Source organism: Drancourtella massiliensis, assembly GCF_016900655.1.
GTDB lineage: Bacteria > Bacillota > Clostridia > Lachnospirales > Lachnospiraceae > Sellimonas > Sellimonas catena.
In genome coordinates, this window is record NZ_JACJKH010000001.1 from 1 (window position 1) to 57,671 (window position 57,671).

The following is a 57,671-nucleotide window of genomic DNA, read 5'->3' on the forward strand; positions in this document are numbered from 1 at the left end:
TGTACTTTGTATTCATGGTCATATTTACGTGCCACTTTGAATGCCTCCTTATTCTCTTGGTTTTATTATGAAATCCTTGAGAATAAGCTGTCAACTTTTTTTATACCACACCATCTGCCTTGTCGCAAAGGAGATTGAAAAGCTGCGTGTAAAGGATTGATACGACAAAATTAAAGGTATCGTCGGTGTCGGAAATGATAACGAACAACGCCGTTTTGCGGTCGCCCAGCGTATCAAGCTCCATTTCATCGGTTTCCATGAGTTCCCGCAGCTCCCGTATGTCAAAGGGGGCAAGCCGCGCCCCGCAGGAAATGAGGATTGAGGAACGTGTTTTGCCCGCCGAAAGCAAGAATTTCTTATATTGCCGGACAGCAAAATGTTCCGGGTCTTTTTCTTCCAGCCGTTCAAACATGAGGTCAACCGGGCTTTGAAACTCCGGGTCGTCCTCGCGGGCTTCGCTGGCGTTTATCATTTCAAGCAGCGTCGTAAAGTTCTTTTCTGCTTCCGGGGCTTCGTAGTAGATATAGCCGATCAGAGCGCAGTAAAAGAGCCGTTCCGATTTCACCCAAAAATCCTCGCCGGATTTTTCCCCGTCGCCTTTGGTGTTAGCGATAATGGTATTTACCAGCTTCAAAATGTCTTTCTCGCTGCGGATATACACAAAGGGGTTATATCGCATGGATTTTTTGAAGTTTATCGTATTCAGCACTTTTATCTTGTACCCGCCGCGCTGCAAGAGCTTTCCGCACTCGATTAAGACGGTGCCTTTCGGGTCGGTAACAACATAGCTTGAGTGCATTTGCATGAGGTTCGGCTTGACGAAAAACCTTGTCTTGCCGGAGCCGGAGCCGCCGATCACAAGGATATTTTTATTCCTTGCGTACTTCGGCTGCTTCGGGCGGCTGTTCATCGTCAGCCGTTCCGTTTGCGTGAGCAGCACATTGTTTTGAAAAACCGGGTCGATGTAGGGCTTTATATCTTCGGCTTTGCCCCAACGCGCAGAGCCGTATTCAATGCCTTTGCGGTATTTCTTCGCGTTCTTGCCCTTGATGTAGACGGCAAGCCGGACGATTACCGCGCCCGCAAGCCCGATCAACAGGTCGGCGGGGTGAACACTCGGAAAGGCATTTGAAAAAGCGGCGGAAAAACCGTCCCCGATAGACAGGAGCTTTGCGCTCATATCCGCGCCGGGGGCAAGACGCACCGCCTGTCCGACTTTATCAAAGAGATACACAAAGAGCAGATACGGGGCGTTGAGGATAAGCAGTTTCTTGATTTCCGGCTTCATAGCTCAATCCCCCTATCCTTGTGTTTTGTCTTTTGGCGGTTTGCGTTGAGCTGCTTTGCCGCTTCCTTAAAGGACACTAACGCTTTGAGGATAGAGGGCTTTTGCTCCCGTGAGAGCTTCTTTGCGGAAAATTCCCTAAATGCTTCGGTCATCACGTCAATATCCTTGCCCCGAAAGGAAACAAGATAGGTCGGCGGCTTGCCGTTCTCTATCCGCTTGACGTTATAATCCAGCCCGTTTTTCTTTGCGATAGCGTCAAAGGCTTTGATATTCGCGTCGGTAATCTCAATATTTGTTACCTTTTCGCCCGGTTTCATAAGCTGCCGCATAGTGATTTTCCCATGCGGGGCTTTGGAAAGCTGCTGCTTGCCTTTGGCTAAAACCGCTTTCATGGCTTTTTGCAGCACTTCGGCAGTCAGCTTTGAGGTCTTAATGGATAGGGCAACAACTTTCTCGTTTACTTCATCTTGCATTTACCGTCCTCCTTTCGATGATTTTTAGGGTGGTACGCCGCTTTGTGGCATAAAAATAGGGCGTCCGTTCTTCACGTCGCCCCGCTTAAATCCGTACCCGCAGACCGTTCAAGTCCTCGGCGCGGACACCCACAAGATACCAATTCTCCCCGTACTCAATGCGGGTCGGTTTCCATTTGCCGCCCGCGAACACCTCCATGCACTCGCCGCAATGCAAGCCGCCGTAGTAGTCGGCAAGGTCAAAGCGAATGTCGTAACGGTCGGCGGTTTCATCAAAAATCAAAGCTCCCTGTTTCATAAAGCGTCCTCCTTTGGTTTTACAGGCTTTCGCCCTCGTTGCATGAGTAATAGTCCGGGTCGCCAAACTTCGGCTTTCTCGGCGCAAGTGCGCCGCTCGCCATATCGTGAGCGACAAGGGAAGTGTAATAGTTGCCGATAGTGGACGGGGCATTGAACAGCACCGCCCGTAAATACTGCTTGATATTGCGGATTTTGGTTGTGTTCTCCCGCATACAGTCCAGGACAAAACGGATATGCTCGCTATCCAGCTTCATAAACTTTGCCTTGACAAGCTCCGCCGGGTAGTCGTCCCCGGCAATACGGATTGTCTTTCTCCGGGTACAGACCGTTTCCAGCATGAGATCGACGATTTCATCTAACCTGTCATAGTCGTAGGGCATATTCTGTTTGAGAATGTCGTACTCGATATTGTCCTTGATGATTTCCTCGTAAATCTCAAATGCGCTCTGTGCTGCCGCTTCCTTTCGCTTCCGTTCCTGCGGCTCTGCCGCGTCGTCCCCCAAAGGAGAGGGGTTAGGGGAAAGGATAGGAATGGAATGGGTATTTGATAAATCCGTATTTGATTTTTCTTTTTTTGGTAAGTCAGTTCTTTGTTCTTCTTTATTTATTTGCGTTGGATTATCCGACGTCGGGTTTTCCGTTGTCGGATTTTCCAATACCGGCTTATCCGTTGTTGGATTTTCCAATATCGGGTTTTCCAATGACGGGGGCTGCGGCTGCTCATAAATGGTGTACTCGATTGCCGCCATTTTGCCCTTTTCGTCGCGTCCCTGCCGCCTTGTGATATATCCGGCTTTTTCAAGCTCCCATACGGCGGTGCGGATCGCGTCGATACTTTCCCGATTGATATGGGACAGCCCCGCAAGGGTATAGTCCCAATCTTCCGGCAAGGACAACATCTGCGACAAAAGCCCCTTTGCCTTTAAGGAAAGCTCCTTGTTGCGTAGGTGGTGGTTGCTCATTACGGTGTAGCCCCTGCTTTTCTCCACGCGGAAAACTGCCATAGCTTCATCACTCCTTTGCTGTGGATTTGTTACGCAGTAGAACAGCGATTTTGAGGGTTTAGGGATAAAGCCCTTACCGTGTGAGAAACGCGCCCGCAAAGCCGCTTGTATCAAGGCTTTTTCTGCCCCTACTGCGTAACATGAGGGCATAAAAAAACGGCGTTCCTTTTCTCCCGTTGTAGGATTGAAGAAACGCCGCCTTTGCGGTACGTTATTCTGTTTCTTCGGCAATGAGGTCTTGCATGACTTCGCCAAAGTCTGCTGTAAAGGAAAAAATGAAGTATTCCAAAACGGCGGGGTCTGCGTCCATAGGCTCGGCTTCCTCGGAAAAAGGCAAGCCCATAAGCCCATACAGCATTTTGATAATCTTAAAGAGCTTTCCCCTGTCGGCGGGGGTGTTCATTGAAACAAGAATGTCCGTAAGGCGGTTAATGGTTTCCATGTCGCCGCCTGTTGTTACCCATACCATTTCTGCGAATGGCTGCGTGATTGCTCCGGCTACAAGGTTTACCTTATCCTTGCTGATTTCGCCGGACGGGAGTATAATACCCTTGTCTAAAAGTACGTTTTTCATGTCGTCCTCCTATAATTTGTGGTGCCAAAATGGTGCCCGGTCTTACAAAATCATCTTATACGGAGATACGGCAAGATAAATGAAAATACGCGGAAAGCCTTGATTTTAAGCCATTTTCGCAAGGTTTTATAAACACTTGCGAGGGCTTATAAGAAGATTTCCGCCAATCAAATCAATAAAAAATATGGTAAAAAATCATCATCTTGCAAAATTCATATCGGATGTATCGTGGTACGAATTGACAAGGCAACTCACATATAAAGCGGAGTGGAATGCGAGAAAATATGTCAAAATAGATACGTTCTATGCCAGCAGCCAGTTATGTTCAGCTTGTGGCTATCGGAATACAGGTACAAAAAATTTGTCGGTGAGGAAGTGGATATGTCCAAAATGCAGAGCAGAACATGACAGGGATATTAATGCCGCAAAAAACATATTAGCAGAGGGCTTAAGAAAAATAGCGTAATAGTATATAGGGCAGGAACTGCCCGAATCAACGCCGGTGGAGATAGTAGGGTACGAGGTCGATGAAGCAGGAAGCCCATTGGCTTTAGAAAATGGGTAGTTCACCTGAACGATGGTACTTGTATGAATAATATCCAGTTGGTGATTGACAAGAATAAAGTTGGAAATAAATAAAAATGCGTTCAATGTGGGAGCAGCGTTAAAGGCAGTCGGCTCTTTTGTCAGATCCAAGCGCAACGGTTATGAAATTCAGATTCAGACGATTGAGGTGCTTGGTAATTGCCCGTTTGACCGGATGCTGATGTATGTGACGGGAGTATCCAACATCCGGGATACACTGTTGTTCCCAAGAACAGTGGGAAATCTGTTCTAACAGTAAAACGGATGATAAAGAGGAAAGAATGATGTATCAGACTTATATTTTTGACTTATACGGAACATTGGTTGACATTCACACGGATGAGACTAAAATAGAAGTGTGGGAAAAAATGGCTCTGTTTTATGGGTATTATGGAGCATTTTATACGGCTGAAGAGCTTCGGCAAACATACCGGGAGCTGACACAGGAAGCGGAAAAAGAGGCATTGCGCCACGACAGCCATGAAAGCTTTCCGGAGCTTCAGATCGAGGACGTCTTTCTGGAATTATTCCGCCGGAAAGGGGCAGATGTCCTAAAAGAGACTGCGGTGTATGCCGGTCAGTTTTTCCGAGTCCTTACGACAGAGTATATCCGGCTTTATGATGGGACACGGGAACTTCTGGAGGCTTTAAAAGCCTCCGGAGGGTCCCTTTATCTATTGTCCAATGCTCAGCGGATATTCACAGCGTATGAGATGAAGGCACTTGATATTTTCCGGTATTTTGACGGGATTTATATTTCTTCCTCCTATGGAGTCAAAAAGCCGGACCGACGCTTTTTTGATCTCCTCCTCGAAAAGGAAAAGCTCAAAAGAGAAGAGGCTGTCATGATTGGAAATGATGGCATCTGCGATATTAGAGGAGCAAAAGAAGCCGGCATCGACACATTTTATATCCGGTCCAATATTTCCCCGAAAGAAGAGACGCCGGATGCGGATTTTGTACTGGAAGAAATGGATCAGCGCCGGGTTAAGGAAATGCTGCTTTCCGGTAAGAAAAAGGAAGCCCTGCGGCTTCGCCCTTACCGGGAGGAAGATGCCGAAACGCTGGCACAGCTTTTCTATGATACAGTACATACGGTTAATGCGGCTGATTATACAAAGGAACAGCTGGATGTTTGGGCTCCAAAAGAGCGTGATCTGCATGCATGGAACCAGTCTTTTTTAAAGCACAGGACACTCGTTGCTGAACGGGACGGCAGGATTGCCGGTTTTGGAGATATGGACGAAACCGGGTATCTGGACCGCCTGTATGTGCACAAGGAGTTTCAGAGGCAGGGGATTGCTGCGGCGATCTGTGATGCTCTGGAAGGAGAATCGGAAGCAGAAGAGTTTGAGACCCATGCTTCGATTACGGCCCGGCCGTTTTTTGAGGCCAGAGGCTATGAGATGATCCGTGCCCAGAAAGTGGAAAGGCAGGGGATTTTGCTGACCAATTATGTAATGCGAAAAAGAAGGCAGTAGAGGAGAAAAAGGATGAAACTGTTAATCAAACAAAGAGTATTTTCATGGACGGATACCTATGATATTTATGATGAATATGGGAATGTCCGTTATTTTGTGAAAGGAGATTTTTTCTCGATCGGACATCGGCTCAGAGTTTATGATGCCGCTCAAAATGAGATCGGTATGGTTCAGGAGAAACTGCTGCATTTTCTCCCGACCTTTGAAATCTATGCAGGAGGACAGTTTTATGGTACTGTTGCAAAGAAACTGACATTGCTCCGTCCTAAATATACGGTGGACTACAAAGGCTGGCAGGTTGAGGGAAACATGATGGGCTGGGAATACGATGCCTTTGCAGGCGGTGTCCTGGTGATGCATATTTCCAAAGAGATTTTCCACTGGGGAGATACTTATGTAATTGACATTGCAGATTCTGCAGATGAAATTATGGCACTGATGCTGGTGCTTGCGATTGATGCGGCAAACTGTGCATCCGGTTAAGCAAAGAGGGAAATTGAGAAATACGAAATCCTATGAAAAAGTCAAAAATCGTATCAGTTTTGATCGGGGCGGCGCTGTTTCTGGCAGTGGCGCTTCCGGTCGTTTTTCTGGAATCCGTGATTGGCGGATTTATTATGAAAGTATTCGGATTCCGTTATGATTCTATGCGAAGTGTTTTTCTGTTTTTTCTGGTGACAGCTGTAGCAGATGCGCCTTTGGAGATTCTGGCAAAAGCACTTCCGAAAGCGATGATGAGTCTAGGGTGGATCCGAAAATCCGGAAGATTCGTTTTGTGGTATGTGCTGGATATGTTGTTTGAGATGATGACTCTGGCGGGAGCAGACCTGCTTATGGACAGCGTCCGTGCAGAGGCAGCGGGAATTCTGGTTGTGTCCGCGCTTTCGTCCGCAATTACTGTCTGGCTGGACAGAAAAGATGAGGATTCGCCCGGAAATGAGATAAAGGAGAATAAGCATGGTAAAGATTGAGGAAGAAAAATGTATCGGATGTGGAAAATGTGTTCAGGACTGTGTGGGACATGCCCTGAAACTGGAAGAAGGCAAGGCGGCAGTAAAACGGGAATGTATCCTTTGCGGACACTGCGCCGCGATCTGTCCGATGGATGCGGTGAAGATTACGGAATATGAAAGTGATGAGATGATTCCGTATGAAAAAGAGCGTTTCCAGCTGGATCCGGAAGTATATGCAAATGCAGTGAAATTCAGAAGAAGTGTCCGGAATTATAAAGAACAGCCGGTGGAAATAGAGAAAATCCGGAAGATTCTGGATGTGGCGGCACATACGGCAACGGCAAAGAATGAACGTAAAATGAAATTCGTGATTGTACAGGACAGGCTGGATGAATTCAAAGAGATGGTCTTTGAAGGAATCGGTGAGGATCTGGAACTGCACAAAGGGGAAAAGAGTCCGGTGACAGCGCTGCTTTACAGCTTTTATAAAGGGAGAACACGGGATCCGAAGGAGGAATTTCTCTTCCGGAACGCACCGGCGGTACTTTACATTATGGGAGAACGCCTGGATGACGCAGGACTTGCAGCCCAGAGTATCGAAATGATGGCTCAGGCGCTTGGCCTTGGTGTGCTGTATAATGGCTATCTGAAGGCGGCAACGATGTGCTCTGAAAAGGTAAGAAACTTTCTGGACAAAGAGGGAAGGCCGGTGGCAGTCTGCATGCTGATCGGATATCCGGCGGTAACCTACAGAAGAACTGCGCCGAGAAAAGAAGCGGAATACGAAATCTTGTAAAATCGGATTGACAAGTAAATTTGAATGTGTTATATTCGTTCCAAGCAATGGAAAGGGAGTAGCTTAAACCTTCTTCGGAAGGTCGATTTGTAATCGTCAGCCGGTATCGAGAGGTACCCGTAGCAAATGAGATAGCAAGACTTTTATTGTGGCAGATGTCATGATAGGAGTCTTTTTTATTTGGTATGAAATTCAGAAGGAGAGGAAAATGAGATGGAAGCAGTAATGATGAGAGAGGATCTGAAGTGTGCAGAAGAAGCAGGAGTACAGGCGCTTGAAAGCCTGTATACAGTCAGAGAAAAGTTAAACAGTGCAAAAAAATGGGGAATTCTGGACATTTTTGGGGGAAGCATGATCAGCACCTATATGAAACATTCCCGAATCAATGAGGTAGAAGGAATGATCGAGCAGGCGAGAATCAGGCTGACAGATTTTCAGAAAGCATTGCGGAAAGTAGAAGTATCACCGAAACTTCAGACTGAAATCAGCGGATTTCTTACCTTTGCGGATTTCGCATTTGACAATCCGATTACAGATTATCTGGTGCAGACAAAGCTTCAGAGCCTGGGCGAAGAAGTGGAAGACACGATTCAGCTGACAGAAGAGCTTCTTGCACATATCAGAACACAGTAGGAGGGACGAACAGCGAGGAAAAGTTTATAGAATTTTTAGAAAATGATTGACACAGCCTTAAATCATAGTATATACTGACAGTAGAAAACAGCATATGATAGCGTGTTACTGAATTTCAGGCATGAACTATCCTTACACATTCCGCACAGTAGCCGGAGTGTATGATGGGAGAAGTTCATGCTTTTTTGTTTTCAGAAAATACTGCTGTCAGATCAAAGAGAGGAGAGAAACTATGAAAGACAAAATTTTTGGTGTTCTTCAGAGGATTGGACGAAGCTTCATGCTTCCGATCGCCATTCTTCCGGTTGCCGGCCTGCTGCTTGGAATCGGAAGCTCGCTGACGAATGCGACGACGATTGAGACATATCATCTGGCAGGAATCCTTGGAGAAGGAACAGTGCTGAACGCATTATTCACGATTATGACAAAAGCGGGAAATGCGATTTTTGACAACCTGCCGATTATCTTTGCCGTAGGTGTGGCAATCGGTATGGCAAAGAAAGAAAAGGAAGTAGCGGCACTTTCTGCGATGATAGCGTTTCTTGTTATGAATGTTACCATCAACGCGATGCTTCAGATTGACGGGACCATCCTGGCGGACGGCACGGTTGCTTCTGATGTACTCAGCGGTACGGTGGCAAGTGTCCTTGGTATTCAGACATTGCAGATGGGTGTGTTTGGAGGTATCATTGTAGGACTTGGTGTGGCGGCGCTTCACAACAGATTCCATAAGATCGTGCTTCCGAATGCGCTGTCATTCTTCGGCGGTTCCAGATTTGTGCCGATTATTTCCACTATCGTTTATGTGGGTGTCGGTATTCTTCTGTTCTTCGTATGGCCGTTCGTACAGAATGGAATTTACGCACTCGGAGGACTTGTAACAGGAACCGGTTATGTTGGTACTTTGATTTTTGGTATTATCAAACGTGCACTGATCCCGTTTGGACTGCACCATGTATTTTACCTTCCGTTCTGGCAGACCGCGGTGGGTGGAACGATGGAAGTGGCAGGACAGCTTGTACAGGGCGGACAGAATATATTCTTCGCACAGCTTGCTGATCCGAGTACCGTGCACTTCAGTGCAGACGCGACGAGATATTTCTCCGGAGAATTCATTTTCATGATCTTCGGACTTCCGGGAGCAGCCCTTGCAATGTACCATTGTGCAAAGAAAGAGAAGAAAAAACAGGCCGGCGGTCTTTTGCTTTCCGCAGCACTGACCTGTATGCTGACAGGTATCACAGAGCCTCTGGAATTTTCCTTCCTGTTTGTGGCTCCACTGCTTTTTGTAGTTCAGGTGATTCTGGCAGGTGCGGCATATATGATTGCGCACATCCTGAATATTGCTGTGGGACTGACGTTCTCCGGAGGATTTATCGACCTGTTCATCTTCGGTATTTTACAGGGCAACGACAAGACAAACTGGATGCGGATCATCCCGGTAGGTATTATTTACTTTATCCTTTACTATGTGATTTTCCGATTCCTGATCCAGAAATTCAATTTGAAGACACCGGGGCGTGAGGATGACGATGCTGAGACCAAACTGTATACGAAAGCGGATTACAAGGCAAAACAGGGTGCAAAGGATCAGAATGGTTCTGTGTCAGGAGGAGATGAGAGAAGTATTCTTATCACTCAGGGACTTGGAGGAAAGAAAAATATTTCCGATGTGGACTGCTGTGCAACAAGATTGCGCTGCACGGTTGTGAAACCGGAACTGGTAAATGATCAGATTCTGAAACAGACCGGTCCGTCCGGAATTGTGAAGAAGGGACAGGGAATCCAGATTATCTACGGACCGTCTGTCACCGTTGTAAAATCCAATCTGGAAGACTACCTTGTGAATGCTCCGGATGAAGAGTACATCGCACAGGAGACAGCTCCGGAACTGGAAGAAGAAAAGAAAGAAGAAACGAAAAATACAGTAGAAAAGACAACGAAAAAGGTGCTTTGCTCACCGTTTACAGGGGAGGCGCATCCGATCACAGATACTCCTGACGAAGCGTTTGCAGGAAAGATGATGGGAGACGGCTATATGGTCATGCCGGAAGAAGGAGTTGTCTATGCACCGGAAGACAGTACAGTCAGCTTCGTATTCCCGACCAATCATGCGATCGGCCTGACAACAGAGGACGGCGTAGAATATCTGCTTCATATCGGTGTAGATACGGTAAAACTGGAAGGAAAAGGCTTCGAGATGTTTGTAAATAACGGAGATTTCGTAAAAAAGGGAGACAAACTGATGGCTTTTGATATACAATATATAAAAGAGCATGCGAAATCCGAAGCCTGCATTGCAGTATTTACCGGACTGACAGAAGAGGAAGAAATTGTAATGAAGGCATCCGGGCATGTAAATGCACAGGAGGATATTGCGGAGATCGTGAGCTGCTGATTGTAAAGGAGCTTATGTCAGATGTATCGAATTATCAAAGTATTGAATAACAATGCCATTCTTGCCCTGGACCGTGAGAAGAAGCGGGAGATCATTCTGCTCGGAAACGGGATCGGCTTCGGGAAACATCCGGGCGAAGAGATGAAAATGATCAAAAACGCCAAGATTTACACGCTGGTGACGAAGAAGAAGCAGGTCTCCGCATTGAAAGTGGTCAACGGCATCAAGCCGGTATATATTGAGGCCACCGGACGAATTCTGGAGGAAGCGGAGAAGGTATTTGAGCATGTCAGTCATGACTCTCTGCTCCCTCTGGCAGACCATATCGCGCTTGCGGCAAAGCGGGCGGAAGAGAAGAGGCAGATACCAAATCCGTTTACGCCGGACATCAAGGTACTGTTTGAAAAAGAGTACGAGGTTGCCCTGAAAGGGCGGGAAATCATCCGTGAGATGACTGGTTCCGAGATCTCTGATGATGAGGTCGGATTTATCTCTCTGCATATTCATTCGGCCCGTACGGATGAGAAGGTTTCCGAGACACTGGATAATACCCGGATCATTAATGAAGGAATCAGGATGATTGAAGAGCAGTTTCAGATTGATGTGGAACCGGATTCTCTTGCGTATAACCGTATGATGAGCCATATTTACTACATGCTTGTACGGACACGCAAAGGCGAGCAGGTGAAAGCAGACTTAAATGAATTCGTACAGCTGAAATATCCGAAAGAGTTTGAGGCGGCAGTGAAGATCTGTGCCTGGATGGAAAAAGAACTGAAGACGGAAGTGAAACGGGAAGAAATCGGATTTCTGGCGATCCATATTTTACGGATTGTAGACCGGGAATAGATAGAGCAGAAAATGTTTCAAAAAAGAGATCCCTGCAGGAAGCAAGGGGCGGCCGTAAGGCCCGGATTCCTGCGGGGATCTTTTGCGTCTGTTTCGGTTTTACAGATTAGATGATTTTGGTTGTCCACTTTGTGCAGTCCCACACTTCGGATACCACATCCCGGTAGAACTCCGGTTCGTGGCAGATCAGAAGGAGACTTCCACGGTATTCCAGAAGTGCTTTTTTCAGTGCTTCCTTGGCGTCCACATCCAGATGGTTGGTCGGCTCGTCCAGAAGCAGGATATTCGTGTCACGGTTTACGAGTTTACATAACCGGACTTTCGCCTGCTCACCTCCGCTTAATACCCGGATCTGGCTTTCGATATGCTTGGTAGTCAGGCCGCATTTTGCAAGGGCAGACCGCACTTCGTACTGGTTGAAGGATGGAAATTCATCCCAGATTTCATCGATGCAGGTGGCGGTGTTTTCGCCTTTGACTTCCTGCTCGAAATATCCGATCTGGAGATTTTCTCCCAGCTCACAGCTTCCGCTCAGCGATGGAATCAGCCCGAGGATGCTCTTTAAAAGCGTTGTTTTCCCGATTCCGTTTGCTCCGGTGAGCGCAATCTTTTGGCCGCGTTCCATGGAGATGGAAAGAGGCTTGGAGAGAGGCTCGTTGTATCCGATCACCAGATCCTTTGTCTCAAAGAGAATCCGGCCCGGTGTCCGCCCGTAGCGGAAGTGGAATTCCGGTTTCGGACGTTCCGCTGCAAGTTCGATTTTCTCCATCTTGTCCAGCTTTTTCTGACGGGACATGGCCATGTTCCGTGTGGAGACCCGGGCTTTATTCCGTGCCACGAAATCTTTCAGCTCGCTGATTTCCTGCTGCTGTCGGCGGTAGGCCGCCTCCAGCTGTGCTTTCTTGACAGCGTAAACTTCCTCAAAATGCGTATAGTCGCCTACATAGCGGTCGAGTTTCTGATTTTCCATGTGGTAAATGATGTTGACAACGTCATTTAAGAATGGAATATCATGGGAGATCAGGATAAAAGCACTTTCATATTCCTGAAGATAGCGCTTCAGCCAGGCAATATGCTCTTCATCCAGATAGTTGGTCGGCTCGTCCAGAAGAAGGATGTCCGGCTTTTCCAGAAGCAGTTTTCCAAGAAGGATTTTAGTACGCTGTCCACCGCTTAAATCGGTGACATCCCGGTCCAGGCCGATGTCCAGAAGACCGAGGGCTCTTGCCACTTCCTCCACCTTACTGTCAATGGTATAGAAATCGTGCATGGTCAGGGTGTCCTGAATGGTTCCGAGCTCTTCCATCATGGCAGTCATTTCATCTTCCGAAGCATCTCCCAGAGAATCACAGATCTGATTCATCTTTTCTTCCAGTTCAAAGAGCCAGAAAAAGGCGGATTTCAGTACGTCCCGGATGGTCATCCCTTTTTCCAGGACCGTGTGCTGATCCAGATAGCCGACACGGACATTTTTGGACCATTCGATTTTCCCTTCATCCGGTGTCAGATGGCCGGTAATCATATTAAAAAACGTGGACTTTCCTTCCCCGTTTGCGCCTACCAGTCCGATGTGTTCACCGCGGAGCAGGCGGAAGGAAACATCCGAAAAGATCGCACGGTCTCCAAAACCGTGTGACAGATGTTCTACATTTAAAATACTCATCACTCAAACTCCTTATGATACAGTCTTTCCCTATTGTACAGGAAAACCGAAGGATTGTCACCCGGAAAAACAGAATTCTCTTTCAGGCGTTAGTTTTGTCTTACAGCGGGAAATTTGATACAATAAGGACAGAGTGGAGGAAGTAAGGAGATTGTAATCGTATAACATCTAAATCAACATGCAGATCAGAAAAGGAGGACAAAGATGAAGGTAGGAATTATCGGAGCGGGCGGAATTGCCGTCACTATGGCGAAGACATTAAATGAGATGGAGGACGCAACAGCATATGCAGTGGCATCCCGTGACCTTGCAAAGGCACAGGCATTTGCCGAAAAGAATCAGATAGAAAAGGCGTACGGTTCTTATGAGGAACTGTTTGCAGATCCGGAGGTGGAACTTGTCTATGTGGCGACTCCGCATTCCCATCATTATCAGTATATGAAGATGGCGCTGGAAGCCGGAAAACCGGTGCTCTGTGAGAAGGCATTTACGGCAAACGCCGCACAGGCGGAGGAGATTTTCCGGATTTCCGAGGAAAAAGGGATCTTTGCGGGTGAGGCAATGTGGACACGTTTCCTTCCATCCAGAGCCATGATTGACGAGGTGATCCGTTCCGGAGAGATCGGGAAGGTCCATATGATTACGGCAAATCTCGGCTATGATATCAAAAATGTAGAACGGCTTCGCAATCCGGAGCTTGCCGGAGGGGCGCTTCTGGATGTGGGTATTTATCCGCTGACTTTTATCCGGATGATTACCGATGCCAAAATCAAGTCCATGGATACGTCCTGTGTCAAGCTGGAGACCGGAGTTGACGCGCAGAATGCAGCCACATTTATTTTTGAAGACGGATGTATGGCATCGATGCACAGCAGCATGTTAGGCGGAACAGAGCAGGCAGGAATCGTCTACGGCGACAAAGGATATCTGATTGCATGGAATATCAATGATGTGGACAGGATTCAGGTTTTTGACAACAGCAGAAAACTGATCCGGGAGATGGAAACGCCGGAGCAGATTACCGGATTTGAGTACGAAGTACGGGCAGCTATGGAAGCTGTACGTGCGGGAAAAACGGAATGCCCGCAGATGCCTCACAGTGAGTCGATCTACATGATGCAGCTGATGGACAGCATGCGAAACGCATGGGGCATCCGTTTTCCGTTTGAAAAGTAAAAAAGAGCAGTCAGTTTCGGCAGGCTTCGATGAAGGCGGAGAAGATCCGGCTCATTTTCCGGGAGGTCAGATACATACATTCCGGATGCCACTGGATGCCAAGCAGGAAAGGATGCCTGATTCCTTCCACCGCTTCAATCAGTCCGTCCGGTGCGAGGGCACAGATTCGGAGAACTTCTCCCGGATCTTTGACTGCCTGATGGTGGAAGCTGTTGACTTTGGCCTGCTTTCCGATCAGGTCGGACAGCATTGTATCTTCCAGTGTGCGGACGAGATGGACAGGATCATGCCGGAAAGCGGCAGCGGGGCTGTGGTTAAAGAAATCCGGCTGCTCGGACAGATCCTGGTAAATGGTGCCGCCGCAGGCAAGAGTCAGAAGCTGCATTCCCTTGCAGATACCGAGGACCGGCTTTTCAGAGTGCTTCAGAAGAAAGGTAAGAAAGTCAAGCTGGAACCGGTCAAAGTCATAATCGGTTGTTCCAAGTTCCGGGGACGGGACCTGACCGAACAGTAGGGGATTGATATCGGCGCCGCCGCAGAACAGAAAACCGTCGTATTTTTTCAGACACGCCCGAAAATAGGAGAGTTCCATGTCTTCGTAAAAAGGAATCAGAAAAGGCAGTCCGCCGTGATCTGCGGCCGCCTGTATGTACGGAAGACTGGTAAACATGCGCCCATGTTCTCTGGCGCACACAACGATACCGATGGAAGGGGAATTCTGTTTCATATCTGATTTCCTTTCTGCTTATATTAGATTATAATGGTATCAGTTTATGAAAAGGAGTCGTTTCTTATGAATCTGATTGACATGCACTGTGATACGGTATATGAATTATTGTCCGAAAATATGCCGGATCAGGATCTGAAAAAGAACCATCTGAAAGTAGATATAGAAAAAATGAAGCGGGGAGGATCCATGGCCCAGTTTTTTGCCTGCTTTGTGCCGCTGGAGGAATTTCTTGGAAAATCGAAGCACGAACAGGCATATGAATATGTCAGAAGGATGGCCACGTATCTGAAAAAGCAGATCTGGATCTATCCGGATGAGATTGCTTTCGCAGGAAATGGAAACGACCTTGACCGGAACAGAAAGGATGGAAAGATCTCCGCGTTTCTGACACTGGAAGAGGGTGGAGTGATCCATGGAGAGCTGGAACGGGTGCAGGGACTTTATGATATGGGAATCCGCCTGATCACATTGACGTGGAATTATGAAAACTGTATCGGCTATCCGAACAGCCAGGAGGCGCAGGTGATGGAACAGGGATTGAAGCCGTTTGGCTTTTCCGTGGTTGAGGAAATGAACCGGATCGGGATGATTATCGACGTCTCCCATCTGTCAGAGGGCGGCTTCTGGGATGTGGTTTCTCACAGCAAAACCCCTCCGGTGGCGTCTCATTCCAATGCGCGGGCGCTTCGGAATCATCCGAGAAATCTTTCGGATGAACAGATCCGGGCGCTTGCCGAAAAAGGAGGGATTGCCGGCCTGAATTTTTATCAGGAGTTTCTTGGGAAAAGCGGTTCCTGCCTGATCGAAGAGATGGTAAGCCATGTCCGGCACATGTACCAGAAAGGCGGAGAAGAAGTTATCGCCATTGGAACGGATTTTGACGGCTTTGGCGGAGCAGAGAAGATGGAGATCGAAGACATCGGTGCGATGCCCCTTCTTTACGATGCGCTCGGAAAGGCCGGATTTACCCAGCGACAACGGGAAAAGATCTGGTACGGCAACGCAAAACGTGTGATCGATACGGTACTTTAGCTGAAAGTTTTTAAGAGGGAGAAATATATGGTAGAAGTAGTATTTGGTGCAAGTGAGGCGGCTTCATTGAAAATGTCCCGGCTGCGAAACCGGGCGGAGGAGATTATCTGTCTGGATCTGGGGCTGGACGTTGGAGAGATCCGTAATCTGGATAATGAAAGCAAAAGAAGCAATGCGCTGGAAACCTTGTTCCGTGACGGGACAAAAGCGGGAGAGCGTGTATGGAAAGAATATAAAGAACGAATCAACAGATACAGTGCGATGCCGGAGAGATTGAGAACGCTGGCGGCAGAGGGGAAGCCTGTCCGAATCTGGTACGGCAGGGCACCTTATGAAGTGTGCGGCTATTATTATACCTGCCATCTGTTAAACGATTTGACCGATCAGATTTCAGCAGTAAAACTTCCGGACGTTCTGTTTTGTCATGATACCAACACGCCATATGAGGTTTCTATGATGGGAGAGATTGCATATGAGGAATTTCCATCGCTCCTTGCGTATGAAAAACCGTTGAATGAGTGGGAAATCCAGATCGGGACGATGCACTGGGAGAGACTTGTGCAGGAGAACGCAGTACTCAGAGCCTCTGTCAATGGAAAGCCGATGAGCGTTCGGGAATCCTTTTATGACTTCATGATCGAAAACACGTTGACAGAAGAACCGCAACAAGAAGCAGAGGTTCTTGGAAACGTTCTGGGAGAATATGAGCCGGGAATCGGAGACGGCTGGCTGGCACACCGGATTGAAGCCGGGATCAGGAAAGGAACAGTCCGGATCGCAAAAGATGACAGAAATCCATTTGAAAGATGGATCTGCAAGAAATAAAGGAGGAGACAGCATGATCCGGAGAGGCGTGACCGAGGATCTTGCGGCGGTTGCCAGAATTCATGTAGATGCATGGAAACAGGTCTACAGGGGAATCATGCCGGAAGAAGTACTTGAGAAACGAAATTATGACGAGCAGCGACAGGCATGGGAAAGAAAGCTGGAAAAGGGAGAAGAAGATCTGTATGTGTATGAGATCAACGGAAACATCGCAGGATTTGCTTCCTGCCGTGTGATCGATGAAGAACATGCGGAGATCGATACCTTATACTTCGATGAAAAGTATCGGGGAAAAGGCTATGGAACACAGATGCTGGAATATCTGTTTCAGATATTAGGACAGAAAAGAAAAGTGTCCCTATGGTGCGTGAAAGAAAATCCAAACCGGAAATTTTATGAGGCAAATGGCGGAAGTCCGGGGCGGGAAAAAGAGGTGCTGATTGGCGGGAAACAAGTTGCCGGAATTCAGTATACATTTGAAAGATAAAAGAGAAACATAGCGTATTGCCAAAGCGGGCCCCGGCAGCCGGTGAGCTGTCGGGGCCACGCTTTTTATCTTTTTGGAGATTTTAGTGAATCAGGATTTCTAATTTGTCTTTTCCTCATTACACCTTTTTTCTGATGCCTCTGTTTTTACCGAATACCGGATAAACACAAGGCTGGTCAGCAGAATCATGCAAAGGCCGGAAATGAAAAACCAGACATTCACGCCTACTTGTTCTGCTATCGGACTGCTGAAAAGTAATCCAATCGGCATTGTAACGGAAGAAATCAAAGTAAGTACCGAAAATGCCCGTCCCATTTTTTTGGGAGCAACGGTTTCCTGTATATAAGCAGTCAGTGGAATTGTATGAACATTTCCGGAAGCGCCCAGGCAGATACAGCTTGCTGCAAAGAAGAACCAGCCAACATAAGTCGGAGGTATGACGCCGCAGATCAGAGATGTGATCCCCATTCCAAACAGACCGATAAAAGAAACCCTGATTTTACGTTCTACTTTTAAAACGCTGGAAAACAGGAGGGATGCTACCATCATGCCGACGGCAAAGGACAGCTCCACAGCACTGCCGTGCATGGCTGACAACTGAAAATAATCGCTTGTCATCAATGGATAAAAAGAAGAGAGCGGTGCGTAAAAGAACATGCAAAGTGCTTCTGCGGCAACAATGTAAAACAGTCGTTTATCTTCTTTAAATACCTGTAACCCCTCTTTGATTTCTGCAACAAAATGCTGTTCTTCCTTGTCTGTTTTTTCCAACTTTGGGATTTTCACAATGGCTAATGCGCTGCTTGCTAAAATTGCTCCTGCCACATCACTCACCAAAACGATGGACATAGGGAAGAGTGAGTATAAAACTGCGCCGATGACCGGCCCGATCAGGAAAGAACCGGAACTTAAAAGCTGCATCCACCCATTGGTTTTGATCAGTTGGTCTTTTGGTACAAGCTGCGGAATAATGGACTGTATGGCCGGCTGCTGAAAGGTGCTGCCAATCCCTCTGACACAAAGCATAATACATACTGTCCATACAGGCAGGTCAAAAAAGTACAGCATCACTGCGTAAATCAGTGCAGTGATTCCCATTGCCATGTCCGAAAAAATAGAGATAAACTTTCGGTTGTAACGGTCTGCCGCAATGCCTGCAATCGGGCTGAATAACGACATCGGGAGATAGGCGACAAGTCCTGATATTCCCAGCATGAAAGGCGAAGATGTCTTCTCAGCAAGCCACCAGATCAAGGCAAACTGAACACCGTGGCTGCCCAGCATGGAAACTGCCTGTCCTAATGCAACGATGATAAATTGTGATTTCCACTTTTGTATTTTTTTCATATTCAATTGTCCTCTCATTTTCAAAATAGTTTTTCAAACAGGGGACAATATCAAGTACGATAATCCCCTTAGTGTACTGATGCCGACATCAAGCCACCTCCCTTCCAAAGATCATTCTTCCCTGTATTTATAGCAGGGCTTCCATATATTTCTTTAATCCGTCACGATATTTTTTCGTAAGAGCCAGGTATTGTTGCTGTTCTTCCGGAGTCCACTCACTCCAGATTTTGTTTTCGATTTCGTGTAAAGGATAGATTTTTTCCAATGAAAATTTCTGCCCTTTTTCAGTCAGACAGAGAATGGTATTTCTGCCTTTCCCTTGTTCCAGATATACGATTTCCTCTTTTTCTAACTTGCGTATGGCAGAATTGATGGTCTGGCGGCTGATGCCTGTGAGTCTGCTGATCTCACTTTGCAGACATTTTCCGCCTTTCTCGCAGAGTACATATAAAATATTCTGAACACTGTCTGAAATTCCCGTTTTTACAGCGGCTTCATGATATAAAGCATTGATTTCGCCTGCCAAATAAGTATATTGTTCTGCTCCTAAGTAGTGCATATGCTCACCCCTTGTCCGATTTCGTACATTGTACATTATATCCGATTTCGGACATAAGTCAAGAGATTTTTTATGAAATAGTAGGGAAATGAAAAAACGGACAGTTGCGTCTGCAAATGTCCGTTTTTAGCTTATAAGGAAATTCGTTTATTCCACTGTAATCCAGTATCGTTCAAAGTTTACCTGTTCTTCCGGTTCCCAGACAGTGCTGTCATAAACGCCGCCGTTTGCAAGGATCGTCTTCCGGCTTGCGACATTGGTATCCACGCAGGAGACCATTACCTTTTCCAGTCCGAGTTCTTTGCAGTATGGAAGACAGTCGTGAAGCATCTGCTTTGCGTATCCCTTACGACGTTCGCTTGGACGGATGGAGTAGCCGATATGTCCGCCGTATGTTTCCAGAAATGGAGTAAAGGAGTGACGGATCTGGATGGTACCGAGGATTTTGCCGTCAGACTCTCTGACATAGATAAACTGAGTCGATGGTACCATATCCTCAGGGATATCATCGCCCTTTTCAAAGCGTACTGTGTGTGCTACCCATTCTGCCGGATCTTCCATGTCGGCCAGAGGGCCGCAGCCATTGAGAGGGCTCCCCGCATCGAGAAACTCCTGACGATAGGAGCGGATCTCATCCGAAAAGGAAATGTCCGGTCGTTTCAGTGTTAAGATTTCCATTTTTCTTTCCCTCCCTCACAGGTATGATTCTAATAATCTTACCAGAATAGGAGCGGGAATTCCAGTGCTTTTTCTCAAAAGACACATTTTATGGATAATAGGTGTCAGTTTTCTGAAAAAATTAACGCATCCCATCACGGCAATGCGCCTCAAAAAAGGCACGGTAACCGGCATCGACCGTGGAGGAATCCTCTTCCTGATCGGGAAGATCGTAGTAATACTTCCTCGTTTTACAGTCCAGAGAAAGGCTGTCCAGAGGGTATCCTGCCACCCGTTTTGAATGTGGAGTATCTGTCAGAAGAAAGGGCTCGGTCCAGATGCTTTCGTCCATACTGCTGTAAATATGATCCGGATCAAAAATGAGGCAGACTGCATTTTTGTATCTTCCGGTCAGTGTACCTCCGTGTTTTCCGGCAAGATCGGAATAATAGGAAATCATTTCTTCGTCGGTCAGGGAACGACCGCCGACCCGGCGGATATGGGTGCCCGGCTGCAATTCGTCCGGGAGTTCTTCAAAATACAATCCGCTGTCACAGGAAAAAAGCGGGGTATGGAGTGCTTCGTAGTAGATCTTTGCTTTCAGAACCGCATTTTCCAGAGGATTCTTCCCGGTTTCTGCTACATCAGGAAGGGGCAGATTCAGATCGCAAAGTCCGGTCAGTTCGATGGACAGTGAATCTAGTACCCGCCTCATGGAATCGAGTTTGGCAGGATTGGTTGTTGCGTAGAGTAAAATCATATTTTTCACCTCTGATACGTAAACATGCCAAAACTTCCGGAGAATAAACATTCCCCGGAAGCTGGTTTATAATTATGCATGATTATGAATTATTTCTGATTATTCTTTTCTTCCATCAGCTTCATGGCACGAACTTTCAGCGGAAGTCCGAACAGGTTGATGAAGCCGTCAGCGTCGTGGTGATCGTAAAGATCGCCGGTTGTGAAGCTTGCAAGTGATTCATTGTACAGAGAATATGGAGAGGTTGTTCCGGCTTTGATGATGTTGCCTTTATACAGTCTGAATTTTACTTCTCCTGTCACATATTTCTGTGTGGATGTTACAAATGCCTGGATTGCTTCGCGAAGCGGTGTAAACCATTTTCCTTCGTAGACAACCTGAGCAAGTTTGTTGCCCATGTTTTTCTTCACTTCATAAGTAGCGCGGTCGAGAACGAGTTCTTCCAGCTGCTGATGTGCTTCCATCAGGATCGTTCCGCCAGGAGTCTCATAAACACCACGGGATTTCATGCCGACAACACGGTTCTCCACGATATCGATGATTCCGATGCCGTGTTTTCCGCCGAGTTTGTTGAGCTCTGTGATGATTTCGGAAACTTTCATCGCTTTGCCGTTCAGCGTTTTCGGTACGCCGCTTTCGAATGTCATGGTCACTTCTTCCGGTTCATCCGGTGCTTTTTCCGGTGTTACGGTAAGTACGAGCAGATCATCGTAGTTTGGAGCCTGGGACGGATCTTCCAGTTCCAGACCTTCGTGGCTGATATGCCAGAGGTTCCGGTCACGGCTGTAGCTGTGTTTTGTATCAAATGGAAGATCAATGCCGTGCTGTTTGCAGTATTCGATCTCATCTTCACGGGACTGCATGGTCCACAGATCTGTCATTCTCCATGGAGCGATGATCTTCAGATCCGGTGCGAGAGCAGTGATTCCAAGTTCAAAGCGGATCTGGTCATTTCCTTTTCCGGTTGCACCGTGGCAGATTGCTACGGCATTTTCTTTTCTTGCGATTTCCACAAGTTTCTTTGCGATTCCCGGACGAGCCATAGCAGTACCGAGCAGGTATTTGTTTTCATAAACAGCGCCTGCCTGTACGCAAGGCATAATGTAGTCTTCGCAGAATTCATCTACGATATTTTCAATATAAAGCTTGCTTGCGCCGGACATTTTCGCACGTTCTTCCAGTCCGTCAAGCTCCTCTCCCTGACCGCAGTCGATACAGCAGCAGATGACATCATAGTTAAACGTTTCCTTCAGCCACGGGATGACAGCGGTAGTATCCAGTCCGCCTGAGTACGCCAGTACAACTTTTTCTTTCATATCTATATCCTCCTGAAATTTTGTTTTCGTCAATCACATGTGTTACTATACACCTTTTTTTATAATTATGCAACAGAAAAATGTAGAAAATCAGATAAAAATAGAAGATTTTTCGAGAGACAATGCATAATACACAAAAAAATATTCATAAAGGAAGAATAATTATACAAAAAATATGTGTATTTATACTTGTGAAAGGAAAAAAAAGGTTGTATACTAAAGACTACAAGCAAAACAGCTCGATTCCAACAGAGCATTCTATAGAAAGAAAAGAAAGGATCGAAAGAATCATGATAAAAGCAGGAATCATCGGAGCGACTGGATATGCCGGAGGAGAACTGGTCCGGATCCTGATGGGTCATAAGGACGTGGAGATCAAATGGTACGGTTCCAGAAGTTATATCGATCAGAAATACGCAGCAGTTTACCAGAATATGTTTCAGATTGTAGAGGACGTCTGTAAGGATGACAATATGGAGGAGCTCGCAGATCAGGTGGATGTGATCTTTACAGCAACGCCGCAGGGATTTTGCGCTTCCTTATTAAATGAAGACATTCTCTCCAAAGTCAAAGTGATTGACTTAAGCGCGGATTTCCGTATTAAAGATCAGAATGTATATGAGGAATGGTACAAGATCGAGCACAAGAGCCCGCAGTTTCTGCCGGAGGCGGTGTATGGACTCTGTGAGATCAACCGGGAGCAGATCAAAGGGGCGCGGATTCTCGCCAATCCGGGATGCTATCCGACCTGTTCGATTCTCTCCATCTATCCGCTTGCAAAAGAAGGACTGATCGATATGAATACACTGATTATCGATGCCAAGTCCGGGACATCCGGAGCGGGAAGAGGAGCAAAGGTGGACAATCTTTACTGCGAAGTGAATGAAAACATCAAAGCATACGGAGTGGCTTCCCACCGGCACACACCGGAGATCGAGGAGCAGTTGACCTACGCATCCGGTGTAAAGACAGTCCTGAATTTTACACCGCATCTGGTGCCGATGAACCGGGGAATTCTGGTGACAGCCTATGCTTCCTTAAAGAAAGAAGTTTCCTATGAAGAAGTGAAAGCAGTCTATGACCGCTATTATGAGAATGAGCAGTTCGTAAGAGTGCTTGAGAAAGGCATCTGCCCGCAGACTAAATGGGTGGAAGGCAGCAATTATGTAGATGTGAACTTCCAGCTTGACCCGCGGACGGGCAGAGTGATCATGATGGGAGCAATGGATAATCTGGTGAAAGGAGCAGCAGGACAGGCGGTACAGAATATGAATCTGATGTTTGGTCTTCCGGAGAACGAAGGACTGAATCTCGTACCGATGTTCCCGTAAGAGAAAATGAAGATTCGGATAATGACAATTGAGGATTATGACCAGGTGTATCACCTCTGGAAAACGATTCATGGATTTGGAATCCGCAGCATCGACGACTCAAGAGAGGGTGTGGAACGTTTCCTGAAGAGGAATCCGACGACCAGTGTAGTGGCAGAAGAGGACGGGAAGATCGTAGGATGCATTCTCTGCGGTCACGATGGAAGAAGAGGATGCTTTTACCACGTCTGTGTAGAGGAGGCATACCGCAAGCACGGAATCGGGCGCCAGATGGTGGCTGCGTCCATGCGGGCGCTGCAGGCAGAGGGGATCAACAAGGTATCTCTGATTGCCTTTACACAAAATGATATCGGGAATGCATTCTGGAACCGGATCGGATGGACGAAACGGGAAGACCTGAATTATTATGATTTCACTTTAAATGAAGAAAATATTACAGTATTTATAGAATAAAGATGCCGGGCAGAATCCGGGATCAGAACGGAGGATGGGAACATGAAGATAGTAGAAGGCGGAGTGACAAAGGCAAAAGGATTTGAGGCAGCAAGCACCGCAGCGAAGATCAAATACGAGGGCAGGACGGATATGGCACTGATTTACAGTGAAAAGCCGTGCGCGGCAGCAGGAACATTCACGACTAACGTCGTAAAAGCAGCGCCGGTGAAATGGGACCGTCAGGTAGTGGATTCCGGGAAACCGGTACATGCTGTCGTTGTTAACTCCGGCATTGCAAATGCCTGTACCGGAGAAGAAGGAATGTATTACTGTGAGGAGACTGCCAGGGCGGCAGCGGAAGCACTCGGAATTCCGGCGGACAGCGTAGCCCTTGGATCGACCGGAGAGATCGGACGCCAGCTCCCGATTGACCGTATGAAAGCAGGAGTCAAAGCACTTGCGGAGAAAAAGAATGATTCCATCGAGAATGGAACACTGGCGGCAAAAGCCATCATGACGACAGATACCGTAGAGAAGGAACTGGCAGCTGAGATCGAAGTTGGCGGTGTGACAGTGACTATCGGTGGAATGGCAAAAGGTTCCGGAATGATTCATCCGAATATGTGCACGATGTTAAGCTTCATAACCACAGACGCAGTGATTTCCAAAGAGGCCCTTCAGAAGGTACTGAGCGCGGATGTGCAGGATACTTATAACATGATCTCCGTAGATGGAGACACCTCCACAAATGACACCGTACTTCTCCTTGCAAACGGAGCAGCCGGAAATGAGGAGATCAAAGAGGGAACACCGGAGTATGAGGCATTCTGCCAGGCCCTTCATGAGATCAATGTTTATCTGGCAAAGAAGATTGCAGGAGACGGCGAGGGAGCCACGGCTCTGTTTGAGGCAAAAGTTATCGGAGCCGAGACAAAAGAGCAGGCAAAGACCCTGGCAAAATCCATCGTATGCTCTGACCTTACGAAGACAGCCATTGCAGGACACGATGCCAACTGGGGCCGAATCTTCTGCGCCATGGGATATTCAGGGGCACAGTTTGATCCGGAGAAGGTTGATCTGTTCTTCGAGAGCAAGGCAGGAAAGATTCAGATTACGGAAAACGGTACTGCTGTTGCCTACAGCGAGGAAAAAGCGACAGAGATTCTCTCGCAGCCGGAAGTGACAGCCATTGCGGACATCAAGATGGGAACGGAAGAAGCATCTGCATGGGGATGCGACCTTACATATGATTATATTAAAATCAATGCGGACTACAGAAGCTAGGAGGTAGGAAAAATGGACAAGAGTATGCAGAAATATCTGGACAAGGCAGAAGTGCTGATTGAAGCGCTCCCGTACATTCAGCGTTTCAACAGAAAGATCATCGTAGTAAAATACGGCGGAAGCGCCATGCTCGATGAGGAACAGGAAAAGAGAGTCATCCAGGATGTAGTCCTGTTAAAGCTCTGTGGATTCAAGCCGATTATCGTTCATGGCGGCGGCAAGGAGATCAGCAAGTGGGTTGACAAAGTCGGAAAGGAAACGAAGTTTGTCAACGGATTCCGCGTAACAGATGAAGAGACGATGGAGATTGCGGAGATGGTACTTTCCAAAGTCAACAAAAAGCTGGTACAGCTCGTGGAAGAGCTTGGAATTAAATCCATCGGAGTCAGCGGCATTGACGGCGGACTTCTGAAAGTGACGAAAAAATACGTGGACGGCGAGGACATCGGATATGTAGGAAGCGTCTGCGACGTAGAGCCGAAGATCCTCTTTGACCTTCTGGAAAAAGATTTCCTTCCGGTAGTCTGCTCCGTTGGTCTGGACAATGATTTCCAGGCATACAATGTCAATGCGGACGAAGCTGCATGTGCTATCGCAAAAGCGGTGAAAGCGGAGAAACTTGCCTTCCTGACAGATATCGAAGGTGTCTACAAAGATCCAAAAGATCCGGAAACATTGATTCCGGAGCTTTCCGCAGAAGACGCGATCCGTCTGATCAATGAAGGCTACATCGAAGGCGGTATGCTTCCGAAGCTGAAAAGCTGCATCGATGCGCTGGAAAACGGAGTTTCCCGGATTCATATTCTGGACGGCCGGATTCCGCATTGCCTGCTGCTTGAGATCTTTACCAACAAAGGAATTGGTACAGCAATTTTAAATGACAAGGAGTGTCGGTATTATCATGGATAAATCATATATGGACTCCGTACAGAATGCGCTTGTACACACATACAATCCGGCTCCAGTGATCCTGGAGCATGGAAAAGGTGCGTATCTGTACGATACGGAGGGTAAAGCTTATCTGGATTTCGCGGCCGGATATGCGGTAAATTCTCTCGGATACGGAAATAAAGAGTGGAATGAGGCTCTGAAAAGCCAGATTGACAAGCTGGCCCACACTTCTAATCTTTACTATCATACAAGAACAAAAGAGGCGGCAGAAGCGCTGAAGAGGGTGTCCGGGATGGACCGGATCTTTTTCTGCAACAGTGGCGGCGAGGCGGTGGAAGGTGCATTGAAAGCATCAAGAAAATACGCCTATACAAAAAAGAGTGGAAGATTTGAATGGATTGCCATGGAAGAATCTTTCCACGGACGGGGATTCGGTTCTGTTTCCGTGACAGGCCACAAAGCTTATCAGGAGCCGTTTGAGCCGCTTGTTCCGGGTGTGAAGTTTGCAAAGCTTAATGATCTGGACAGTGTGAAAGCACTGGTGACAGACAGGACCTGCGCCATCATTGTAGAGCCGGTGCAGGGCGAAGGCGGAATTAACGTGGCGACGGAAGAATTCATGAAAGGAATCCGCAAGATCTGTGATGAAAACGATATTCTGATGATCTGCGATGAAGTACAGTGCGGCATGGGCCGGACCGGCTCCTTCTTTGCATGGCAGGAATACGGCGTGCGTCCGGATATTATGACTATGGCAAAAGCCATCGGAAGCGGATTCCCGGTAGGGGCGTTTGCCATGACGGAGAAAGTGGCAGAGTATTCACTTGCCCCGGGAGACCACGGTACGACTTACGGCGGCGGACCGCTTGCCTGTGCGGCTGTGGCAAAGACCGTTGAGATCTTTGAAGAGAAACACATTCCGGAGCATGTTAAGGAAATCGGAGCTTATCTGAAAAAACAGCTTGAGGAACTGACAAAGAAACACGACTGCATTCTGGCCTGCAAAGGAAAAGGTCTGATGCAGGGAATACAGCTCAGTATTTCTCCGGCGGAAGTGACGAAAAAAGCACTGGAAAAGGGACTGCTTCTGATCAGCGCAGGAAGTGACGTAATCCGGTTTGTACCGCCTCTGATTATCACAGAAAAAGAAGTGGACGAACTGATACGGATTCTGGATGAGATCCTGGAATAAAGAATAAAAACCGGCATACTGGAAAGACTACCTTCTTATATAGAAGAAAGGAGGGATTTCCGGTATGACCGGTTTTATTATTGCATTGATTTCCGGTGCGCTGATGAGTGTGCAGGGTGTTTTTAATACACAAGTGACGAAGACGGCGGGAATGTGGGTCAGTAATATGTGGGTCCAGTTTTCTGCATTTATCGTCTGTCTGATCGTCTGGTTTTTTGCAGGCAGGGATTCCGTTGGAAGTCTGATGGAAGTACAGCCAAAGTATATGCTGCTTGGAGGAGCCATTGGTGCGGGCATCACCTGGACTGTAATCAAAAGCATGGATCAGCTGGGGCCGGCAAAGGCGGCGCTTCTGATTGTCATTGCGCAGTTGATAGTGGCTTATGTCATTGAACTTTTCGGACTCTTTGGAATGGACAAAAGTCCGTTTGAATGGAGAAAGGCGGGAGGGCTTCTGCTTGCGCTGATCGGAATTGCGATTTTCCAGTGGAAATAGAGTTGTAATTTAAAAAGAAATTCGTTACAATAGAACTATCTGCATAGAGGGGGCTTTTATCGGCTGCGGTAAAGGAGTACTATGCATAGAAAGAAAAGAAAATTGTTTTGTATGGCGGCAGTTCTGATTTTTCTGGTGTTTGCAGGATGCGGCGGTAAGGAGGCCGAACCGGAAGAGACGGTGGTGCTTCTGGAGGAAGAGTCAGAGAAAGAGGCTGTTTTGGAAGAAGATACTGAGCAGAAGTCTGCCGGGGAAGAAGAGTCAAAAGACCGGAAGAAGACAGAGACGGAGATGATTGTTGTCTACGTCTGTGGGGAAGTCCAAAAAGAAGGTGTTGTGACGATTCCTGCCGGAAGCAGAGTTTATCAGGCGATCGAGATGGCGGGCGGCGTGACTGAGGAGGCCGAGGCTTCCTGGCTGAATCTGGCGGAGGTTCTGACAGATGGAGCCAGGATTTACGTGCCGGACAAAGAGGAAGTAAGCGGAGCAAATCCGGCAATCCCGCAAGGAGCCGGAAGCGGATCCCCGGAAGCAGCCGGTGGGCTCGTCAATCTCAACCAGGCTTCCAGGGAGGAACTGATGACGCTTCCGGGGATCGGTGAGGCAAAGGCTGAGGCGATTCTTCAGTACAGAACAGAACATGGGAACTTTGATTCCATCGATGAAATTAAAAATATTTCCGGTATCAAGGATGGAGTTTTTGAAAAGATTAAAGATAAGATAACAGTGTAGCGAGGGAGAAACATGGCAAAAAGGGTATTGGTTGTAGACGATGAAAAACTGATTGTAAAAGGAATACGCTTCAGTCTGGAACAGGACGGCATGGAAGTGGACTGCGCATACGACGGGGAAGAAGCTTTGGCCTATGCACGGGACAATGATTACGACATGATTCTTCTGGATATCATGCTTCCGAAGCTGGACGGGTTTGAAGTATGCCAGCAGATCAGAGAATTTTCGGATGTACCGATTGTGATGCTGACGGCAAAAGGCGACGACATGGACAAGATTCTTGGACTCGAGTATGGTGCGGACGACTATATCACAAAGCCGTTTAATATTCTGGAGGTAAAGGCAAGGATCAAGGCCATCATGCGCCGGACAGGCAAGAAGGAAAAAGATGGAAAAGATGCGAAGGTCATTGTCAAAGGAGACTTAAAGCTTGACTGTGAGAGCAGAAGAGTATTTTCCAAAGACAGAGAGATTAACCTGACGGCAAAAGAATTTGATCTTCTGGAACTTCTGGCCCACAACCCGAACAAGGTATATTCCAGAGAGGATCTGTTAAATCTTGTCTGGGGATATGAGTATCCGGGCGATGCAAGGACTGTGGATGTACATATCAGAAGACTTCGTGAGAAGATTGAAGTGAACCCGAGTGATCCGAAATATGTATATACAAAATGGGGAGTTGGTTACTATTTTAGGGGGTAAGTTAAAACTCAGGCACCATCCGTTTAAAAGTCTCAGGTTTCTGATTTTCCTGCTGATTCTTTTTATGGGAATGGTGCCGTGTCTGATTTTACGTTTTGTGGTTCTGCGGTCCAACGAGAGCCACTCTGTCTCAATCCGCATGGCAGAGATTCAGAATCAGTGTACGATTCTCTGCAACCAGCTTTCCGTGCTGGACACACTTTCGGGAGATATCCCGGAGACGATCGACGCGGAGATCACACAGTTTTCCAACATTTATAACGGCCGGGTCATGATTATCGATCAGTCTTACCGGATCATTGAGGATTCGTACGATCTGGATGCGGGCAAGACGATCATTTCCGGTGATGTGATCAAGTGTTTTGAAGGTGAAACAGTCAGCAATTATGACGACCGGAACAGCTATATCGAAGTGACGTCTCCGATTCAGGGGACTGCGTCCAAAGAGATTGTCGGTGTTATGCTCGCTAGTGTTTCCACGGACAATATTGTGGATATTCAGGAAAATCTGAGACAGACGCTGGATATTATCATCATTACGGTGTTTGTTGTATTGATTGCGGTGGGCGTGCTGATCAGCTTTTACATTACGCGTCCGCTGAACCGGATTACAAAAGCAGTCGAAAACATGACAGAAAGTTATGAGGAAGACGATCTCCATGAAAATGCATTTCTGGAGACCATCCGGTTTTCGGAGGCGTTCAATAAGATGATCGGAAGATTCAAGGTTCTGGACGAATCGAGACAGGAATTTGTTTCTAATGTCTCACATGAGTTGAAGACGCCGCTTACTTCCATGAAGGTGCTGGCGGATTCTCTTCTTTCCCAGGAGGAAGTGCCGGCAGAGCTTTACCGGGAGTTTATGGGAGATATGTCGGAGGAGATCGAACGGGAGAACAAGATTATCAACGATCTCTTGTCTCTTGTGAAGATGGATAAGACTTCCAACGATATGAATATCGAAATGCTGGATATTAACCTCATCGTAGAGCGGATTTTAAAAAGACTCAAGCCGATCGCGCAGAAACAAAATATCGAGCTTGTATTTGAGACATTCCGTACAGTGGAGGCGGAAGTAGATGAGACAAAACTTTCCCTCGCAGTCAGCAATCTGGTGGAAAATGCCATCAAGTACAATCATGAAAATGGCTGGGTGCATGTATCGTTAAACGCAGACCATAAGTTTTTCTATTTAAAAGTGGCGGATTCCGGAATGGGAATTCCAAAAGAAGCGCAGGAACATATTTTCGAGAGATTCTACCGCGTGGACAAATCTCATTCCAGGGAAATCGGAGGAACGGGACTTGGGCTTGCCATTGCACGAAGCGCTGTGATCATGCACAGAGGGGCTATCAAAGTGTACAGTGAAGAAGGGGAGGGCACGACGTTTACCGTGCGGATTCCGTTGAAATATGTGGCAAATGCAAAATAAGAGGAGGAGACCATGAAAGGAAAAAGGATTGTATCATTTCTGCTTGTCATACTCATGGCGTCTGGTCTCCTGTCCGGCTGCAGGAGAGGAGAGCAGGTCAAGCAGGGAGAGTTTGGACTGTTTTACTTAAGTGCGGATAAGACGGAACTTGTGAGAATTGCCGGGGAAAAGAAAGACGGGTCAAAGGCGGAGCAGGTACAGTATGTGCTGGATGCACTGGAAAAACCGGCTGAAGAGTCAGAGGACTATCAGACCCCGTTTCAGAATGACGTGAGGGTGGAAGAGTTTGAGATCGACGGGAAACAGGTGGATCTTACTTTTAATGAGAAATACACATCTCTGGATGCCGCAGAAGAAGTGCTTTTGAGAGCGGCGGTTGTAAAATCACTGGTACAGATCTCCGGGATCGATTATGTCTCTTTTTATATCGGAGAGGAGCCTTTGATGGCGGCAGACAATACGCCGGTCGGCCTGATGAGTAACGAGGATTTTATACAGAATGTCGGATCTTCGCTCCACTCCTATCAGTCTACGTCACTGACGCTTTATTTCGCCAACAAAGACGGGGACAAACTGGTTAAGGAAACGGTAAATAATGTCCGGTACAACAGTAATATCTCCATGGAACGTCTGGTGATTGAGCAGCTGTTGAAGGGGCCGTCCTCTTCGGGAGCCTATGCAACGATTCCGGCCAATACCAAGATCTTGAGTGTATCCACAAGGGATCAGATCTGCTATGTCAATTTTGATCAGGAACTGATGAACATGAAATCCAATGTAAAGCCTGAGATCCTGATTTACTCGATCGTCAATTCGATTGTGGAGAGCGGGATGGCAGGCCAGGTACAGATTTCCATCAACGGTGAGAGTAATATCAACTTCGGCGAAAGCGTTCCGCTGGACCAGCCGCTGTCGAGAAATCTGGATCTTGTAGAAGGAGAAAAATAAAGATTGAAAAACAGGCCGCTTGCAGTAATGTGCCTTGTTTTTCTTGTGATCCGCTGTCTGGTCTTCTGGGCGGGAGCCAAATGGGAGTTCCCGCCGGAAGTACTGCGGATGGACGGAGAAAAGATCTGTGTGAGCGGGCGTATTTTTAAAAGAGAACAAAGGGAAAAGGGCCCGACATGGTATCTTCGTGCGGGAGACAGGGCGTATATCATCTACAGCTCCGAGTGGAGCGATTACAGGATCGGCAATACGATCATAGTCACAGGCACCTTTCATCTGTTTGAAAGGGCTTCTAATCCGGGAACATTCGATTCCCGGTCTTATTATCAGAATCAGAATATCTACGGAATGATCTTTTCGGAATCAATCAAAGTTACAGACAACACAATTCAATATGGAAAAGAATGGATTGCCTCTCTTCGGGAGCGGTGGAAGAAAGAACTTCTGGACAGAATGGGGGACGAGGGTGCGGTTTTAAGCGGAATTCTCCTGGGAGATAAAAGTGCCCTGGATCCGGAGGTGAAAGAGCTGTATCAGAAAAACGGAATTGCTCATCTTCTGGCGGTCTCGGGGCTTCATGTGTCCTTTATCGGCCTTTTGATTTACCGGACAATGCGAAAGGCGGGAGTCCCGTTTTCTGGAAGCGCCGCCCTGGGCATCCTTGTTTTGCTCCCGTATGCAGTGATGACGGGATTCAGTGTCTCGGCAAGAAGAGCAGTTTACATGTATTTTATCCGGATGGGAGCAGAGGTGACGGGAAGAGTCTATGACCTTTTGACAAGCCTTGTCGTTTCCGCTGCTGTGATTGTGGGGACAGCGCCTCTTTCCGTATTTGATCCGGGATTTCTCCTCTCGTTTGGTGCGATCTTTGCCATCTGGGGAGGGGAAGAGCTGCGAATCCGGTTGGAGGAACTGAAAGACAAGGAAAGAAAAAAAGAGAAAACTCCTGGAATAAAAAGGAAGAAAACCATCCGGCAGAAACTGCTTTGGGCAGCGTATCCGGGGCTGTGCATTCAGCTTCTGACCTTTCCGGTCCTTCTTTCTTCCTATTATGAATTTCCGCTGTACTCGGTCCTTGTGAATATCTGGGTAATTCCGATGATGTCGGTTGTCATGGGAGCCGGTCTTTTGGGAAGCATCTGCTGTCTGGTGCTGCCCCCTCTTGCGGATGTCATTCTCTGGATCAGTAAGGCGGTTCTGATGTTTTACGAATGGAACTGCCGGATCATGCTGAAACTGCCTTTGGCAAGAATTGTCACCGGAAAACCGGATACAATCCAGATTCTTCTCTATCTGTTTTTACTGATGCTGGTATATCTGCTGTTCCGAAAAGGAAAGGAAAAATCGGGGATGTCCGCCCTTATATTTGCACTGACTCTGCTTCTTGGCCCATGGAGCCAGCATTACGGAGAGCTGAAAGTCACCATGATAGACGTGGGTCAGGGGGACGGGATTTTGATCCGGATGCCGGGAGGACTGGACTGTCTGGTAGACGGAGGAAGCACATCGGAAGAGATGCTGGCAAAATACACGCTGGAGCCGTTTCTGGAAAGCAAGAGAATCCGGATGTTGGATTATGTCCTGATTTCCCATGGAGATACGGATCACATCAGCGGGATACAGGAAATGCTGGAGCGCCAGGAGGTGGGCGTCGGCATCCGGACACTGGTTCTGCCCGAGCAGCATCTGTGGGATGAAGGTCTTGAAAATCTGGCACGGACCGCAAAAAGAGCAGGGACAAAAGTGCGGACCATGAAAGCGGGGGAAGCAATCCGGGACAGGGCAGGGACAGAGCTTTCCTGTCTTGGCCCTTCCGAAGAATATGGAGGAGAACCGGGAAATGAAGCATCCATGATTTTAAAACTTTCCAGCGGGAAGTTTTCCATGCTCTTTACCGGGGATCTGGAAGGAGCAGGAGAAGAAGACTTCTTACAGGGAGAAAGCGGTTCAGGAACCTATACCGTACTGAAAGTTCCCCATCACGGTTCTGACGGAGCAGCGACAGAAGCGTTTTTAGAACAGAACAATGCAAGGTATGCACTGATTTCTGCGGGAAAAGACAATCCATACGGACATCCGGGAGAAAAGCTTCTGAAACGTCTGGAAACCTGTGGAATCCAGACATTCTGTACAAAAGAGGACGGAGCCATCACATTGCTGGTCAAAGGGGAGACAATGACCATCCGAAAATTTTTGGAATAGGGTGTTTACGGAAAAACATGTTCTATGCTAGAATAGCGGTATGAAAAGTTTAAATGAAGATCTCAAAACAGGACAATTTAAACAGGTATATCTTTTGTACGGTGAGGAGAGCTATCTCAAAAAGCAGTATAAGGACAGGCTTTCCAAGGCGATGCTCCCCGAAGGGGATACGATGAACTATGCGTATTACGAGGGGAAGGGAACGGATGTCAGACAGGTCATCGATCTTGCCGAGACGCTTCCGTTCTTCGCCCCGCGACGACTGATTGTGATGGAGGACACCGGATTTTTCAAAGGCGCCTCTCCGGAGCTTGCGGAGTATATCCGCAGCATGCCGGAGACGACGTGCTTTCTTTTTGTGGAGAGCGAAGTGGACAAGCGGGGAAAGCTATACAAGGCGGTAAAGGAAAAAGGGCGCATTGTGGAGATGACCAGACAGGACGGCAATACTTTGCAGAAATGGGTACTCTCCATGGTGAAGAAGGAAGGACGGCAGATTACCCAGTCGACGGTCCGGTATTTTCTCACGAAAGTCGGGGAAGATATGGAAAATATCCACGGCGAGCTTGAGAAGCTGTTCTGCTATACTCTTGGGAAACAGGAGATTACCATTCATGATATAGAAGAAATCTGTACGACCCACATAGACAACAAGATTTTCGACATGGTCAATGCCGTGGCAGATCAGAAGCAGAAGCAGGCGCTGATGTATTATTATGATCTGCTGGCCTTAAAAGAGCCGCCGATGCGGATTCTCTTTCTGATGACACGGCAGTTCCGTATTCTGCTGGAAGTATCTGAGATGAACAGACGGGGATACGGGAAAAAAGAGATCAGTGAAAATGTCAAGGTTCCGCCGTTTGCGGTGGGACGCTATCTGGCACAGGCACAGAAGTTTTCTCCTTCCAGTCTTCGGCAGATTCTGGAGGACTGTGCTTCGACAGAAGAGGAGGTCAAGACAGGAAGGCTTGCCGATACAATGGCGGTGGAGCTTCTGATTGTACAATACAGTAGTTAATATAAGATACAGCAGTTATAATGAGTTGATTGGAGGATTTTACATTGTCAGTAATTGATCAAAAACATATACGGAATTTCTGCATCATTGCCCATATCGACCATGGGAAGTCGACGCTTGCGGACCGGATCATTGAAGATACCGGACTTCTGACAAGCAGGGAGATGCAGTCCCAGGTACTGGATAATATGGATCTGGAACGGGAAAGAGGAATCACAATCAAGGCACAGACAGTCCGCACAGTCTACAAGGCAAAGGACGGGGAGGAATACGTTTTCAACCTGATTGACACGCCGGGACATGTGGACTTTAACTATGAGGTATCCAGAAGCCTTGCGGCCTGCGACGGGGCAATTCTCGTGGTGGACGCGGCACAGGGCGTGGAAGCACAGACGCTTGCAAATGTCTATCTGGCACTGGATCACGATCTGGATGTTTTTCCGGTAATCAATAAGGTCGATCTGCCGAGTGCGGATCCGGACCGTGTGGCAGAAGAAATTGAAGACGTCATCGGAATTGAAGCCACAGACGCACCGCGGATTTCCGCCAAGACCGGACTGAATATCGATCAGGTGCTCGAAGAGATCGTGCATAAGATTCCGGCACCGGAAGGAGATCCGGAGGCCCCGCTTCAGGCACTGATCTTTGATTCGGTCTATGATTCCTATAAAGGAGTCATCGTATTCTGCCGGATCAAAGAAGGAACCGTAAAAAAAGGAACCAAAATCCAGATGATGGCAACCGGGGCAAAAGAAGAGGTTGTAGAAGTCGGCTACTTCGGAGCCGGACGCTTTATTCCATGTGACGAACTGAGCGCAGGAATGGTCGGCTATATCACCGCCAGCATCAAAAATGTAAAAGACGCCAGAGTCGGCGATACCGTTACAGACGCAGATCGTCCGTGCGACGAGCCGCTTCCGGGATATAAGAAAGTCAACCCGATGGTATACTGCGGTATGTACCCGGCAGACGGAGCCAAGTACCCGGATCTCCGGGATGCCCTTGAGAAGCTTCAGCTAAACGACGCTTCCCTTCAGTTTGAGCCGGAGACGTCCATTGCACTCGGATTCGGATTCCGCTGCGGATTTTTAGGACTGCTTCATCTGGAAATTATCCAGGAGCGTCTGGAGAGAGAATACAATCTGGATCTCGTCACAACCGCACCAAGCGTTATCTATAAAGTCCACAAGACTAACGGTGAAGTGATTGAACTTACAAATCCGTCCAACCTGCCGGAGCCAAGTGAGATCGACTACATGGAAGAGCCGATGGTAAAGGCGGAAATCATGGTAACCTCCGAATTCATCGGGGCAATCATGGACCTCTGTCAGGAACGAAGAGGCGAATACCAGGGAATGGAATACATCGAGGCGACCAGAGCGGTCCTTCACTACCACCTGCCGCTGAATGAAATTATCTACGATTTCTTTGACGCCCTGAAATCTCGATCCAGAGGATACGCATCCTTCGACTATGAGATGCTCGGATACAAACAGTCCTCCCTCGTGAAACTCGACATTCTTGTCAACAAAGAAGAGGTGGATGCCCTTTCCTTCATCGTCTTTGAAGGAAGCGCATACGACAGAGGACGCAAGATGTGCGAAAAATTAAAAGAAGAAATTCCAAGACAGCTGTTTGAGATTCCGATCCAGGCAGCCATCGGCGGAAAGATCATCGCAAGAGAAACAGTAAAAGCACTCAGAAAAGACGTCCTTGCAAAATGTTATGGAGGAGATATCTCCCGAAAACGGAAACTCCTCGAAAAACAGAAAGAAGGAAAGAAACGAATGCGCCAGGTAGGAAACGTAGAGATCCCACAGAAAGCATTCATGAGCGTACTGAAACTCGACGACAAATAGTCAGAATTGTTTTATTTTTTCCATTGGGGACGTGTACCGATGCACAGGTACACGTCCCCAATAATGATTATGAAATGAGGATAAATAGATGAAACAAGAACTGGAAATATATATTCATATACCTTTCTGTGTGCAGAAATGTGCGTACTGTGATTTCCTGTCCGGCCCTGCCGGAAGGGAGGAGCAGGAAGCGTATGTCCGGGCTCTTCGGAGGGAGATCAGTACTGCTTCGAAAATGGCAGAGGAATATGAAGTCAGCACAGTCTTTCTGGGAGGCGGTACGCCGTCGATTCTGCCGCCGGAGGCAGTTGACGGGATTCTCAGGACGGTGAGGGAATCATTTTCGCTTTCTCCGAATGCGGAGATTACTATGGAACTCAATCCGGGGACTGATGGAAAAGAGAAGATGGAAGCGTATCGAAAGGCCGGGATCAATCGTTTGAGTATCGGGTTACAGTCTGCGAATGACCAGGAGCTCCATACTCTTGGAAGAATTCATACATGGCAGGATTTCCGAAACACGTATGAGGCGGCGAGAAAGGCAGGTTTTGCCAATATTAATATCGATCTGATGTCTGCAATTCCGGGCCAGACACTGAAAAGTTATGAGAAGACACTGGAACGGGTATGCAGTCTTTGTCCGGAGCATATCTCGGCGTACAGTCTGATTCTGGAGGAAGGAACGCTGTTTTGGGATTGGTATGAAAAGACGGATCATCCAAAGGACCATCCGCCCCTGCCGGATGAAGAGACCGAACGGCAGATGTATGAGCGGACAAAAGAGATTCTGCACGGATACGGATATGAACGGTACGAAATTTCCAATTACGCAAAGAAAGGGAAAGAATGCAGACACAATATCGGTTATTGGAGAAGAATTCCGTATCTGGGATTTGGAGTCGGGGCAGCCTCTCTTTTTGAAGAGCAGAGGTGGAGTAATCTCCGGGACAGGAAGAAATATGTGGAAATCTGGAGTGAAAACGAGCCGAAAGAAGCGCTGCTTCTGACAAGGGAAGAAGTGCAGAAACTATCCGGGCGGGAAGCTCAGGAAGAGACGATGTTTCTGGGGCTTAGAATGATGGAAGGTGTTTCCGAAGCAGAGTTTGCGGCGCGGTTTCACCATACGGTGGAAGAAATTTATGGAGATGAGATCCGGGAACTGGAACAGGAGCATCTCATACAAAGAAAGCAGGGGCGTATTGCCTTGACAGACCATGGAATTGATGTGAGCAATTATGTGATGGCCTGCTTTCTGAAGGAAGAGGAGGAAGAAATATGATCAATTTGATTCTGGCAATTCTCTGCAGCGCAGGAGTTTCGGTTTTTATGCGTGCAAGCGAGACGTACTGCCGGGGAAAATACGGGATTCTGCTGATGAACTACGCGGTCTGCGTCATTGCAGGGCTTTTGACAACGGGAAAAAACCTGGGACATATCGGGGAAGCCGGTACTATGACAGCCGTGGGATTTGGCGTGGTGACCGGTCTGCTTTACTGCGGGGCGTTCATTCTCCTGCAGTGGAATGTGCGGAAAAACGGCGTTATCCTGTCCTCTACCTTTATGAAGCTTGGCGTGATCGTCCCGTCCGCGCTTGCAGTCCTCTGGTTTGGAGAAAAACCGGGATGGAACCAGGGAATCGGACTTCTGATTGCGGTGGTTGCCATTTTGCTCATCAATCTGGAGAAAGGAGCGGTCCGGACGGGAGGAAGCTCCAAGGCCGGACTTGTACTTCTTTTACTTGGCGGAGGCCTGGGAGATGCCATGGCCAAGTTTTATGACGCATACGGGAAAACATCCTTTGGAAGCTTTTTCCTGATGCTTTCCTTTCTTGTTTCCGGAGTAATCAGTGGTCTGCTTGTTGCACGAAACAGGGAGCGGATTACAAAAAATGAAATTCTATTTGGAGTTCTCATTGGAATTCCAAATTATTTTTCGGCCCGGTTTCTGCTGTGGGCACTGGCCGATGTCCCTGCGGTCATTGCCTATCCGACCTATAGCATTGCGGCGATGGCGGTAATAGGAGTAGCAGGAGTGATCCTTTTCAAAGAGAAACTTACGAAAAGGCAGTGGGTAGCGTATGGAATGATAATCCTTGCTGTGGGACTTCTGAATATGTAGAAAGACACAAAAAAGATACAGAATCGGTGTTGACAAATGTGTGCGGGAGTGCTAAATTAGTAAACGTAGATATTAGCACTCGAAATAAATGAGTGCTAATAAGACGGAAGGAGGATCTGAATGGAATTAATCCGGGAACTGAGTGAAAGAAAACTGAAGATATTAAAAGCAGTCATTCAGAACTATCTGGAGACAGGTGAGCCGGTTGGTTCCAGAACAATTTCCAAGTACACCGATCTGAATTTAAGTTCCGCTACAATCCGGAATGAGATGGCGGATCTGGAAGAACTTGGATATATTTTTCAGCCTCATACGTCTGCAGGACGTATTCCGTCTGACAAGGGATATCGGCTTTATGTCGATATGCTCATGCAGGATAAAGAGCAGGAAGTGACGGAAATCAAGGAACAGATGCTTCAGAAGGCGGATAAGATGGATCAGCTTTTGAAACAGGCGGCGAAAGTACTGGCTAACAATACAAATTACGCCACGATGGTATCCGCGCCTGTCAGCATGAAAAACCGGCTGAAATTTATTCAGCTTTCCCAGGTTGATGAGGAACAGTTGATCGCAGTCATTGTGCTGGAAGGAAACATTGTCAAGAACCAGATCATCCGGGTTGACCAGGATCTGGGAAGCGAGACGCTTCTAAAGCTGAACATGCTTTTGAATACGACGCTGAACGGCATGTCCATCGATCAGATTACACTGGGACTGATTGCCAAGCTCAAAGAACAGGCAGGCATTCACAGCGGAGTGATCAGCGATGTGCTGGATGCGGTAGGCAATGTGATTCAGCTCGATCAGGACATGGAGATCTATACAAGCGGAGCCACCAACATTTTCCGTTATCCGGAATTATCCGACAAGCAAAGCGCACAGGAAATCATCAGTGCCTTTGAGGAAAAACAGCAGCTTTCGGAACTTGTCACCCAGACACTTTCCAGTGACACTAAGGGAATACAGGTTTATATCGGAAATGAGACTCCGGTACAGAACATGAAGGACTGCAGTATTGTGACAGCAACCTATGAATTAGGAGAAGGCATGCAGGGAACGATAGGGATTATCGGACCGAAGCGTATGGACTATGAACATGTCATGGACACACTGAAAACACTGCAGACTGAGCTGGATACGATATTTCACAAAAAAGAATAGAGCAAAAGCAGAAAGGTGGTATCCTGGTGGGAGAAAGTAAGAATCAGGAAGAAATGGTAAAAGAGGCCGTAGAAGAAGCGAAAAAGCAGGCTGAGCAAAACGGTGAGATTCCTGTAGAGGATGAAACCGCACAGGATGAAGCGGAAGAGACCGGCGCGCCGGAAAGCACAGACGGCCAGGAAGCTTCGGACGACGGCAAAGAAAAGAAGGGATTCTTTAAAAGAAAGAATAAAAAGGATCCAAAAGATGAGAAGATCGAAGATCTGACCGATAAGCTGACACGCCAGATGGCGGAGTTTGACAATTACAGAAAGCGTACTGAAAAAGAAAAATCGGCCATGTATGAGATTGGAGCAAAGGACATCATTGAGAAGATCCTGCCTGTTATCGATAATTTCGAGAGAGGGTTCCAGAGCGTTGAAGACGGAAAGAAAGACGATCCGTTTGTAGACGGCATGGATAAAGTATATAGACAGCTTATGAAGACGCTGGAAGACGCAGGCGTCAAGCAGATCGAGGCCCTGGGACAGGAATTCAATCCGGACTTTCATAATGCGGTGATGCATGTGGAAGACGAAGAAGCCGGTGAGAATATTATCGTGGAGGAATTCCAGAAAGGGTATATGTACCGTGACAGTGTGGTAAGACACAGCATGGTAAAAGTAGCTAATTAAGAAAAATGAAATAAATCAGGAGGAATGCATTATGGGCAAAATTATTGGTATTGACTTAGGTACAACAAACAGTTGTGTTGCCGTAATGGAAGGTGGACAGCCGACCGTTATCGCAAATACAGAAGGCGCAAGAACGACTCCATCTGTAGTCGCATTTACAAAGAACGGAGAACGTCTTGTAGGTGAACCTGCAAAACGTCAGGCAGTTACAAATGCAGACAAAACAATTTCTTCCATCAAAAGGAAGATGGGAACAAATGAGAAAGTAAACATCGACGGAAAACAGTATTCTCCGCAGGAGATTTCTGCAATGATCCTTCAGAAACTGAAAGCAGACGCAGAAGGATACCTTGGTGAGAAAGTGACAGAAGCAGTTATTACAGTGCCTGCTTACTTTAATGATGCACAGCGTCAGGCAACAAAGGATGCCGGTAAAATCGCAGGACTGGATGTAAAACGTATCATCAACGAGCCTACAGCAGCAGCACTTGCTTACGGACTTGACAATGAAAAAGAACAGAAGATCATGGTATACGACCTTGGCGGCGGTACATTCGACGTTTCCATCATCGATATCGGAGACGGTGTTATCGAAGTACTTTCCACAGCCGGAAACAACAGACTTGGCGGTGACGACTTCGACCAGAAGATCACAGACTACATGCTGGCTGATTTCAAGGCAAAAGAAGGCGTAGACCTTTCTAATGACAAGATGGCTCTTCAGAGATTAAAAGAAGCGGCAGAAAAAGCAAAGAAAGAACTTTCTTCCGCTACAACAACCAATATCAACCTTCCGTTCATCACAGCAACATCTGAAGGACCGAAACATTTTGATATGGATCTGACAAGAGCAAAATTTGATGAACTGACAAGCGATCTGGTAGAAAAGACAGCAGAGCCTGTTCAGAGAGCGCTTTCTGACGCAGGACTTCGTCCGTCAGATCTTGGCCAGGTACTTCTGGTAGGTGGTTCTACACGTATTCCGGCTGTACAGGATAAAGTAAGACAGCTGACAGGAAAAGAGCCAAGCAAATCTCTGAATCCGGATGAATGTGTTGCACTTGGTGCTTCCATCCAGGGTGGTAAACTTGCCGGAGAAGCAGGCGCAGGCGACATCCTTCTTCTTGATGTTACACCACTGTCACTTTCCATCGAAACAATGGGTGGTGTTGCAACAAGGCTGATTGAAAGAAATACAACAATCCCGACAAAGAAGAGCCAGATCTTCTCTACAGCTGCAGACAACCAGACAGCAGTAGATATCAATGTTGTACAGGGTGAAAGACAGTTCGCAAGAGACAACAAGTCCCTCGGACAGTTCAGACTGGATGGAATTCCGCCGGCACCACGTGGAATCCCGCAGATTGAAGTAACATTCGATATCGATGCAAATGGTATTGTAAATGTATCTGCAAAAGACCTTGGAACAGGAAAAGAACAGCACATCACAATTACAGCAGGTTCCAACATGTCTGATGAAGATATCGACAGAGCAGTTAAAGAAGCAGCAGAATTTGAAGCGGCAGACAAGAAGAGAAAAGAAGCTGTTGATACAAAGAATGAGGCAGATGCGATTGTATTCCAGACAGAAAAAGCACTTAAAGATGTTGGAGACAAGATCGATGCAGCCGGAAAATCAGCAGTAGAGGCTGATATTCAGGCTCTTAAGGATATCCTTGCAAAATATCCGAATGCAGAAGAAATGACAGAAGCGAATATCGCTGAAATCAAAGCTGCAAAAGAGAAACTGATGACAAGTTCTCAGGAACTTTTCACAAAGATGTATGAGCAGGCAAATCCACAGGGCGGTGCTCAGGGAGCAGGACCTCAGGGTGGAAATGCACAGTCAGGACCGGCACCGGAAGGATATGACGATGTCGTAGACGGAGACTATAAAGAAGTATAATCCTGCCGGATAACAGGCAGAACACAGAGATTGCGCCCGGCGCAATCTCTGTGCGTGTGTGGATTCCGGCTTGATCCGGGGTCCCCGATACCGAAATGTAGGATACGCGGCAGCGCCTACTGTATAGAAAGGGAAGGTAACGATTATGGCAGAGGCAAAGAGAGACTACTATGAAGTCCTGGGAGTATCCAGAGATGCCGATGACGCAACACTGAAAAAAGCATACCGTCAGCTTGCGAAAAAATATCATCCGGATATGAATCCAGGAGATGCGGAAGCAGAAAGAAAGTTCAAAGAAGCTTCTGAAGCGTATGCTGTATTAAGTGATCCGGATAAGCGCCGTCAGTATGATCAGTTTGGTCATGCGGCATTTGAAGGCGGCGGTGCAGGCGGTGCAGGCGGATTCGGCGGCTTTGATTTCAGCGGTGCGGATTTCAGCGATATTTTCGGTGATATTTTCGGAGACTTTTTCGGCGGCGGAAGAAGAAGCGGCCGCACCAGTAACGGCCCGATGAAGGGGATGAATATCCGGAAAGGAGTCCGGATCACCTTTGAAGAGGCTGTGTTCGGCTGTGAAAAGGAAATTGAGATCGTTCTGAAAGATCCATGTGAGAAATGTCAGGGAACAGGAGCAAAACCGGGAACCAGTCCGGAGACGTGTCCGAGATGTGGCGGCAGAGGCCAGGTTGTCTACACCTCACAGTCTTTCTTTGGAACGGTGCAGAATGTACAGACATGTCCGGACTGTCATGGCTCCGGCAAGATTATTCGTGAAAAGTGTCCGGACTGCGCAGGGACTGGTTATATCTCAAGCAAGAAAACCATTCAGGTATCAATTCCGGCCGGAATCGACAATGGACAGAGTGTCAGAATACGGGACAAAGGTGAGCCGGGTACCAATGGAGGACCAAGAGGAGATCTGCTTGTGGAAGTAACGGTATCCAGACATCCGATCTTCCAGAGACAGGACATGAATATTTTCTCCACAGCGCCGATTTCATTTGCACAGGCAGCCCTCGGCGGAGATGTGCGCATCAAGACGGTGGATGGGGAAGTCATCTATACTGTTAAACCTGGAACAAAGACAGATACGAAGGTAAGACTGAAAGGCAAAGGAGTACCGTCCGTGCGGAATCCAAAGGTGAGGGGAGACCAGTACGTCACCCTTGTGATCCAGACACCGGAAAAATTAAGTCCGGAAGCAAAGGAAGCACTCAAACGGTTTGACGCTCTTTCAGGCAATTCCCTGAATCAGCCGGAACCGGAAAAAGAAAAACCGGAGAAACCGAAGAAAAAAGGCTTTATGGACAAATTAAAAGAGACCTTCGAGGAGAGGGACGATTAAGAAAACATACAGCTGCGGGGAGAAGCAACCCGCAGCTTTTTTTTCTGCTGAAAACCCGTTCGGAAGATTTTCTGAAAACCTATTGACAGGGCTTGCAATTCTATGTATAGTTAAAACGGAATGTATGAATAATTGCTCATATGTTTTAATAAAATACCGGAATTCCAGGATTGAGACAAATGCCAGGATCCGGAATGGTTATACAGGCTGGCAGTGGGAAGCACAGGCCTGCCGGAAGGGAAAAGGAAAATGACGAAAAAGCAGAAAAAGATGCTGGTAAGAATTGCTGTGGCATTTCTTCTCTATGCAGTACTCTTGATTCTTAAAGAGACAGGAACTGTGAAAGGAATGAAAGAATTTCCGAAAGGATTTCTTCTTTATCTGATTCCATATCTGGTAATAGGCTGGGATATTTTGTGGAAGGCAGCCAGAAATATCCGGAACGGACAGATTTTTGATGAAAACTTTCTTATGACGCTTGCTACTTTCGGGGCATTTGGAGTAGGTGAATATGCGGAAGCGGTTGCCGTCATGCTCTTTTATCAGGTAGGGGAATGGTTCCAGAGCTATGCGGTGAACCGTTCAAGGGCATCGATCGCGGAACTGATGGATATTTGTCCGGAGTATGCCAACATGGAGGAGGATGGACAGCTTGTCCAGGTCGATCCGTATGATGTTCAGACTGGAAGTGTGATTATCATTAAACCGGGTGAGCGGATTCCGCTTGACGGAGTGGTGGTGGATGGAACTTCTATGATCGATACATCCGCATTGACAGGAGAATCGGTTCCAAGGAAAGTGACTCCGGGATCCGATATCATCAGCGGATGTATTAACGGAAACGGTATCCTCCATGTACGTGTGACAAAAGAGTTTGAGAATTCTACAGTTTCCAAGATTCTGGAGATGGTGGAAAATGCCAGCAGCAAGAAGGCAAAAGTGGAAAACTTCATTACCAGATTCGCAAAGTATTATACTCCGGTAGTTGTCATTGCGGCAGTGATTCTTGCGATTCTCCCTCCAGTCGTTCTGGGAGGAGGATGGAGTAACTGGATCCAGAGGGCGTGTATCTTTCTCGTGATTTCGTGTCCGTGTGCTTTGGTAATCTCTGTACCGCTCAGTTTTTTTGGTGGTATCGGGGCTGCATCCAAGGCCGGGGTACTTGTGAAAGGAAGCAATTATCTGGAAGCGATGGCGGATGTGGAGACAGTTGTTTTTGACAAGACCGGAACACTGACAAAAGGGGAATTCAAGGTGACTGAGGTTCTCCCGGAGCAGAAGAAAAGGGAGCTTTTAACCCTTGCCTACGCGGCGGAAGCGTATTCCGATCACCCTATTGCCCAGTCCATACGGGAAGCATATCTGGAAGAAAAAAAGGATGTAACGCCGGAAAAGATCAGTGATGCAAAAGAAATCTCAGGATGCGGGATCTGTGCCGTTTACCGGGGAAAAGAGCTTCTTGCCGGAAACGGGAAGCTGATGCAGACATACGGGATCTCGTTTGAGCCGTACCGGGGTATCGGAACGGTTGTATATCTCGCATTGGACGGAAAATTTGAAGGAACAGTTGTAATTTCCGATACGATCAAAGAGCAGGCGCCGGAGACAATCCGCCTTCTCAAACAGTCCGGCGTGAAAAAGACCGTGATGTTAACCGGAGATAAAAAAGAGGCCGGGGAGGAAGCGGCAAAAGAGCTGGGAATCGATGAAGTCTATACAGAACTACTGCCGGGAGATAAGGTAGAACTGGTGGAACAGCTTCTTGACGAGATGAGCGGCAGTGGAGAAAAAAGAGCAAAACTTGCCTTTGTCGGGGACGGTATCAATGATGCTCCGGTTCTTGGAAGGGCAGATGTGGGAATTGCCATGGGAAGCATGGGATCAGATGCGGCCATTGAGGCGGCGGACATTGTCCTGATGGATGATGATACGGCCAAAATCGCGAAGATTACGGCGATTGCCAGAAAGACCATTCGGATTGTCCGCCAGAATATTGTATTTGCTCTCGCGGTGAAGGCGCTCGTGCTGGTTCTGGGCGCATTTGGAATGGCCAATATGTGGGAAGCGGTTTTTGCCGATGTCGGAGTTGCAGTCATCGCAATCCTTAATGCCATGCGGGCGCTGAAGACAGACGGCAGTAAATAGGAAAAAGATGTTGTAAAGAAGCAGGAATGTGTGTTTACTTTACGGCATCTTTTTGGCATACTAAATCATGAACAGATAAAAGGAGATGGGGAAACATGCTGAAAGTAGAACACCTTTCTTATGAAATAGAAGAAGATGGAAAAAAGCAGGAAATACTAAAAGATGTCAGCTTTGAAGTAAAAGACGGAGAGATGCTCGTTGTGACCGGACCAAACGGCGGAGGCAAATCCACGATTGCCAAACTCATGATGGGGCTTTATAAAGCGACCGAAGGGAAGATCTGGCTGGACGGGCAGGACATTACGAGTCTTCCGATTTATGAGCGTGCGAAAGCTGGAATTGGTTTTGCGTTTCAGCAGCCGCCCCGGTTTAAAGGAATGACTGTCAGAAGACTGCTGAGCCTGGCTGCGGGAACGGATCTTCCGAAGCATATCTGCTGCGGGCTTTTGAGCCGGGTAGGCCTCTGCGCGGAGGAATATCTGGACCGGGAAGTGGATGCGACTCTTTCCGGAGGCGAGATGAAGCGGATTGAGATTGCCACGGTTCTTGTGAAAAAGCATAAGCTCTGCATTTTTGATGAACCGGAGGCCGGGATTGATCTTTGGAGTTTTGCCATGCTGGTAGAAGAATTTCAAAAGCTTCATACGGAGAAAAAGGAGAGTCTGCTTCTGATCTCTCATCAGGAACGGATTATTCAAATGGCGGACCGTGTCATGATTATTGACGGCGGACAGGTGACAAAGTGCGGACCAACACAGGAGATTCTGCCGTATTTGACAGGAGAAGCCATCAGCCATCCACAGTGCCTGAAAAATCAGGGCGCAGCGGTATAAGAAGGAAGAAGGTGCAAGAAGATGATGCTGGATAAGATTACAGAGAAAGTACTTCGTATGATTGACGGGGAAGGATTCAAACAGGAAGGAGCCTTCAATCTGCGTGAAAACGGAATTTCCATCTGCCACGGGGACAGCGAGCATGTCAAAATCCGCAAAAAAGAGGACAGGCAGGGAATTGATATCTATATTGATAAAGATACGAACGGAGAGACGGTACACATTCCGGTTGTTGTTTCCAGTTCCGGAATGACAGATGTTGTCTACAACGATTTTTACATTGAGGATGGAGCAAAGGTAACCATCATTGCAGGATGCGGAATCCACAATTCCGGATGCAACGATGCAAGACATGACGGAATTCATACGTTCCATATCGGAAAGAATGCGTCCGTCCATTACGAAGAAAAGCATTATGGTGAAGGAGAAGGAACAGGAGCCCGTATCTTAAATCCGGTAACCGATATCTATGTCGGCGAAAACTCCATTTTTACCATGGACACGGTACAGATCGAGGGAGTGGACTCGACAAAAAGGGAAACCGATATTACCATGGAGGCGGGAAGCCGTCTTACCGTGACAGAAAAACTGATGACACACGATAAACAGGAAGCGGTCTCCAACATGAAGGTGATTATGAACGGGGATGCAAGCTCGGCACAGATCATTTCACGGTCCGTGGCAAAGGGAGAGTCCATCCAGACCTTCCATCCGAGGGCAGTCGGAAAGGCGGCCTGCCATGCCCATATTCAGTGTGATTCGATTATTATGAATGATGCTCAGGTACGCTCCATTCCGGAGATTGACGCGAGAAATGTGGATGCTCAGATTATACATGAAGCGGCAATTGGAAGGATCAACAGTGAACAGCTTTTGAAGCTTCAGACGTTTGGACTTAATGAGGAGGAAGCGGAAGGCGTCATCATTGAAAATTTCCTCAACTAAACAGGAAGGAAAAAACAGGGAGGTTATGCCTCCCTGTTTTGACTACATCTTCACATCATTTAAATCCATAATTTCCTTGTGGCTGTATACATGCTGCTTTAAGGCCTCAAAACTTTCCGGGCTGATGACATGTTCAATCCGGCAGGCGTCCTGAGTGGCAGTTTCCCTGGAAACGCCGAGATACATCAGGAAGCTGGAAAGAAGGGTGTGACGCTCGTAAATGGTCTCAGCAATCTCATGCCCCTTTTCTGTCAATGCGATATAGCCGTCCTTGTCCATTAAAATATATCCATTCTCCCGCAGGTTTTTCATGGCGACACTGACACTCGGCTTTGAAAAAGAAAGAGCAGTTGCGATATCAATAGAACGGACATTTCCTTTTTCTTTTCCCAGCATCAGGATTGTTTCCAGATAATTTTCAGCGGATTCCTGTATCTTCAACAGAGTGCCTCCTTCCATATATAGTATCTTTATAGTTTAGGATAACATATTTGTTGTGATAGTTCAAATACTTCTGAAAAATGAACCGGGAAATGGCAGCAGGAAAAAGATTATGGTAAAATAGGCTAAGAAACAGTCTTGGAAGGAGGACGATAGATGCGGAATTTTACATATTGTGTGCCGACAGAGATTGTGTTTGGAAAAGACACAGAAGTTTCCTGCGGCAGAGAAGTGAAAAAGCATGGAGGGACAAAAGCGCTGATTGTATACGGCGGAGGCAGCGCCAGAAGATCGGGACTGCTGGAGCGGATTGAAAAGTCGCTGGAAGAAGAGGGAATCGCCTATGCAGAGTTTGGAGGCGTAAAACCAAATCCAGGGCTTGCATTTGCGGAAGAGGGGGTGGAAAAAGGGATCCGGGAGAAGGTGGATTTTATCCTGGGCGTAGGTGGAGGCAGCGCTATCGATACGGCCAAGGCCATTGCCCATGGAGTGGCAAATCCCGGGATTCCTCTTTGGGATATCTGGATGAAGAAAGTGCCTCTGACCAGGACGACAAAGGTCGGCGTTGTGCTGACGATTCCGGCCGCGGGAAGTGAGACAAGCGACTCTGCGGTCCTTACCAATGAAGTGATCGGGAAGAAATCGGGTCTCGGAACGGAGCTGAACCGGCCGGCCTTTGCCATTATGAATCCGGAGCTTACCTTTACACTTCCGAAATACCAGATCGGATGCGGGATTGCGGATATCATGATGCACACACTGGAACGGTATTTTATTCCGGACCAGAAAAACCGGATGACGGATGAGATCGCGGAGGGACTTCTGCGGACCGTTATCGACAGTGGAAGAAAGGCGCTTCAAAATCCGGCGGATTATGATGCCATGAGCGAGCTGATGTGGTGCGGCAGTCTTTCCCATAACAACCTGACGGGCCTTGGAAGAGCAAAAGACTTTTCTGTCCACAAGCTGGGGCATGCCTTGAGTGCAAGATTTGACTGTGCCCATGGGGCAACTCTTACCGCAGTCTGGGGCTCCTGGGCGGAGTATGTGTGGACCAATGATGTGAACCGGTTTGTCCACTACGCAAAACAGGTCTGGGGCATTGAAGGCAGCAGGGAAGAAACGGCAAGAGAAGGAATTGAAAAGACCGTATCCTATTTTAAAAGCATTGGAATGCCGGTATCGCTTGGGGAACTCGGAATCGGAATTCAGGATGAAAAAACACTGGAAGAGCTGGCTATGGACGCGACGATGAATGATACCGTCCGGCTTTCCGTACTCCGCCCGCTCGACGCTTCCGATGTGCTGGAAATTTTCCGGAAAGCCAATCACTAGCAATTGCCAAAGCAGGAGAAAAGGTGTTATACTATAACAAGATGCAGTAATACACTGTAAATATCGATAAGAGGAGTGACAGACGATGAAAGTAGTAGCAACAGAAAAAGCACCAAAAGCATTAGGGCCTTATTCTCAGGGATATGTATCAGGAGGAGTATTTTACTCAGCAGGACAGATTCCGATCAATCCGGCAACGGATACAGTAGAGGCTGACACAATTGAAGGTCAGGCAGAGCAGGCATGCAAGAATGTCGGCGAAGTATTAAAAGCAGCAGGAACAGATTTTGATCATGTTGTAAAGACAACATGCTTCTTAAGCGATATGGCTAATTTTGCAGCATTTAATGAAGTATACGCAAAATATTTCACATCCAAACCGGCAAGAAGCTGCATGGCAGTGAAGGAACTGCCGAAGAATGTACTTTGCGAGATCGAAGTGATCGCAGCAGTAGAGGAATAGGAGCATTAAAGACATGGCAGAAGAAAAGAAACAGGAAAGCTGTCCTTCAGAAGGATGTGCCGGATGCGCTCATGCATCGACATGTACCAGCCAGAAGAAGGATTTCAGAAAACCGGCGAATCCGTATTCAGCGGTCAGAAAAGTGATCGGAGTCATCAGCGGAAAAGGTGGAGTCGGTAAATCCATGGTTACGGCATCCCTTGCAAGAATGATGATTGAGAAAGGATATACGGCGGGAATTTTGGATGCAGATATCACAGGGCCATCGATCCCGAAGATGTATGGAATCCATGAGCAGGCCCTTGGAAATGAAGAGGGAATGCTTCCTTGCGTAGCAAAAGACGGAACGAAGATCATGTCTGTCAATCTGCTTCTGGAGAAAGAAGATACCCCGGTCATCTGGAGAGGACCGATCATCGCAGGCGTGGTGACTCAGTTCTGGACCGATGTCATGTGGGGTGACGTAGATTATCTCTTCGTAGATATGCCTCCTGGAACCGGAGATGTACCGCTTACGGTATTCCAGTCTCTTCCGGTGGACGGTGTCGTAATTGTGACATCTCCGCAGGATCTTGTCAGCATGATTGTAAAGAAAGCATATCATATGGCAAAAGACATGAATATTCCGGTACTTGGAATCGTGGAAAACTTCAGTTATCTGGAGTGCCCGGACTGCGGACGGAAGATCGAGGTCTTTGGAAAGAGTCATATTGAAGACATTGCAAAAGAACTGGAGATTCCGGTACTCGGCCGGATTCCGATCGATCCGAAGCTGACAGAAGCAGTGGAAAACGAAGCCTTTGACCAGGTGAACAATGCATACTTAAGCGATGCAGCACAGGTGTTGGAATCATGATCGATTATCGCCTTTTAAAAGAACAGATGGATGCACTGACCGGGACGCAGAGCCGTCCTATTCCGAATCTGGCCAATGCGTCCGCATTACTCTGGCAGATACTCCCGGATCTGAACTGGGCCGGATTTTATCTGATGGAGGATGGAGCGCTTTACCTTGGACCATTTCAGGGAAAGACAGCCTGTATCCGGATCCCTCTGGGACAGGGAGTGTGCGGAACTGCGGCACAGAAAGATCAGGTGCTCAGAGTGTACGACGTACATGAATTTGAAGGGCATATCGCCTGTGACAGCGCATCGAATTCCGAGATTGTCCTTCCGATCCACGACGGAGACGACGTCATTGGAGTGCTGGATATTGACAGCCCGCTTGTGGGACGCTTTTCCGAGGAAGACGAAGAGGGATTAAAGGAAATCGTAAGAGTGCTGGAGAAAAACTGCATATGGAAATAATCAGAAACTCTGTACAGACAGAACATTGCCTGTATGGAGTTTTTTAATTTCTCCTTGCGCATGCCGAACGTATGTGCTATCATAATAAAAAGAACATATGTTCGAAAAGAGGAGGGGAGATACGTGGATTGTTTTCGGATTCAGAAAGAAAAGACGCTGTATGAGAAGCTGAGCATTCTCTCTGACGCAGCCAAATATGACGTGGCATGTACTTCCAGCGGCACTCAGAGAAGGGGAGACGGAACTGGAATCGGGAATTGCGAGAAAGCAGGGATCTGCCACAGTTTTACGCCGGACGGACGGTGCGTCTCCCTCTTAAAGATCCTGTTTACCAATGAATGTATTTTTGACTGTAAGTACTGTATTAACCGTGCGTCCAATGATGTGGAGCGGACATCCTTTACCCCGGATGAGGTCTGCCGGCTTACGATTGAGTTTTACCGGAGAAATTATATAGAAGGATTGTTTTTAAGTTCCGGTATTATGAAAAGTCCGGACTATACGATGCGCCTGATTTATGAGACTTTATACCGGCTGCGGTCACAGTACCGGTTTCAGGGTTATATTCATGTAAAGGCAATACCGGGTGCATCTCAGGATCTGATTCGGATGACGGGATTTCTTGCGGACAGAATGAGTATTAATCTGGAGCTTCCTACGGCTGAGAGCCTGCATCTTCTGGCACCTCATAAGAGCCGGAAAAATATTTTATCTCCGATGCGATATGTACAGAAGAAACGGGAGGAGAATACACATGAGCTTGCGCTGTACCGGCACGCGCCGCAGTTTGTTCCGGCAGGACAGAGTACGCAGATGATTATCGGGGCAACACCGGAGAGCGATTATCAGATTATCCGTGTGGCAGAGTCTCTTTATCAGAAGTTTGAGTTAAAGAGGGTGTTTTACTCGGCGTTTGTTCATGTGAATGAAGATTCTGCTCTTCCTGCAAGGACGGACCTTGGGCCGCCGCTTCTTCGGGAGCATAGATTGTACCAGGCGGACTGGCTTCTGCGGTATTATCATTTTTCGGCAGAGGAGCTTTTATCGGAAGAACGCCCGAATTTCAATCTGGTTCTGGATCCGAAGTGCGACTGGGCCCTGCGGCATCTGGAGTATTTTCCGGTGGAGGTCAACCGGGCTGATTACCAGATGCTGCTTCGGGTGCCGGGGATCGGCTATACATCCGCCAGACGGATTGTGCGGGCAAGAAGAACAGGAACGCTGGATTTCACAGATTTGAAGAAAATGGGCGTTGTGTTGAAGCGGGCGCTTTATTTTGTGACATGCAAAGGGAAGATGATGTATCCGATACGGATGGATGAAGATTATATTTTAAGGAATCTTCTGGATCCGAGGGAGAAGCTTCCGGGGAGACTTGGGGAGATTACCTACAGGCAGCTGTCGCTTTTTGATGACATGAAGATCGGGGAAGTGGGAAGATGAAACGAAGATATATCTGTACGGAGACCATGACAGGAGTACTCTCCGCCATCTATGATGCGTGGACCTTTGACAGGAGTGACCAGGAGGCAGGGATTGTTTTCTGGGGCAGTGTGCAGCAGGAGATGTTCTGTGAGTACCGGGAAGTGAGAGAGGATGAAAAGAAAGCAGAGGCAGTCCGCAGGCTGATTCACCGCCATCTGGGAGAGGAGGCTGAACTGTCTGTCGGATATGCCTTGCTTTCAGAAGATCCCGGAAAGGGAACGGCGATTCTTCGTATGATGATGGAGGCAAGAAACCTTCCCGACGGGAAGAAGATTATGGGGCATCTCTCCCATCCGGAGGTGCGCCGTGTGTTTGAACTGAGCAGAAATGTTGGCAGGGAAACACATGCGTGGAAAGAGTTTCTTCGTTTTCAGGAGCTGGAAGGAGGGATTCTTTATGCCAGCATTACACCGCATAATTTTGTCCTTCCGGGGATTGCTGATCATTTTTCCAACCGGTTCCCGCTGGAAGATTTTGTGATCTGCGATGAGACACATGCTTCTTTTCTGATCCACCCGAAACAGAAGCCATGGCTGATTATCAGAGATGAAGAGCGCAAATGGGAAATAGAAAAATCGTTTTCGGAAAAGGAAAAAGAGTGGCAGAGATTATGGAAGGGATTTAAAAAGAGCGTGACGATTCAGGAAAGGAAGAATTTGAAGCTTCAGCAGATGAATATGCCGCTGCGCTACCGGGGCGAAATGATAGAATACCGGGACGGAGAGCAGTCTTAGGACAGGAGTTTCATTTTGCGGATTTTTTGAGCGGTTTCGACAAAGAAAAGAGGAAAACCTGGAAAATACTGGCATTTTTACAGATTGATTTTCAAAAAAGATGATGGCATAATACATGGGAACACAGAAGGGAGTGTATTCAAATGGAACATAAACGAAAAATCAAATTGACCCCTGCAGATGTCCATGAGTTTGTCACATCCGCAGAAAAGTGCGATTTTGATATCGATGTATTTTACAATCGATTCATCGTAGATGCCAAATCGATTTTAGGCGTTTTCAGTCTCGATCTGAACAAAACTCTGACTGTGCAGTATGCTGGAATCGATCCGCATTTTGAAGCAACTTTGAATAAATTCTGTGTCGCATAAGGCGGCATTTGGCAGGGTATAAAAAAGAAGTGTTTCCATTCCGACAAGACGGGGAAGCACTTCTTTTTTATACTGTGTTTATGTTATAATAAACAAGATTAGACAAAAATGCAAGAAAAGACGTGACCCGGGATGGAAGAGAAAAAAGAGGAGAAGGTACGGATTTCGGTCCGAAATCTGGTGGAGTTTATTCTAAGAGAGGGAGATCTGGACAGCAGACAGGGAGGCACAACGGATAAAGAGGCCATGCTGCTTGGGGGAAGGATTCATCGGAAAATTCAAAGACAGATGGGAGGCGGATATCATGCGGAGGTGCCGCTTCAGATTGTCGTGCCGTGTGAGAAACTGGATATTATAGTGGAGGGAAGAGCGGACGGAATTATTGAGGAGGATGGCCGGACCGCAGTGGATGAAATCAAGGGAATCCTGCAGGATCTGGATCTGATCAAAGAACCGAAGAAGGTGCATCTGGCCCAGGCAAAGTGCTATGCCTATATATACGCCAGCATAAAGGAACTTTCTGAAATCGGAGTACAGATGACCTACTGTCAGATGGAGACAGAGGAAGTAAAGCGTTTTTATCAGACTTTTTCCTGTGAAGAACTGAAGAAATGGTTTTTTGATCTGGTGCACCGGTATGAAAAATGGGCCGTTTTTCAGATAGAGTGGAGGCAAAAGAGGAATCAGTCCATCAAACAGGTGGAGTTCCCTTTCGGTTACCGGGAAGGGCAGAAAGATCTGGTGGTATCGGTGTACCGGTCGATTCTCAGGAAGAAGAAGCTGTTTATTCAGGCGCCGACAGGAGTAGGGAAGACGATGGCGACAGTGTTCCCTGCGGTAAAGGCGGTTGGCGAAGGACTGGCGAATCAGATCTTCTATCTGACAGCCAAGACGATCACAAGGACAGTGGCGGAAAAGGCTTTCCTTACGTTAAAGGAGCAGGGACTGGCCTGCAAGGTTATTACTCTGACTGCAAAAGAGAAGATCTGCTTTTGTGAAAAAGCGGAATGCAATCCGGATGCCTGCCCGTATGCGAAAGGACACTTTGACCGGGTCAATGATGCGGTCTTTGATATGCTGACCCACACCGATGATATGAGCAGGGATCAGATTGAATCCTATGCAAGAAAGCATACCGTATGTCCGTTTGAGATGGCGCTGGATCTTTCTGTCTGGACTGATGCGGTCATCTGTGATTACAATTATGTATTTGATCCGAATGCCCATCTCAGGCGCTTTTTCGGAGAAGGAGCGAAGAAGGCGTATCTCTTTTTGATTGACGAGGCGCACAATCTGGTGGAAAGGGGGAGATCCATGTACAGTGCCTCCATCTGCAAGGAAGATTTTCTGGAGGTCAGAAGAGCGGTAAAAGAGGAGGATGCAAAACTGGGAAAAGCCATCAGCGGGTGTAATGAGCAGCTTCTGACACTGAAAAGGGAATGCCCGGGACATGCTTTATATTCCAGTGTCTCCCATTTGGTGCTCCGTCTGATGAATGTGATGACCGAAATAGAGCGTTTTCTGGAAGAGTGCAGTCAGGAAGAGATTCGGGAGAAGGTGCTGGATCTGTATTTTGAGATTCGGGACTTTCTGTATATTCATGATAAACTGGACGAAAATTATATGATTTATACGGAGCTTACCGAAGAAGGGAAGTTTTATGTCCGGCTGTTCTGCGTGAATCCGGCGGTCAATTTAAGCGAGTATCTGAATTATGGAGTCAGCACGATCTTCTTTTCGGCCACCCTGCTTCCGATTCAATATTATAAGAAGCTGTTGAGCACGCAGACAGATGACTATGCGGTGTATGCCCATACCCCGTTTCCGGAAGAGAATAAAAGTGTTCTGATCGGAAGCGATGTTACGACCCGATATACGAGGCGCAGTGAGGAGATGTACGAGCGGTATGCCAGATATATGCTGGAGACGGTTCGAAAGAAAAATGGGAATTATCTTGCCTTTTTCCCATCCTATCGGTTTTTAAATGATGTGTATGAGGCCTTTTTGGCACTTCAGAAAGAAGAGGAGGAGATTTTCTGCCTGATTCAGGATCCGGGCATGACGGAGGAAGAACGGGAAGAATTTCTGAATTACTTTGAGGAAGAGCGGGACGGATCACTGATCGGATTCTGCGTGATGGGCGGGATTTTTTCAGAGGGGATCGATCTGACAGAAGAGCGGCTGATCGGGACGTGGATTGTCGGCACAGGACTTCCCCAGGTCTGTCTGGAGAGAGAGCTGTTAAAGCAGTATTTTGATGAAAAAGGAATGAGCGGATTTGATTATGCCTACCTGTATCCTGGAATGAATAAAGTCATGCAGGCGGCTGGACGGGTGATCCGAACCGATACGGACAGAGGAATGATTTTTCTTCTGGACGACCGTTTCCTGCTTCGACAGTACCGGGCGGTCTTTCCCAGAGAATGGAGCAAGGCTTTCTCCATCCGGCTTCCCCAGACGGCCGAAGCGGTGGCTGCATTCTGGGATGAAACCAGGACGCAGCCATAGAACACTCCGAAAACGTAAGGATCCGGCTGTGATCCAAAGATTAGAAGTAATCGAGAAAAGCCTGTACAGACCGGGACATCGGAATCCGGTCATTGTAGGCGATCAGGAGCTGCCGCTTTGGCAGCTCTTCTTTTGTCTCCACGATAAAGAGCCCTTCCGGGTCACGGCTTAAACAGTAATCCGGAATGAAAGCGATGCCAAGGCCGATTTTTGCAAGATCGATGAGAAGATCATTGCTGCTCAGTTCGATTTCCGGTACCAGATCCAGCTGATGCTGCTGAAAAAGACTGTGAAGGAATTCACTGGTCGTACTTTTCCGGTCCAGCATCAGGATCGGTTGATCCAAAAGTTCCTGGTAGGAAAGTTTCTTCCCTTTCAGGTGGGAGAAGGAATCATTGGCGACAAAGACGTCCCGGAACGTTTTGATCTTTTTGACAGTAGAAAGCTGGTTGATATAATTGTTAGGGTAATTGATAAAAATCAGATCCACCTGTCCGTTTTCCAGAAGATCCACGCATTTGATGGACGTCTGGTTTGTCACCTTGATGTGAGAACTTGGAAAACTCCTGTGAAAACGCTCCAGATACGGTACAAGAAAGTAGCGGCAGATGGTATCACTTGCCCCGATCCGGATCTGACCGCCTGTGGAGGCGGATTCCAGAAGCTGGTTTTCTCCTCTTTTGATCAGATTCATGGCCGGTTCCACATGGCGCAGAAGGATCTCCCCTTCCGGAGTGAGCTGGACTTTCTTTGTACTCCGGATAAACAGGACCTGATCCAGTTTCTTTTCCAGAGCCTTGATTGACTGGCTGACTGCGGACTGGGAAATATAAAGCTGCTTGGATGCTTCGGAGAAGCTTAAACTTGACGCAACATAGTAAAAAACTTTATATAATTCATAGTTGATATCCATCATAAGTCCTCCTTATAAATTCTAGTTTTATTATAAGGAAAGAATGGGAAAAAAACAAGGCACAAAAGTTTTGCTGGAAGGACGGGCCGACAGCATATATAATAGGAAAAGAAGACAGACAGAAAGGAACGGCGATAAGAATGAAGACAAAAAAAGTGCTACACGGATTTCTGACAGCAGCGGCAGCGGTTTCGCTGATTCTGATTTTACTGCTGAGTGCTTTCGAGATCGCAGCATACAGTGATTTTGGTTTTTACCAGAAAGAATATGAAAAGTATGAAATTCAGGAGACACTCCCGATGGAGATGGACGACATCATGGATGTTACGGAAAAGATGATGTCCTACTTACGAGGAGACCGGGAGGAGCTTTCCGTCATGACTACGATTGATGGGGAGCGTCAGGACTTTTTTAATGAGCAGGACCGGTTCCACATGGGAGAGGTCCGGGATCTGTTTCTTGGAGGGTTTGCCCTCAGAAGATATGCGGCGGTTATACTGGCTGCGGCGGTAGTGCTTCTGCTCATTTTGAAGGCGGATCTCAAACGGATTCTGCCGAAGGCTTATAAGATCACGGTC

57 protein-coding genes and 2 pseudogenes (1 of these 59 running past the window's edge) are annotated in these 57,671 nt (G+C 47.4%); 45 read left to right on the top strand and 14 right to left on the bottom strand.

Annotation, left to right across the window (positions count from 1 at the left end; all coding sequences use genetic code 11):
- Positions 1-106: 106 nt before the first annotated feature.
- The 5 genes and pseudogenes from H6A32_RS00005 to H6A32_RS00025 all read right to left on the bottom strand — a co-directional run.
- Positions 107-1,288: pseudogene (locus H6A32_RS00005) on the bottom strand (VirD4-like conjugal transfer protein, CD1115 family); the annotation flags it as partial.
- Positions 1,285-1,761, bottom strand: coding sequence for a PcfB family protein (locus H6A32_RS00010; RefSeq protein WP_087150720.1), 477 nt, complete (start codon positions 1,759-1,761; stop codon positions 1,285-1,287). The pseudogene H6A32_RS00005 and the gene H6A32_RS00010, both read right to left, overlap by 4 nt.
- An 85-nt stretch (positions 1,762-1,846) precedes the next feature.
- Positions 1,847-2,059 (bottom strand): DUF5348 domain-containing protein, encoded by a 213-nt coding sequence (locus H6A32_RS00015; RefSeq protein WP_009270790.1) that lies wholly within the window; start codon positions 2,057-2,059, stop codon positions 1,847-1,849.
- Positions 2,060-2,078: 19 nt separating this feature from the next.
- Positions 2,079-3,065: a DUF6017 domain-containing protein gene (locus H6A32_RS00020; RefSeq protein ID WP_087150721.1), complete on the bottom strand. Its 987-nt coding sequence runs from the start codon at positions 3,063-3,065 to the stop codon at positions 2,079-2,081.
- A gap of 211 nt (positions 3,066-3,276) precedes the next feature.
- Positions 3,277-3,639, bottom strand: coding sequence for a hypothetical protein (locus tag H6A32_RS00025; RefSeq protein WP_087150722.1), 363 nt, complete (start codon positions 3,637-3,639; stop codon positions 3,277-3,279).
- Positions 3,640-3,823: 184 nt separating this feature from the next.
- Here H6A32_RS00025 and H6A32_RS00030 point away from each other — a divergent pair, with 184 nt between their 5' ends.
- The 10 genes and pseudogenes from H6A32_RS00030 to H6A32_RS00075 all read left to right on the top strand — a co-directional run bounded on the left by H6A32_RS00030 (position 3,824) and on the right by H6A32_RS00075 (position 11,334).
- Complete coding sequence (locus tag H6A32_RS00030) at positions 3,824-4,105, top strand: RNA-guided endonuclease TnpB family protein (protein WP_346342214.1); 282 nt, start codon at positions 3,824-3,826, stop codon at positions 4,103-4,105.
- 159 nt (positions 4,106-4,264) lie between these two features.
- Complete coding sequence (locus H6A32_RS00035) at positions 4,265-4,477, top strand: hypothetical protein (RefSeq protein ID WP_087253036.1); 213 nt, start codon at positions 4,265-4,267, stop codon at positions 4,475-4,477.
- Between the two features lie 31 nt (positions 4,478-4,508).
- A pseudogene (locus H6A32_RS00040) lies at positions 4,509-5,171 on the top strand (HAD family hydrolase); the annotation flags it as partial.
- 78 nt (positions 5,172-5,249) lie between these two features.
- Entirely contained in the window at positions 5,250-5,705 is a 456-nt protein-coding gene (locus H6A32_RS00045; RefSeq protein ID WP_346342216.1) for a GNAT family N-acetyltransferase, read from the top strand.
- Positions 5,706-5,717: 12 nt separating this feature from the next.
- Positions 5,718-6,188 (top strand): LURP-one-related/scramblase family protein, encoded by a 471-nt coding sequence (locus tag H6A32_RS00050; protein WP_204863471.1) that lies wholly within the window; start codon positions 5,718-5,720, stop codon positions 6,186-6,188.
- Positions 6,189-6,220: 32 nt separating this feature from the next.
- Positions 6,221-6,676, top strand: a complete 456-nt coding sequence (locus H6A32_RS00055; RefSeq protein WP_204863472.1) for a YrvL family regulatory protein — start codon at positions 6,221-6,223, stop codon at positions 6,674-6,676.
- The gene (locus H6A32_RS00060) at positions 6,663-7,454 is read left to right on the top strand and encodes a nitroreductase family protein (protein WP_204863473.1); all 792 of its coding nucleotides are present in this window, start codon (positions 6,663-6,665) and stop codon (positions 7,452-7,454) included. Before H6A32_RS00055 ends, H6A32_RS00060 begins: the two co-directional genes overlap by 14 nt.
- A gap of 213 nt (positions 7,455-7,667) precedes the next feature.
- Positions 7,668-8,087 (top strand): hypothetical protein, encoded by a 420-nt coding sequence (locus tag H6A32_RS00065; protein ID WP_118635755.1) that lies wholly within the window; start codon positions 7,668-7,670, stop codon positions 8,085-8,087.
- 232 nt (positions 8,088-8,319) lie between these two features.
- Positions 8,320-10,485 carry a PTS transporter subunit IIABC gene (locus H6A32_RS00070; RefSeq protein WP_204863474.1) on the top strand — a complete coding sequence of 722 codons (2,166 nt, stop codon included), beginning with the start codon at positions 8,320-8,322 and terminating at the stop codon, positions 10,483-10,485.
- 21 nt (positions 10,486-10,506) lie between these two features.
- On the top strand, positions 10,507-11,334 hold the full coding sequence (locus H6A32_RS00075) for a PRD domain-containing protein (protein ID WP_087253023.1): 828 nt from the start codon (positions 10,507-10,509) through the stop codon (positions 11,332-11,334).
- Positions 11,335-11,440: 106 nt separating this feature from the next.
- Here the strand turns inward: H6A32_RS00075 and H6A32_RS00080 are convergent, their stop codons facing one another.
- Positions 11,441-12,997: an ABC-F family ATP-binding cassette domain-containing protein gene (locus tag H6A32_RS00080; RefSeq protein WP_204863475.1), complete on the bottom strand. Its 1,557-nt coding sequence runs from the start codon at positions 12,995-12,997 to the stop codon at positions 11,441-11,443.
- Between the two features lie 204 nt (positions 12,998-13,201).
- On the opposite strand from H6A32_RS00080, the gene H6A32_RS00085 reads away from it, so the two are divergent.
- Positions 13,202-14,173, top strand: coding sequence for a Gfo/Idh/MocA family protein (locus tag H6A32_RS00085; protein ID WP_087167406.1), 972 nt, complete (start codon positions 13,202-13,204; stop codon positions 14,171-14,173).
- A gap of 10 nt (positions 14,174-14,183) precedes the next feature.
- On the opposite strand, the gene H6A32_RS00090 is transcribed toward H6A32_RS00085, so the two are convergent.
- Positions 14,184-14,900 (bottom strand): gamma-glutamyl-gamma-aminobutyrate hydrolase family protein, encoded by a 717-nt coding sequence (locus H6A32_RS00090; RefSeq protein ID WP_204863476.1) that lies wholly within the window; start codon positions 14,898-14,900, stop codon positions 14,184-14,186.
- Between the two features lie 66 nt (positions 14,901-14,966).
- Here H6A32_RS00090 and H6A32_RS00095 point away from each other — a divergent pair, with 66 nt between their 5' ends.
- From H6A32_RS00095 to H6A32_RS00105, 3 genes are read left to right on the top strand one after another with little or no spacing between them, the layout of a single operon-like run.
- Positions 14,967-15,935 (top strand): dipeptidase, encoded by a 969-nt coding sequence (locus H6A32_RS00095; RefSeq protein WP_087253017.1) that lies wholly within the window; start codon positions 14,967-14,969, stop codon positions 15,933-15,935.
- 27 nt (positions 15,936-15,962) lie between these two features.
- Positions 15,963-16,760, top strand: coding sequence for a DUF1835 domain-containing protein (locus tag H6A32_RS00100; protein WP_204863477.1), 798 nt, complete (start codon positions 15,963-15,965; stop codon positions 16,758-16,760).
- Positions 16,720-17,247, top strand: a complete 528-nt coding sequence (locus H6A32_RS00105; RefSeq protein ID WP_204863478.1) for a GNAT family N-acetyltransferase — start codon at positions 16,720-16,722, stop codon at positions 17,245-17,247. The genes H6A32_RS00100 and H6A32_RS00105 overlap by 41 nt, the downstream gene beginning before the upstream one ends.
- Positions 17,248-17,346: 99 nt before the next feature.
- Here the strand turns inward: H6A32_RS00105 and H6A32_RS00110 are convergent, their stop codons facing one another.
- The 5 genes from H6A32_RS00110 to H6A32_RS00130 form a co-directional block, all read right to left on the bottom strand.
- Entirely contained in the window at positions 17,347-18,594 is a 1,248-nt protein-coding gene (locus H6A32_RS00110) for an MFS transporter (protein ID WP_204863479.1), read from the bottom strand.
- Between the two features lie 127 nt (positions 18,595-18,721).
- The gene (locus H6A32_RS00115; protein WP_087167400.1) at positions 18,722-19,153 is read right to left on the bottom strand and encodes a MarR family winged helix-turn-helix transcriptional regulator; all 432 of its coding nucleotides are present in this window, start codon (positions 19,151-19,153) and stop codon (positions 18,722-18,724) included.
- Positions 19,154-19,300: 147 nt separating this feature from the next.
- Complete coding sequence (locus H6A32_RS00120) at positions 19,301-19,831, bottom strand: GNAT family N-acetyltransferase (RefSeq protein ID WP_204863480.1); 531 nt, start codon at positions 19,829-19,831, stop codon at positions 19,301-19,303.
- Positions 19,832-19,952: 121 nt separating this feature from the next.
- Positions 19,953-20,570 carry a non-canonical purine NTP pyrophosphatase gene (locus H6A32_RS00125; RefSeq protein WP_087167398.1) on the bottom strand — a complete coding sequence of 206 codons (618 nt, stop codon included), beginning with the start codon at positions 20,568-20,570 and terminating at the stop codon, positions 19,953-19,955.
- Between the two features lie 89 nt (positions 20,571-20,659).
- Positions 20,660-21,886, bottom strand: coding sequence for an argininosuccinate synthase (locus H6A32_RS00130; protein WP_204863481.1), 1,227 nt, complete (start codon positions 21,884-21,886; stop codon positions 20,660-20,662).
- A gap of 290 nt (positions 21,887-22,176) precedes the next feature.
- Here H6A32_RS00130 and argC point away from each other — a divergent pair, with 290 nt between their 5' ends.
- The 22 genes from argC to H6A32_RS00240 all read left to right on the top strand — a co-directional run bounded on the left by argC (position 22,177) and on the right by H6A32_RS00240 (position 47,535).
- Positions 22,177-23,217 (top strand): N-acetyl-gamma-glutamyl-phosphate reductase, encoded by a 1,041-nt coding sequence (argC, locus tag H6A32_RS00135; RefSeq protein ID WP_087167521.1) that lies wholly within the window; start codon positions 22,177-22,179, stop codon positions 23,215-23,217.
- A 21-nt stretch (positions 23,218-23,238) separates the two neighbouring features.
- The gene (locus H6A32_RS00140) at positions 23,239-23,670 is read left to right on the top strand and encodes a GNAT family N-acetyltransferase (protein WP_330616779.1); all 432 of its coding nucleotides are present in this window, start codon (positions 23,239-23,241) and stop codon (positions 23,668-23,670) included.
- A gap of 42 nt (positions 23,671-23,712) precedes the next feature.
- Complete coding sequence (gene argJ / locus H6A32_RS00145; protein WP_204863482.1) at positions 23,713-24,936, top strand: bifunctional glutamate N-acetyltransferase/amino-acid acetyltransferase ArgJ; 1,224 nt, start codon at positions 23,713-23,715, stop codon at positions 24,934-24,936.
- A 12-nt stretch (positions 24,937-24,948) separates the two neighbouring features.
- Entirely contained in the window at positions 24,949-25,845 is an 897-nt protein-coding gene (gene argB, locus H6A32_RS00150; protein WP_087167394.1) for an acetylglutamate kinase, read from the top strand.
- Positions 25,838-27,019, top strand: coding sequence for an aspartate aminotransferase family protein (locus tag H6A32_RS00155; protein ID WP_204863483.1), 1,182 nt, complete (start codon positions 25,838-25,840; stop codon positions 27,017-27,019). The genes argB and H6A32_RS00155 overlap by 8 nt, the downstream gene beginning before the upstream one ends.
- A 64-nt stretch (positions 27,020-27,083) precedes the next feature.
- Positions 27,084-27,515, top strand: a complete 432-nt coding sequence (locus H6A32_RS00160; RefSeq protein WP_087167392.1) for a DMT family transporter — start codon at positions 27,084-27,086, stop codon at positions 27,513-27,515.
- Between the two features lie 111 nt (positions 27,516-27,626).
- Positions 27,627-28,247: a helix-hairpin-helix domain-containing protein gene (locus H6A32_RS00165; protein ID WP_243424818.1), complete on the top strand. Its 621-nt coding sequence runs from the start codon at positions 27,627-27,629 to the stop codon at positions 28,245-28,247.
- Positions 28,248-28,259: 12 nt separating this feature from the next.
- Positions 28,260-28,949, top strand: a complete 690-nt coding sequence (locus H6A32_RS00170) for a response regulator transcription factor (RefSeq protein WP_087167390.1) — start codon at positions 28,260-28,262, stop codon at positions 28,947-28,949.
- Between the two features lie 64 nt (positions 28,950-29,013).
- Positions 29,014-30,381 (top strand): sensor histidine kinase, encoded by a 1,368-nt coding sequence (locus H6A32_RS00175; RefSeq protein WP_330616778.1) that lies wholly within the window; start codon positions 29,014-29,016, stop codon positions 30,379-30,381.
- 12 nt (positions 30,382-30,393) lie between these two features.
- Entirely contained in the window at positions 30,394-31,329 is a 936-nt protein-coding gene (locus H6A32_RS00180) for a GerMN domain-containing protein (protein ID WP_087167388.1), read from the top strand.
- A 3-nt stretch (positions 31,330-31,332) separates the two neighbouring features.
- Entirely contained in the window at positions 31,333-33,531 is a 2,199-nt protein-coding gene (locus H6A32_RS00185; protein WP_087167387.1) for a DNA internalization-related competence protein ComEC/Rec2, read from the top strand.
- Positions 33,532-33,571: 40 nt separating this feature from the next.
- Complete coding sequence (gene holA, locus H6A32_RS00190) at positions 33,572-34,549, top strand: DNA polymerase III subunit delta (RefSeq protein ID WP_087252997.1); 978 nt, start codon at positions 33,572-33,574, stop codon at positions 34,547-34,549.
- Between the two features lie 44 nt (positions 34,550-34,593).
- Positions 34,594-36,408, top strand: a complete 1,815-nt coding sequence (gene lepA / locus H6A32_RS00195) for a translation elongation factor 4 (RefSeq protein WP_087167385.1) — start codon at positions 34,594-34,596, stop codon at positions 36,406-36,408.
- An 88-nt stretch (positions 36,409-36,496) separates the two neighbouring features.
- Complete coding sequence (hemW, locus tag H6A32_RS00200) at positions 36,497-37,687, top strand: radical SAM family heme chaperone HemW (RefSeq protein ID WP_204863485.1); 1,191 nt, start codon at positions 36,497-36,499, stop codon at positions 37,685-37,687.
- A complete protein-coding gene (locus tag H6A32_RS00205; protein WP_204863486.1) occupies positions 37,684-38,526 on the top strand; it encodes an EamA family transporter in 843 nt (280 codons plus the stop codon). Before hemW ends, H6A32_RS00205 begins: the two co-directional genes overlap by 4 nt.
- Before the next feature lie 120 nt (positions 38,527-38,646).
- Positions 38,647-39,687, top strand: a complete 1,041-nt coding sequence (gene hrcA, locus H6A32_RS00210) for a heat-inducible transcriptional repressor HrcA (protein WP_087167382.1) — start codon at positions 38,647-38,649, stop codon at positions 39,685-39,687.
- Positions 39,688-39,740: 53 nt separating this feature from the next.
- On the top strand, positions 39,741-40,361 hold the full coding sequence (gene grpE, locus H6A32_RS00215) for a nucleotide exchange factor GrpE (RefSeq protein WP_087167520.1): 621 nt from the start codon (positions 39,741-39,743) through the stop codon (positions 40,359-40,361).
- 31 nt (positions 40,362-40,392) lie between these two features.
- Positions 40,393-42,267, top strand: a complete 1,875-nt coding sequence (dnaK, locus tag H6A32_RS00220; RefSeq protein ID WP_087167381.1) for a molecular chaperone DnaK — start codon at positions 40,393-40,395, stop codon at positions 42,265-42,267.
- A gap of 145 nt (positions 42,268-42,412) precedes the next feature.
- Entirely contained in the window at positions 42,413-43,612 is a 1,200-nt protein-coding gene (gene dnaJ / locus H6A32_RS00225; protein WP_087167380.1) for a molecular chaperone DnaJ, read from the top strand.
- Positions 43,613-43,861: 249 nt separating this feature from the next.
- Positions 43,862-45,757 carry a heavy metal translocating P-type ATPase gene (locus H6A32_RS00230; RefSeq protein ID WP_087167379.1) on the top strand — a complete coding sequence of 632 codons (1,896 nt, stop codon included), beginning with the start codon at positions 43,862-43,864 and terminating at the stop codon, positions 45,755-45,757.
- A gap of 95 nt (positions 45,758-45,852) precedes the next feature.
- On the top strand, positions 45,853-46,590 hold the full coding sequence (locus tag H6A32_RS00235) for an ABC transporter ATP-binding protein (RefSeq protein WP_087167378.1): 738 nt from the start codon (positions 45,853-45,855) through the stop codon (positions 46,588-46,590).
- A gap of 27 nt (positions 46,591-46,617) precedes the next feature.
- The gene (locus H6A32_RS00240; RefSeq protein ID WP_430749562.1) at positions 46,618-47,535 is read left to right on the top strand and encodes a SufB/SufD family protein; all 918 of its coding nucleotides are present in this window, start codon (positions 46,618-46,620) and stop codon (positions 47,533-47,535) included.
- A 42-nt stretch (positions 47,536-47,577) separates the two neighbouring features.
- Here H6A32_RS00240 and H6A32_RS00245 read toward each other — a convergent pair whose 3' ends face one another.
- Positions 47,578-47,976, bottom strand: a complete 399-nt coding sequence (locus tag H6A32_RS00245; RefSeq protein ID WP_087167376.1) for a metal-dependent transcriptional regulator — start codon at positions 47,974-47,976, stop codon at positions 47,578-47,580.
- A 156-nt stretch (positions 47,977-48,132) separates the two neighbouring features.
- Here H6A32_RS00245 and H6A32_RS00250 point away from each other — a divergent pair, with 156 nt between their 5' ends.
- The 8 genes from H6A32_RS00250 (at position 48,133) to H6A32_RS00285 (ending at position 56,180) form a co-directional block, all read left to right on the top strand.
- Positions 48,133-49,311: an iron-containing alcohol dehydrogenase gene (locus H6A32_RS00250; RefSeq protein ID WP_204863487.1), complete on the top strand. Its 1,179-nt coding sequence runs from the start codon at positions 48,133-48,135 to the stop codon at positions 49,309-49,311.
- Between the two features lie 85 nt (positions 49,312-49,396).
- The gene (locus H6A32_RS00255) at positions 49,397-49,774 is read left to right on the top strand and encodes a RidA family protein (protein WP_087167374.1); all 378 of its coding nucleotides are present in this window, start codon (positions 49,397-49,399) and stop codon (positions 49,772-49,774) included.
- Between the two features lie 13 nt (positions 49,775-49,787).
- Positions 49,788-50,630 (top strand): Mrp/NBP35 family ATP-binding protein, encoded by an 843-nt coding sequence (locus H6A32_RS00260; RefSeq protein WP_087167373.1) that lies wholly within the window; start codon positions 49,788-49,790, stop codon positions 50,628-50,630.
- Positions 50,627-51,082, top strand: a complete 456-nt coding sequence (locus H6A32_RS00265; protein ID WP_118635735.1) for a GAF domain-containing protein — start codon at positions 50,627-50,629, stop codon at positions 51,080-51,082. The genes H6A32_RS00260 and H6A32_RS00265 overlap by 4 nt, the downstream gene beginning before the upstream one ends.
- A gap of 123 nt (positions 51,083-51,205) precedes the next feature.
- Positions 51,206-52,525 carry a putative DNA modification/repair radical SAM protein gene (locus H6A32_RS00270; RefSeq protein ID WP_242960088.1) on the top strand — a complete coding sequence of 440 codons (1,320 nt, stop codon included), beginning with the start codon at positions 51,206-51,208 and terminating at the stop codon, positions 52,523-52,525.
- On the top strand, positions 52,522-53,301 hold the full coding sequence (locus H6A32_RS00275) for a TIGR03915 family putative DNA repair protein (RefSeq protein ID WP_118635733.1): 780 nt from the start codon (positions 52,522-52,524) through the stop codon (positions 53,299-53,301). The genes H6A32_RS00270 and H6A32_RS00275 overlap by 4 nt, the downstream gene beginning before the upstream one ends.
- 143 nt (positions 53,302-53,444) lie before the next feature.
- Entirely contained in the window at positions 53,445-53,672 is a 228-nt protein-coding gene (locus H6A32_RS00280; protein WP_087167369.1) for an HPr family phosphocarrier protein, read from the top strand.
- Between the two features lie 132 nt (positions 53,673-53,804).
- Entirely contained in the window at positions 53,805-56,180 is a 2,376-nt protein-coding gene (locus H6A32_RS00285; protein ID WP_204863488.1) for an ATP-dependent DNA helicase, read from the top strand.
- Between the two features lie 40 nt (positions 56,181-56,220).
- Here H6A32_RS00285 and H6A32_RS00290 read toward each other — a convergent pair whose 3' ends face one another.
- On the bottom strand, positions 56,221-57,093 hold the full coding sequence (locus tag H6A32_RS00290) for a LysR family transcriptional regulator (protein WP_171027881.1): 873 nt from the start codon (positions 57,091-57,093) through the stop codon (positions 56,221-56,223).
- Between the two features lie 140 nt (positions 57,094-57,233).
- Between H6A32_RS00290 and H6A32_RS00295 the strand changes: the two genes are divergently transcribed.
- Positions 57,234-57,671, top strand: the 5' portion of a protein-coding gene (locus tag H6A32_RS00295) for a TIGR01906 family membrane protein (protein WP_204863489.1). Its footprint extends 264 nt past the window's final position; only the first 438 of its 702 coding nucleotides appear in the window; it begins with the start codon at positions 57,234-57,236; its stop codon lies beyond the right edge, outside the window.

Bases quoted from the DNA above. Each gene is read 5' to 3' on its own strand.
- H6A32_RS00010 (WP_087150720.1), bottom strand. From the start codon at position 1,761: ATGCAAGATGAAGTAAACGAGAAAGTTGTTGCCCTATCCATTAAGACC.
- H6A32_RS00015 (WP_009270790.1), bottom strand. From the start codon at position 2,059: ATGAAACAGGGAGCTTTGATTTTTGATGAAACCGCCGACCGTTACGAC.
- H6A32_RS00020 (WP_087150721.1), bottom strand. From the start codon at position 3,065: ATGGCAGTTTTCCGCGTGGAGAAAAGCAGGGGCTACACCGTAATGAGC.
- H6A32_RS00025 (WP_087150722.1), bottom strand. From the start codon at position 3,639: ATGAAAAACGTACTTTTAGACAAGGGTATTATACTCCCGTCCGGCGAA.
- H6A32_RS00030 (WP_346342214.1), top strand. From the start codon at position 3,824: ATGGTAAAAAATCATCATCTTGCAAAATTCATATCGGATGTATCGTGG.
- H6A32_RS00050 (WP_204863471.1), top strand. From the start codon at position 5,718: ATGAAACTGTTAATCAAACAAAGAGTATTTTCATGGACGGATACCTAT.
- H6A32_RS00055 (WP_204863472.1), top strand. From the start codon at position 6,221: ATGAAAAAGTCAAAAATCGTATCAGTTTTGATCGGGGCGGCGCTGTTT.
- H6A32_RS00060 (WP_204863473.1), top strand. From the start codon at position 6,663: ATGGTAAAGATTGAGGAAGAAAAATGTATCGGATGTGGAAAATGTGTT.
- H6A32_RS00065 (WP_118635755.1), top strand. From the start codon at position 7,668: ATGGAAGCAGTAATGATGAGAGAGGATCTGAAGTGTGCAGAAGAAGCA.
- H6A32_RS00070 (WP_204863474.1), top strand. From the start codon at position 8,320: ATGAAAGACAAAATTTTTGGTGTTCTTCAGAGGATTGGACGAAGCTTC.
- H6A32_RS00075 (WP_087253023.1), top strand. From the start codon at position 10,507: ATGTATCGAATTATCAAAGTATTGAATAACAATGCCATTCTTGCCCTG.
- H6A32_RS00080 (WP_204863475.1), bottom strand. From the start codon at position 12,997: ATGAGTATTTTAAATGTAGAACATCTGTCACACGGTTTTGGAGACCGT.
- H6A32_RS00085 (WP_087167406.1), top strand. From the start codon at position 13,202: ATGAAGGTAGGAATTATCGGAGCGGGCGGAATTGCCGTCACTATGGCG.
- H6A32_RS00090 (WP_204863476.1), bottom strand. From the start codon at position 14,900: ATGAAACAGAATTCCCCTTCCATCGGTATCGTTGTGTGCGCCAGAGAA.
- H6A32_RS00095 (WP_087253017.1), top strand. From the start codon at position 14,967: ATGAATCTGATTGACATGCACTGTGATACGGTATATGAATTATTGTCC.
- H6A32_RS00100 (WP_204863477.1), top strand. From the start codon at position 15,963: ATGGTAGAAGTAGTATTTGGTGCAAGTGAGGCGGCTTCATTGAAAATG.
- H6A32_RS00105 (WP_204863478.1), top strand. From the start codon at position 16,720: ATGACAGAAATCCATTTGAAAGATGGATCTGCAAGAAATAAAGGAGGA.
- H6A32_RS00110 (WP_204863479.1), bottom strand. From the start codon at position 18,594: ATGAAAAAAATACAAAAGTGGAAATCACAATTTATCATCGTTGCATTA.
- H6A32_RS00115 (WP_087167400.1), bottom strand. From the start codon at position 19,153: ATGCACTACTTAGGAGCAGAACAATATACTTATTTGGCAGGCGAAATC.
- H6A32_RS00120 (WP_204863480.1), bottom strand. From the start codon at position 19,831: ATGGAAATCTTAACACTGAAACGACCGGACATTTCCTTTTCGGATGAG.
- H6A32_RS00125 (WP_087167398.1), bottom strand. From the start codon at position 20,570: ATGATTTTACTCTACGCAACAACCAATCCTGCCAAACTCGATTCCATG.
- H6A32_RS00130 (WP_204863481.1), bottom strand. From the start codon at position 21,886: ATGAAAGAAAAAGTTGTACTGGCGTACTCAGGCGGACTGGATACTACC.
- argC (WP_087167521.1), top strand. From the start codon at position 22,177: ATGATAAAAGCAGGAATCATCGGAGCGACTGGATATGCCGGAGGAGAA.
- H6A32_RS00140 (WP_330616779.1), top strand. From the start codon at position 23,239: ATGACAATTGAGGATTATGACCAGGTGTATCACCTCTGGAAAACGATT.
- argJ (WP_204863482.1), top strand. From the start codon at position 23,713: ATGAAGATAGTAGAAGGCGGAGTGACAAAGGCAAAAGGATTTGAGGCA.
- argB (WP_087167394.1), top strand. From the start codon at position 24,949: ATGGACAAGAGTATGCAGAAATATCTGGACAAGGCAGAAGTGCTGATT.
- H6A32_RS00155 (WP_204863483.1), top strand. From the start codon at position 25,838: ATGGATAAATCATATATGGACTCCGTACAGAATGCGCTTGTACACACA.
- H6A32_RS00160 (WP_087167392.1), top strand. From the start codon at position 27,084: ATGACCGGTTTTATTATTGCATTGATTTCCGGTGCGCTGATGAGTGTG.
- H6A32_RS00165 (WP_243424818.1), top strand. From the start codon at position 27,627: ATGGCGGCAGTTCTGATTTTTCTGGTGTTTGCAGGATGCGGCGGTAAG.
- H6A32_RS00170 (WP_087167390.1), top strand. From the start codon at position 28,260: ATGGCAAAAAGGGTATTGGTTGTAGACGATGAAAAACTGATTGTAAAA.
- H6A32_RS00175 (WP_330616778.1), top strand. From the start codon at position 29,014: ATGGGAATGGTGCCGTGTCTGATTTTACGTTTTGTGGTTCTGCGGTCC.
- H6A32_RS00180 (WP_087167388.1), top strand. From the start codon at position 30,394: ATGAAAGGAAAAAGGATTGTATCATTTCTGCTTGTCATACTCATGGCG.
- holA (WP_087252997.1), top strand. From the start codon at position 33,572: ATGAAAAGTTTAAATGAAGATCTCAAAACAGGACAATTTAAACAGGTA.
- hemW (WP_204863485.1), top strand. From the start codon at position 36,497: ATGAAACAAGAACTGGAAATATATATTCATATACCTTTCTGTGTGCAG.
- H6A32_RS00205 (WP_204863486.1), top strand. From the start codon at position 37,684: ATGATCAATTTGATTCTGGCAATTCTCTGCAGCGCAGGAGTTTCGGTT.
- hrcA (WP_087167382.1), top strand. From the start codon at position 38,647: ATGGAATTAATCCGGGAACTGAGTGAAAGAAAACTGAAGATATTAAAA.
- grpE (WP_087167520.1), top strand. From the start codon at position 39,741: ATGGTAAAAGAGGCCGTAGAAGAAGCGAAAAAGCAGGCTGAGCAAAAC.
- dnaK (WP_087167381.1), top strand. From the start codon at position 40,393: ATGGGCAAAATTATTGGTATTGACTTAGGTACAACAAACAGTTGTGTT.
- dnaJ (WP_087167380.1), top strand. From the start codon at position 42,413: ATGGCAGAGGCAAAGAGAGACTACTATGAAGTCCTGGGAGTATCCAGA.
- H6A32_RS00230 (WP_087167379.1), top strand. From the start codon at position 43,862: ATGACGAAAAAGCAGAAAAAGATGCTGGTAAGAATTGCTGTGGCATTT.
- H6A32_RS00235 (WP_087167378.1), top strand. From the start codon at position 45,853: ATGCTGAAAGTAGAACACCTTTCTTATGAAATAGAAGAAGATGGAAAA.
- H6A32_RS00250 (WP_204863487.1), top strand. From the start codon at position 48,133: ATGCGGAATTTTACATATTGTGTGCCGACAGAGATTGTGTTTGGAAAA.
- H6A32_RS00255 (WP_087167374.1), top strand. From the start codon at position 49,397: ATGAAAGTAGTAGCAACAGAAAAAGCACCAAAAGCATTAGGGCCTTAT.
- H6A32_RS00260 (WP_087167373.1), top strand. From the start codon at position 49,788: ATGGCAGAAGAAAAGAAACAGGAAAGCTGTCCTTCAGAAGGATGTGCC.
- H6A32_RS00265 (WP_118635735.1), top strand. From the start codon at position 50,627: ATGATCGATTATCGCCTTTTAAAAGAACAGATGGATGCACTGACCGGG.
- H6A32_RS00275 (WP_118635733.1), top strand. From the start codon at position 52,522: ATGAAACGAAGATATATCTGTACGGAGACCATGACAGGAGTACTCTCC.
- H6A32_RS00280 (WP_087167369.1), top strand. From the start codon at position 53,445: ATGGAACATAAACGAAAAATCAAATTGACCCCTGCAGATGTCCATGAG.
- H6A32_RS00285 (WP_204863488.1), top strand. From the start codon at position 53,805: ATGGAAGAGAAAAAAGAGGAGAAGGTACGGATTTCGGTCCGAAATCTG.
- H6A32_RS00290 (WP_171027881.1), bottom strand. From the start codon at position 57,093: ATGGATATCAACTATGAATTATATAAAGTTTTTTACTATGTTGCGTCA.